The 51596-nt window shown below is 66.9% G+C and carries 47 protein-coding genes, 1 tRNA gene and 1 pseudogene; 16 read left to right on the top strand and 33 right to left on the bottom strand.

The window, feature by feature from the left end:
• A pseudogene (locus tag BJG92_RS13525) lies at positions 1-688 on the bottom strand (hypothetical protein); the annotation flags it as partial.
• A gap of 337 nt (positions 689-1025) precedes the next feature.
• Here BJG92_RS13525 and BJG92_RS13520 point away from each other — a divergent pair.
• On the top strand, positions 1026-2195 hold the full coding sequence (locus tag BJG92_RS13520) for an AI-2E family transporter (RefSeq protein ID WP_269462000.1): 1170 nt from the start codon (positions 1026-1028) through the stop codon (positions 2193-2195).
• 11 nt (positions 2196-2206) lie between these two features.
• On the opposite strand, the gene BJG92_RS13515 is transcribed toward BJG92_RS13520, so the two are convergent.
• Both BJG92_RS13515 and BJG92_RS13510 read right to left on the bottom strand, forming a co-directional pair.
• A complete protein-coding gene (locus BJG92_RS13515) occupies positions 2207-3013 on the bottom strand; it encodes an alpha/beta hydrolase (RefSeq protein WP_232084513.1) in 807 nt (268 codons plus the stop codon).
• Positions 3014-3048: 35 nt separating this feature from the next.
• A complete protein-coding gene (locus tag BJG92_RS13510) occupies positions 3049-3414 on the bottom strand; it encodes an ATP/GTP-binding protein (RefSeq protein ID WP_232084512.1) in 366 nt (121 codons plus the stop codon).
• Positions 3415-3473: 59 nt separating this feature from the next.
• Between BJG92_RS13510 and nucS the strand changes: the two genes are divergently transcribed.
• Together nucS and BJG92_RS13500 are read left to right on the top strand one after the other, a co-directional pair.
• Positions 3474-4169, top strand: coding sequence for an endonuclease NucS (nucS, locus tag BJG92_RS13505; protein WP_232084511.1), 696 nt, complete (start codon positions 3474-3476; stop codon positions 4167-4169).
• Between the two features lie 353 nt (positions 4170-4522).
• Positions 4523-4726 (top strand): cold-shock protein, encoded by a 204-nt coding sequence (locus BJG92_RS13500; RefSeq protein WP_069952225.1) that lies wholly within the window; start codon positions 4523-4525, stop codon positions 4724-4726.
• A gap of 177 nt (positions 4727-4903) precedes the next feature.
• Here BJG92_RS13500 and BJG92_RS13495 read toward each other — a convergent pair whose 3' ends face one another.
• The 25 genes from BJG92_RS13495 to argS all read right to left on the bottom strand — a co-directional run bounded on the left by BJG92_RS13495 (position 4904) and on the right by argS (position 34388).
• Positions 4904-7486 carry a bifunctional lysylphosphatidylglycerol flippase/synthetase MprF gene (locus tag BJG92_RS13495; RefSeq protein WP_374199799.1) on the bottom strand — a complete coding sequence of 861 codons (2583 nt, stop codon included), beginning with the start codon at positions 7484-7486 and terminating at the stop codon, positions 4904-4906.
• Positions 7483-8838, bottom strand: coding sequence for an alpha/beta hydrolase family protein (locus BJG92_RS13490; protein ID WP_232084510.1), 1356 nt, complete (start codon positions 8836-8838; stop codon positions 7483-7485). Before BJG92_RS13490 ends, BJG92_RS13495 begins: the two co-directional genes overlap by 4 nt.
• Positions 8839-8843: 5 nt before the next feature.
• The gene (locus BJG92_RS13485; RefSeq protein ID WP_232084509.1) at positions 8844-9275 is read right to left on the bottom strand and encodes a DUF2550 domain-containing protein; all 432 of its coding nucleotides are present in this window, start codon (positions 9273-9275) and stop codon (positions 8844-8846) included.
• A gap of 10 nt (positions 9276-9285) precedes the next feature.
• A complete protein-coding gene (locus BJG92_RS13480) occupies positions 9286-9570 on the bottom strand; it encodes a F0F1 ATP synthase subunit epsilon (protein WP_104172348.1) in 285 nt (94 codons plus the stop codon).
• 1 nt (position 9571) lies between these two features.
• The gene (atpD, locus tag BJG92_RS13475; protein WP_232084508.1) at positions 9572-11026 is read right to left on the bottom strand and encodes a F0F1 ATP synthase subunit beta; all 1455 of its coding nucleotides are present in this window, start codon (positions 11024-11026) and stop codon (positions 9572-9574) included.
• Positions 11027-11102: 76 nt separating this feature from the next.
• Positions 11103-11996 carry a F0F1 ATP synthase subunit gamma gene (locus BJG92_RS13470; protein WP_232084507.1) on the bottom strand — a complete coding sequence of 298 codons (894 nt, stop codon included), beginning with the start codon at positions 11994-11996 and terminating at the stop codon, positions 11103-11105.
• A gap of 76 nt (positions 11997-12072) precedes the next feature.
• A complete protein-coding gene (gene atpA, locus BJG92_RS13465; protein ID WP_232084522.1) occupies positions 12073-13710 on the bottom strand; it encodes a F0F1 ATP synthase subunit alpha in 1638 nt (545 codons plus the stop codon).
• Positions 13711-13797: 87 nt separating this feature from the next.
• Positions 13798-14622 (bottom strand): F0F1 ATP synthase subunit delta, encoded by an 825-nt coding sequence (locus tag BJG92_RS13460; protein WP_232084506.1) that lies wholly within the window; start codon positions 14620-14622, stop codon positions 13798-13800.
• Positions 14622-15170: a F0F1 ATP synthase subunit B gene (locus tag BJG92_RS13455; RefSeq protein WP_232084505.1), complete on the bottom strand. Its 549-nt coding sequence runs from the start codon at positions 15168-15170 to the stop codon at positions 14622-14624. The genes BJG92_RS13460 and BJG92_RS13455 overlap by 1 nt, the downstream gene beginning before the upstream one ends.
• A 56-nt stretch (positions 15171-15226) precedes the next feature.
• Positions 15227-15430: an ATP synthase F0 subunit C gene (atpE, locus tag BJG92_RS13450; protein ID WP_232084521.1), complete on the bottom strand. Its 204-nt coding sequence runs from the start codon at positions 15428-15430 to the stop codon at positions 15227-15229.
• A gap of 79 nt (positions 15431-15509) precedes the next feature.
• Positions 15510-16310 (bottom strand): F0F1 ATP synthase subunit A, encoded by an 801-nt coding sequence (gene atpB / locus BJG92_RS13445; RefSeq protein ID WP_232084504.1) that lies wholly within the window; start codon positions 16308-16310, stop codon positions 15510-15512.
• A gap of 413 nt (positions 16311-16723) precedes the next feature.
• Positions 16724-17209, bottom strand: coding sequence for a hypothetical protein (locus BJG92_RS13435; RefSeq protein ID WP_232084519.1), 486 nt, complete (start codon positions 17207-17209; stop codon positions 16724-16726).
• A 127-nt stretch (positions 17210-17336) separates the two neighbouring features.
• On the bottom strand, positions 17337-18362 hold the full coding sequence (locus BJG92_RS13430) for a glycosyltransferase family 4 protein (protein ID WP_232084503.1): 1026 nt from the start codon (positions 18360-18362) through the stop codon (positions 17337-17339).
• The gene (locus tag BJG92_RS13425) at positions 18359-20233 is read right to left on the bottom strand and encodes a nucleoside-diphosphate sugar epimerase/dehydratase (RefSeq protein WP_232084502.1); all 1875 of its coding nucleotides are present in this window, start codon (positions 20231-20233) and stop codon (positions 18359-18361) included. Before BJG92_RS13425 ends, BJG92_RS13430 begins: the two co-directional genes overlap by 4 nt.
• Before the next feature lie 174 nt (positions 20234-20407).
• Positions 20408-21373 carry a glycosyltransferase gene (locus BJG92_RS13420; protein ID WP_232084501.1) on the bottom strand — a complete coding sequence of 322 codons (966 nt, stop codon included), beginning with the start codon at positions 21371-21373 and terminating at the stop codon, positions 20408-20410.
• A gap of 7 nt (positions 21374-21380) precedes the next feature.
• Positions 21381-22289 (bottom strand): glycosyltransferase, encoded by a 909-nt coding sequence (locus BJG92_RS13415; RefSeq protein ID WP_232084500.1) that lies wholly within the window; start codon positions 22287-22289, stop codon positions 21381-21383.
• Between the two features lies 1 nt (position 22290).
• Positions 22291-23088 carry an L-threonylcarbamoyladenylate synthase gene (locus tag BJG92_RS13410; protein ID WP_232084499.1) on the bottom strand — a complete coding sequence of 266 codons (798 nt, stop codon included), beginning with the start codon at positions 23086-23088 and terminating at the stop codon, positions 22291-22293.
• Positions 23085-23996, bottom strand: coding sequence for a peptide chain release factor N(5)-glutamine methyltransferase (gene prmC, locus BJG92_RS13405; protein ID WP_232084518.1), 912 nt, complete (start codon positions 23994-23996; stop codon positions 23085-23087). Before prmC ends, BJG92_RS13410 begins: the two co-directional genes overlap by 4 nt.
• 19 nt (positions 23997-24015) lie before the next feature.
• On the bottom strand, positions 24016-25089 hold the full coding sequence (gene prfA, locus BJG92_RS13400; protein ID WP_232084498.1) for a peptide chain release factor 1: 1074 nt from the start codon (positions 25087-25089) through the stop codon (positions 24016-24018).
• Positions 25090-25281: 192 nt separating this feature from the next.
• Positions 25282-27453: a transcription termination factor Rho gene (gene rho, locus BJG92_RS13395; RefSeq protein ID WP_232084497.1), complete on the bottom strand. Its 2172-nt coding sequence runs from the start codon at positions 27451-27453 to the stop codon at positions 25282-25284.
• Positions 27454-27775: 322 nt separating this feature from the next.
• Positions 27776-28750, bottom strand: a complete 975-nt coding sequence (gene thrB / locus BJG92_RS13390; RefSeq protein WP_374199800.1) for a homoserine kinase — start codon at positions 28748-28750, stop codon at positions 27776-27778.
• A gap of 14 nt (positions 28751-28764) precedes the next feature.
• Positions 28765-29871, bottom strand: coding sequence for a threonine synthase (gene thrC, locus BJG92_RS13385; protein WP_232084495.1), 1107 nt, complete (start codon positions 29869-29871; stop codon positions 28765-28767).
• Entirely contained in the window at positions 29872-31230 is a 1359-nt protein-coding gene (locus tag BJG92_RS13380) for a homoserine dehydrogenase (protein ID WP_232084494.1), read from the bottom strand.
• Positions 31231-32718: a diaminopimelate decarboxylase gene (gene lysA, locus BJG92_RS13375; RefSeq protein ID WP_232084493.1), complete on the bottom strand. Its 1488-nt coding sequence runs from the start codon at positions 32716-32718 to the stop codon at positions 31231-31233. It lies immediately after the preceding gene.
• Positions 32719-32723: 5 nt separating this feature from the next.
• Positions 32724-34388 (bottom strand): arginine--tRNA ligase, encoded by a 1665-nt coding sequence (gene argS, locus BJG92_RS13370; RefSeq protein ID WP_232084492.1) that lies wholly within the window; start codon positions 34386-34388, stop codon positions 32724-32726.
• 234 nt (positions 34389-34622) lie between these two features.
• On the opposite strand from argS, the gene BJG92_RS13365 reads away from it, so the two are divergent.
• The 5 genes from BJG92_RS13365 (at position 34623) to yidC (ending at position 38619) form a co-directional block, all read left to right on the top strand.
• Positions 34623-35069 carry a hypothetical protein gene (locus BJG92_RS13365; protein ID WP_232084491.1) on the top strand — a complete coding sequence of 149 codons (447 nt, stop codon included), beginning with the start codon at positions 34623-34625 and terminating at the stop codon, positions 35067-35069.
• A 32-nt stretch (positions 35070-35101) separates the two neighbouring features.
• The gene (locus BJG92_RS13360) at positions 35102-35998 is read left to right on the top strand and encodes an FAD:protein FMN transferase (RefSeq protein ID WP_232084490.1); all 897 of its coding nucleotides are present in this window, start codon (positions 35102-35104) and stop codon (positions 35996-35998) included.
• Positions 35995-37530 carry an FAD-dependent oxidoreductase gene (locus BJG92_RS13355; protein ID WP_232084489.1) on the top strand — a complete coding sequence of 512 codons (1536 nt, stop codon included), beginning with the start codon at positions 35995-35997 and terminating at the stop codon, positions 37528-37530. The genes BJG92_RS13360 and BJG92_RS13355 overlap by 4 nt, the downstream gene beginning before the upstream one ends.
• Positions 37531-37645: 115 nt before the next feature.
• Positions 37646-37718: transfer RNA gene (locus tag BJG92_RS13350), tRNA-Arg, on the top strand.
• Between the two features lie 61 nt (positions 37719-37779).
• Positions 37780-38619 carry a membrane protein insertase YidC gene (gene yidC, locus BJG92_RS13345; protein ID WP_232084488.1) on the top strand — a complete coding sequence of 280 codons (840 nt, stop codon included), beginning with the start codon at positions 37780-37782 and terminating at the stop codon, positions 38617-38619.
• A 27-nt stretch (positions 38620-38646) separates the two neighbouring features.
• Here yidC and BJG92_RS13340 read toward each other — a convergent pair whose 3' ends face one another.
• Positions 38647-38952 carry a hypothetical protein gene (locus BJG92_RS13340; protein ID WP_232084487.1) on the bottom strand — a complete coding sequence of 102 codons (306 nt, stop codon included), beginning with the start codon at positions 38950-38952 and terminating at the stop codon, positions 38647-38649.
• Here BJG92_RS13340 and BJG92_RS13335 point away from each other — a divergent pair, their 5' ends adjacent.
• Together BJG92_RS13335 and BJG92_RS13330 are read left to right on the top strand one after the other, a co-directional pair.
• Positions 38953-40011, top strand: coding sequence for a M4 family metallopeptidase (locus tag BJG92_RS13335; protein ID WP_232084486.1), 1059 nt, complete (start codon positions 38953-38955; stop codon positions 40009-40011).
• 43 nt (positions 40012-40054) lie between these two features.
• Positions 40055-40357, top strand: a complete 303-nt coding sequence (locus tag BJG92_RS13330; RefSeq protein WP_232084485.1) for a protealysin inhibitor emfourin — start codon at positions 40055-40057, stop codon at positions 40355-40357.
• 9 nt (positions 40358-40366) lie between these two features.
• Here BJG92_RS13330 and BJG92_RS13325 read toward each other — a convergent pair whose 3' ends face one another.
• Complete coding sequence (locus BJG92_RS13325) at positions 40367-41335, bottom strand: GlxA family transcriptional regulator (RefSeq protein WP_232084484.1); 969 nt, start codon at positions 41333-41335, stop codon at positions 40367-40369.
• Between the two features lie 93 nt (positions 41336-41428).
• Between BJG92_RS13325 and BJG92_RS13320 the strand changes: the two genes are divergently transcribed.
• Both BJG92_RS13320 and hrpA read left to right on the top strand, forming a co-directional pair.
• Entirely contained in the window at positions 41429-41596 is a 168-nt protein-coding gene (locus BJG92_RS13320; RefSeq protein WP_232084483.1) for a hypothetical protein, read from the top strand.
• 68 nt (positions 41597-41664) lie between these two features.
• Entirely contained in the window at positions 41665-45609 is a 3945-nt protein-coding gene (gene hrpA, locus BJG92_RS13315) for an ATP-dependent RNA helicase HrpA (protein WP_232084482.1), read from the top strand.
• Positions 45610-45620: 11 nt separating this feature from the next.
• Here hrpA and BJG92_RS13310 read toward each other — a convergent pair whose 3' ends face one another.
• Together BJG92_RS13310 and BJG92_RS13305 are read right to left on the bottom strand one after the other, a co-directional pair.
• Complete coding sequence (locus BJG92_RS13310) at positions 45621-46049, bottom strand: HIT family protein (RefSeq protein WP_232084481.1); 429 nt, start codon at positions 46047-46049, stop codon at positions 45621-45623.
• Positions 46046-47206, bottom strand: a complete 1161-nt coding sequence (locus BJG92_RS13305; protein WP_232084480.1) for an NAD(P)-dependent alcohol dehydrogenase — start codon at positions 47204-47206, stop codon at positions 46046-46048. The genes BJG92_RS13310 and BJG92_RS13305 overlap by 4 nt, the downstream gene beginning before the upstream one ends.
• A 224-nt stretch (positions 47207-47430) precedes the next feature.
• On the opposite strand from BJG92_RS13305, the gene BJG92_RS13300 reads away from it, so the two are divergent.
• From BJG92_RS13300 to BJG92_RS13290, 3 genes are all read left to right on the top strand, one after another.
• Positions 47431-47919: a GNAT family N-acetyltransferase gene (locus BJG92_RS13300; protein ID WP_232084479.1), complete on the top strand. Its 489-nt coding sequence runs from the start codon at positions 47431-47433 to the stop codon at positions 47917-47919.
• Positions 47920-47970: 51 nt separating this feature from the next.
• A complete protein-coding gene (locus tag BJG92_RS13295; protein WP_308011658.1) occupies positions 47971-48276 on the top strand; it encodes an NIPSNAP family protein in 306 nt (101 codons plus the stop codon).
• A 486-nt stretch (positions 48277-48762) separates the two neighbouring features.
• Positions 48763-50157, top strand: a complete 1395-nt coding sequence (locus tag BJG92_RS13290) for a DUF222 domain-containing protein (protein ID WP_232084478.1) — start codon at positions 48763-48765, stop codon at positions 50155-50157.
• Between the two features lie 16 nt (positions 50158-50173).
• Here the strand turns inward: BJG92_RS13290 and BJG92_RS13285 are convergent, their stop codons facing one another.
• Positions 50174-51010: a sulfurtransferase gene (locus BJG92_RS13285; RefSeq protein WP_232084477.1), complete on the bottom strand. Its 837-nt coding sequence runs from the start codon at positions 51008-51010 to the stop codon at positions 50174-50176.
• A 51-nt stretch (positions 51011-51061) separates the two neighbouring features.
• Here BJG92_RS13285 and BJG92_RS13280 point away from each other — a divergent pair.
• The coding region (locus tag BJG92_RS13280; protein ID WP_232084476.1) for a pyridoxal-phosphate dependent enzyme at positions 51062-51596 on the top strand (535 nt) is incomplete at its 3' end.

Here is a 51596-nt window from a genome sequence, read left to right as displayed (position 1 = left end):
TCTTGGCCGGGGCGCGGCGGGCAAACATGCTGCCGGCCGAGCCGCCGTTATCGCCGGTCCCACCGCCCGTGCGGGCGCCGGACTTGGGCTTAAGGACCAGCAACGCGGCCCCGGCCAAGACCAGGAGGCCGCCGACAACCATGAACGGGACGGCCCACGGCGTGGAGGTGTCATTGGGGAACGTCATGGTGATCGCCGCGGGAGCCGGCTTGGTGCCGTCCGCGGCGAGCAGCAGGGACCAGTCGCCGTCGGCCGGCGGCGTCCAGGCATAGTTCATCTCGCCGCTGGCGTTCTCCGAGGTCACCCACAGATCGGAACCGGCGGGAGCCGGAGCCGTGGCGTCGCCGTCGGTATGCTGAAGCTGCAGCGCCTTGCCGTCCTCGGAGACGCCGGAGACAGTGTTATGGGCGGTCTTGCCGACCCACGCAGCGACGTCGTCCGGCCGGCCGGAGGCAAGCATGAAGCTGCCTTCGCCCTTGACGGAGATCTTCACGGTGCCGCCGTGCAGGGTTCGCAGCTTCTCGTCGAACACGGTCAGGGGCGCTGCGGCAGCGCCGGAGGGTGCGGTGGCAGTGATGGTCTCGGCCGGAGCCCAGAATGTCTTCTGACCGATCCCCGCCAGCAGTGTCAGGAGGCCGAGCAGCACTAGTGCAACTGCAGTCTTGAAACGCAAAATATTACCTATCATCAGCGGACACGTAGCCTTAATGGTAACGGTTTTGTTACCGCGGAGTCAGATCAGGGGGTTTGTCAACCCCCTGGCGGGACTCCCGCGGACCGCCGAACCGCGGGTGAACCGCGCGCCGGCAAGCCTGCTGATAGTGTTTGCGGTGATCATCACACCCGGGCCGCGGCCGCGGCTCCGCGGGGGCACACCAGAGGCAAGGGCTTTGAACGCAGTGACTGAAGACACGGATTCGTCCCCCGCCGGACAGGAAGATCGCCAGGAATCCGGTACCAAGGAACGCGGTCCGCAGGCGCCCGTATCCAGCCGCCGGGCGGCCCTGGCCGGGCTCCTGAATTCGATGGCGCACCGTTTGCGCCAGCCCCTCCCGGGCGCCCAGCCCCGGCGCCGTTTCGAGATGCCCCCCGTGCAGGATGACGACGAAACGCCGGAGGCCGAGGCCGCCACCCGATTCGGCAGCCCCGGGCCCAGGATGTCCTCCCAGCACCCGCTCTACGTCGGCTTCATGGGGACCGTGGGCGTCGGAATAGCGCTGCTCGTTTACTGGATCGGCTCCAATACCACCCAGCTGCTGCTGTGGATTGTGGCGGCACTCTTCATCGCCCTGGGACTGGACCCTGTGGTGCGCTGGCTGGAGGGGAAGAACCTCCCCCGCGCCGCCGGCATCGCGGTGGCCGTCTCGGCGCTGGCCCTGGCCGTGGCCGCGTTCTTTGCCACGCTGATCCCGACCATCGTCCAGCAGGTCACCCAGATCGTGCAGGAAGCGCCGCAATGGGTCTCCGAGTTCATCAACTCGGACTTTTTCCACAGCATTGACGACCAGTTCGGCGTGCGGGAACGCATCAGCCAGGAACTCGCGAAATTCGTCAACAACCCCGAAGCGATGGGCGGCATCTTCGGCGGCGTCCTGGGCTTCGGCACCACCGTGGCGAACGGCCTGTTCGGGGCCCTGATCGTGCTGGTCCTCAGCCTCTATTTCCTCTCGGCCCTGCCTGCCATGAAGAGGTGGGCCTACCGTCTGGCGCCGCGGTCCCGCCGCGCCCGGGTCGAGGCGCTCTCCGAGGAGATCACGGGTTCGGTCGGCAACTATGTGATCGGCCAGGCCGTCGTAGCCGTGCTGAACGCCACCTATGCCTTCATCGTGATGTCGATCGCCGGCGTTCCCTTTGCGGTGCTGCTCGCGTTCGTGGTGGCCCTGCTGGCGTTCATTCCCCTCGTCGGCGGCCTGATCGCCGGCGTCATTGTGACGCTGATCGCCCTGACCGCCGGCTGGCAGACGGCCCTGGTCTACGCGATCTGCTACTTCGCGTACCTGCAGTTCGAGGCCTACTTCGTCTCGCCGCGCATCATGCAGAGGGCCGTCGCGGTGCCTGGCGCCGTCGCCGTCATCTCGGTCATCGCCGGCGGGAGCCTGCTCGGGGTGCTGGGCGCACTCATCGCCATCCCCACGGCCGCGGCCATCATGCTGCTGGTCAGGGAAATCTTCATCGTGCGCCAGGACAGGCACTAGGCGTTCCGCCCTCAGGCGTGCGCTGTGGCCACCGGCCCGTCCCACTCCTGCGGCAAGGCCGTCGCCGTTCCCGCGGTGCCGGCGGGGAGCACTTCCGCCACAATCTCGTTGAGCACCCGGCCGGCATACTTCTCCCCCACCCACAGGTGCTTGGCACCGTCGACCCCCACGACGCGGGCCTGGGGGACGGTGCTGAACCGTTCCGCGGCTGCTGCCGGTTGCAGGTAGTCATCGTGTTCGGGCACCAGCACCTTCAGCGGCTTGCCCGACGCTGCCCACTCCGACAGGTGCACGTCGGTGGCGCGGTGCAGCGGGGGCGACAGCAGGATCGCGCCCTCGACCTCGGACGCCACCGGCTCCGAGGCCCCGTACATAAGCGCCAGTTCGGTGCCGAAGGACCAGCCCACCAGCCAGCGGTTCGGCAGGCCGCGGTCGACGGCGAACTTCACGGCCGCCTCGACGTCCAGGCGTTCCCCGATGCCCTCCTCGAAAGAGCCGTCGCTGGTTCCGCGGGGCGATCCCGTGCCACGGGTGTTGAACCGGAGGACGGCGATGCCCGCCAGCGCGGGCAGCCGGTACGAGGCCTTGCGGTAGACGTGGGAGTCCATGAAGCCGCCGTGCGTCGGCAGCGGATGCAGCGTGATGAGGGTCGCCTTCACCGCACCGGACGCCGGGAGCGCCAGTTCACCGACCAGCCTGTGCCCGTCCGCGGTTTTGAGCTCGACGTTTTCGCGGTGTGCCGGGAGCACGGTGGACGCACGGATTGCGGTGGGCTCTGAAGGCTGGCGGAACACATACGACGCCGGGTCAAAAGTCATGCTGTCCAGCTTAGCGAAAGCGGTCCCCGAACCGGTTAGCGGTACCGGTAGCTGCGGGACGTCCAGCAGTTGGAATGCCAGTGCCGCCGTTCCGCGAGGCCGGCGGCGGCACCGAAAAGATGGTCCTCGGACCAGACCACCAGGTGCGCCACGCCCGGCAACACCGCGGTGGAACAGCCCGGGCAGATGTAGGACTTCTCGGCCCTGCCAGCCGTGATGGGGCGGACCATCCATTCGCCGTCCGGTGCGCTCTCCCGGCGGGCAAAGCCCGAGCGCGCCCGTTCCAGGTCCAGTTCCGGCCCGGGGCCGCCCCTGGCCCCGGGCTTCGCGGGTTTCCCGGCTTTTCCCGGCTTCCCGGCTTTTCCGGCAACGGTTCGGCGGGGGCGGTTGGAACGGGGCATGCCTCCATTCTGCCCCAGTCCGGGTGCCTGCTCCCCCGCCAGACGGTAGTGTGGACCAGGTGCGTTTAGTCATAGCCCGTTGCTCCGTTGATTATGTCGGCCGGCTCAAAGCCCATCTCCCCCTCGCCACCCGGCTCCTGTTAGTCAAGGCCGACGGCTCCGTCCTGGTCCATTCGGACGGCGGATCCTACAAGCCGCTGAACTGGATGAGCCCCCCGGCGTCCCTGCGTGTCTCCACGCCGGAGGAGGTGGACGTTGAACTCGGCGTCGTCGAGCAATGGACGGTCCAGTCCGCCAAGACCGATGACCGCCTGATCATCAACATCCATGAGCAGCTGCACGACACGTCCCATGAGCTGGGCCAGGACCCGGGTTTGATCAAGGACGGCGTGGAGGCGGACCTGCAGCGGCTGCTGGCGGACCAGATCGCGCTCCTCGGCACCGGTTTCTCGCTCATCCGCCGCGAATACTTCACGGCGATCGGCCCCGTGGACATCCTGGCCCGGGACGCCAACGGCGCAACCGTCGCCATCGAGCTCAAACGCCGGGGCGACATCGACGGCGTCGAACAGCTCACCCGCTACCTTGAGCTGCTCAACCGGGACCCCCTGCTGGCTCCGGTGCGCGGCATCTTCGCCGCCCAGCAGATCAAACCCCAGGCCAAGGTCCTCGCCAACGACCGCGGGATCGACTGCATCACCCTGGACTATGACGCCATGCGCGGGGTTGACGACAGCGAGTCCCGGCTTTTCTAGGCAATTGCCCGCGATCAGCCCCTATTGCCTGGCCGGTTATATGGCCGGTTATATGGCCGCTTTTATGGCATTCTGCGTGGCCGGTAATGGGCAGCGGCGAGGGTTCATGCATTCTTTGGACGAAATTTACGGAATTCTGTGCCCGGCCCGTTGACCTGACGCAACTGACATGAAACTCTTATACAAGTCTTTGTGTAGGTGTTTTTCATGCTCGCAAGACATGTTGCGAGCGTGAAGCGCCTGCCGCCAAAGCCCGGTTGATCCGGTCCCACGCCAGGGTTCTTCTCGCAGAGTGACCAAGGACGGCACGAAGTGTGCCGGACTTAAACAAGATCCACAATGAGGAGAAATTCATGGCTCAGGGAACTGTCAAATGGTTCAACGCTGAAAAGGGCTTCGGCTTCATCACCCCGGACGACGCCGATGGCGATGTCTTCGTTCACTACTCGGAGATCCAGACCGGTGGCTTCAAGACCCTCGACGAGAACGCGCGCGTTCAGTTCGAGATCGGTCAGGGCGCCAAGGGCCCCCAGGCGACCGGCGTGACGCTGGTCTAGTACCCCGCAGCGGCGCTGCCTTCGGCGGCTCCCGCTCAAGAAATGGTCCCCGGCATTAGTGCCGGGGACCATTTTTTCGTGCATTGTTGTTCCGCCCGTGCGTATTCTTCGCCGTTGCATTGTTGGCCGCCGCAAGGAGATACTCTGCGGCCCGGGAATTGACCGGCACCGGCACAATTACCGCACGAGGGTCCGGAGCAGGCGGGCACTCTGCCGCACCGACAGTCCGGGGAGATAGGCCCGGCTCAGGGCCCGGCCCATTGCGGGAAGTTGCAGGGGATCCTGGTAGTAGAGATAGAGCGTGCGGTAATCGGGCTTGAAGCGGGATTTGAAGGTGGCCAGTGAACGGAACCCGTAGACGGGCTCCAGCGCCCGGCCGACGACGTCGAGGATGCCCGCCAGCCCTTCCTGGCCGGCCTCCTTGTCCGCACCCGCATCGCCGTTGCCGGCCTCCGGGGCAGCGCCCCGGCCCGCGTCCTTGGCCAGCGGCGATCCGGAGAGGGAGATGACTTCCACGGTGCTCCGCAGCTCCCGCACGGCGGAGGCGATCAGGAATTCCATGACGCCGGGGAAGGCGTCCCCCCGGCGGCGCATGAAGTCCAGGGTCCAGCTGACAAGCCGGCCGCCGTCGAAGACCGGCAGCCAGCTGGTGACGCCCTGCACCCGGCCCTCGACGTCCACGGCAAGGCAGCAGAGCACTTCCTCGTCCGCCAGTTCATCGATTCCGCCGAGGGTGAATCCCATTTCCGGGACGGACTTCCGGGCGGCCCATTCTTCGGAGACCTCGTTCAGCTGGGCCCGCAGGGCGGGCGCCAGGTCACCGTAGCGGGCCCACACCGCCTGCACCCCGGACTTTTCCGCCCGGTTCAAGGCGGTGCGGACGTTCTGCCACTCCTTGCCCTTGAATTCGAGCGAGCGCACAGCCAGCCGGGTCTCCTGTGCCACGGCCACCCGCTGGAAGCCGCGCGAGCGCAGCATCGGCCAGAGCTCGTCCGTGCACGAATAGAAGCACGGTATCAGGGCGTGTTCTGCGCAATAGCGCATGAAGCCCGCCGCGGTGTCCGCGCGGGTTTCCGCCGGGCCGAACGGGCCGGCGAGGGTGAGGGCCACGTTGCCGTGCTGCTGGTAGGCAACGCCGCCGCGTGCGTCGGCGCTGAACCAGTACTTGTTGGGTTCCCACAGTGCCATCCAGGACAGCGAGTCGCCGCCCTGGCGGATCAGGCCGCGGGCAACATCGCGGTCCCCCGCGGCCGCGTCGGTGCGGTGAAGCCGGCGCTGCAGGACCAGCCAGACGGCCGCCAGCGCCACAATCCAGAAAATGATGCCGGAGTAGGCAAAGAGGAAGGCCTCGACGGGGTCGCGGTTCTGGAAGAAACGGCCAAACGAGCTGGGGATCGGCAGCGGGAGGTACTGCCGTGCCAGCTCGGCGGCGAGGCCCAGGATCCCGCCGTCGCGGTCCATCCCGCCGGCTGCCAGCCACGCTGCGGTGTAGGCGGAGGCCAGCACCAGCCCGGTTCCGCCGACCACCACGCCAAGGATGCCGCGTGCCCGCGGTGTGGTCTCGACGCGGAACTGCCGCCGGTTCACCGCCAGCAGCAGCACGAGCACCAGCGGGACAACCACGAGCGGCAGCACGTGGACGAATCCGGACCCCATGACCCCGACGCGCGGCCGGCCGGGGTAGTGCGGAATGAGGGCAACGAGCGCCAGGTAGACGGCGGCCATGGCGGTCACGGCAAGCTGGACAATGATGGCGATCCGCAGGGCCAGCCTGCGCCCGTGCCGCATTCCGTCGGCACAAATGAGCAGCAGCACCACGGGCACCACGGCCAGGGCCAGGCCCAGGGGACCCGCGAAACCGGCCCTGCCTGCTTCAAGGCACGTGACATCAATGGTGCCCCCGCAGTTCTGCTCGAGCTGGCTCAGCGTGGGCAGCGGGTTCAGGACGACGTCCCGCAACAGAGCCAGCGGGCCCGTGGGGGTACTGACCATGGCGGTGAGGATGGGCCCGACGGCGAAAATGGCCACCGTGAGGGCCAGCAGGTTGCGGGTTTCCCGGCCTGTGGAGCGGTGGCGGTGGAGCGTTCCCTTGTCGCCCTGGATCCACCAGCCGGCGGCGAGACCCGCCACGGCCCCGGCCAGGCCCACCACCGTCTCGGCGTGGCCGATGTACAGCACCAGCAGGAGCGAGGCAGAGACGAGGCCGGTCCGCAGCCGCCGCTGCCACAGCGTGGGCAGCAGCGCGCTGGAGGCGAGCGAAACGGCGAGTACCGCGGCGTACGGGCCGATCAGCCGGGCGTCCACCATGCGCCCGAGCCAGCCGTCCCCGGAAGTGCGGGCCAGCTGGGTCACGAGCAGGAACAGCGTCACCGCGGCAAACTGGCCGGCCACCAAGAACACTGCTGTGCGTCCCGTGCCCAGCTGCCGCTCGGCAACACCGAGAAGCAGCAGGATCATCAGGGAAGCCGCCAGGTACGCGAGGGGGTTGGTCGCGAAGAACAGCGAAGTGACCAGGGACCACCAGTGACCCGCCTTCAGGCCCGGGAGGCTGACCGAGGCGACATCGAGCAGGGACTCCGGCGGACCGGACAGGAAACTCCCGGTGGCCGCACCGGTGATGAGCAAGGCGGCCAGGACCGTGAGAGTAAAAGGTATCGCCCGGAAATGCTCCAGCACTCCGCGCAGTCCCTCCAGCCCCATGCCCCGCAGGGACGTCACGTCCGTCCCCCGCACCGCGTCCGCCGCCCGCGACGTGCTCATGGCTGGATCCCCCAACGGGCGGCCAGGAAATCGAGGCCCGCAGGAAGCCCCTTGGACGCGGTTTCCCAGGAGTGGCCGGCGTTGGGAATGCCGAGGGCCTTCACGTCGAAACCGGCCGTCCGCGCGGCCCCGGACAGCAGGTCCATGTACCCGATGAATTCAGGATCACGGACGCCGGCGCCGAAGAAGATGGCGTGCCCGCGGTAATTGCGCTCCTTCATCAAGCGCAGCGGCGTCTGCCGGTCGAACGCGTCGGCGTCCCCGCCGAAGGAGGCAGCCACGGTCTTGTCGCGTTCCTTGGCAAGGGCCGGCTCCTTCTCGCTGGAAAAGGCCAGGGCCGAGCTGTAGACCTCCGGGTGCCGGGTCACCATCTGCATGGCGCACGTGGCTCCGAAGGAGAAGCCGCCGGCAGCCCACTGGCTATGGTCCGGGTCCACATCGAGGGTCCGGCTGATCCACGCAGGCACGTCCTGGGAGAGGAAGGTATCGGCCTGGGCGATGCGGCTGTCCATGCAGAGGGTATTGCCCGCCGGCGTCCCGTTCGGATCCACCACGATCACGACGGGTGCCACCCCATGGTGCGCGGCGGCGAATCGGTCCAGCCGGCTCCGGAGGGCGCCTCCGGTGAGCCAGTCGGCCGGGGCGCCCGGCTGCCCCGAGAAGAGGACAAGGACGGGCAGCGCGGGTCTCGGCGAGCCCAGGTAGGCCGGCGGCAGATAGATGTACGCTTCACGGCTCTGGAATCCGGAGACCGTGCCGGGGATGGACGCCCGCCGGAGCTCGCCGCCGTCGGGCAGACCACCTGGTGCCTGCCACGCGGACAGGCCGACGCCGGCGGGGTCACTGGAGGACCGCTTCAGGCCCTCCTCCAGCGGCTGGATCCGCGCGACGGCGGTCCCCGTCAGATCGCTCACCGTGTGGTTCAGGCCGAAATAGGCGTTGATCTGCACACCGGACAACAGGACCGCCCCCAGCAGGGCTGCGGTTGCGACGGCAGTGGTCCTCCAGCGCCGCGCAGCCTTCCGGCGCCAGGCCGCCCACAGGCGGGCCAACCACAGCAGGAGGGCAGCGACGGCGGCAACGGACCACGCCAGGACCTCGCCCGGAAGCTCTTCGGGGAAAACGGAGTACACGTAGATCAGCAGCCAGTGCACGCCGGCCACGATGGCGGCGGCCAGCAGGACCGCTGACAGGACGGGGAGCAGGGCTTCCAGCCAGGCGGCCGCGCCTCGGCCGGGTGTGCGGGATCCCAGGGCCTGCCAAAGGAGGTACGCCAGGCCGGCCGCGCCGGCGGCCCAGGCAATCCATAAAACCGGCCCGTCGACGAGCCGGAGGTCCTCGATGAAGTCCACCGGGGCTAGCGCCAGGTGCCGACGCCGACGACGGGGCCGGCCTCGAGCCAGGACGAGAGGCCTGTGTAGGCGTCGAAACGCATCGCGAGCAGGACGTCCTGCCCTTCGTACCGGAGTTCAACGATCACGGCGTCGGGCTGGACCTTCACGAGTTCGGCCTCTGTGGGCGCGCGCCGGCCGGTCAGCTCAAGGGCACTCCTGCGGAAGGTGTGCTTGGGCCGCGTGCTCAGCGAGGCCAGGCGGAACCATTCCAGGTCGTTGTCCTGATAACGGCAAACCCCCATCTGCCAGCTGTTTCCAGCCGTGCAAATGGAGGCGTCCACCGTGCCGAGGGCACGCCGCAGATTGATGCGGCGCACCCCCGAAAGGCACAGTGCAAGTACCAGCAACGCAAAAATGGTTGCCAGGACGATGAACGGAAGACCAGTAACGTTCATCAAGGTCGTGCTAGCGGATCCCCGCAGTAGCCGCGTCGCCCATTTGGGCGTTGTCAGCAACAATGACGACCCTGTTGTTGTCCACGGAGAAGAACCCGCCGTCGACAACTACAGCAATACGGTCACCGGACACCGGCTCGATGGCCAGTTCACCTTCGGCCAGAATCGCCAGCAGGGGCGAGTGGCCGGGCAGGATTCCGATTTCACCATCGCTGGTGCGGGCCTTGACCATCTTGGCCGCTCCGGACCACACGAAGTGGTCCGCTGCGACAATCTCAACCTCAAGCTCAGCCATATTACTTGGTCTGTTCCTGGATCTTGGCCCACTGGCGCTCGACGTCATCCAGGCCGCCGACGTTGAAGAACGCCTGCTCTGCAATGTGGTCCAGCTCGCCGTCGCAGATCGCCGTGAAGCCTTCAATGGTGTCCTTGATGGAGACCGTGGAGCCTTCGACGCCGGTGAACTGCTTGGCGGTGTAGGTGTTCTGCGAGAGGAACTGCTGGATACGGCGTGCACGCGACACGACGATCTTGTCCTCTTCGGAGAGCTCGTCAACGCCGAGGATGGCGATGATGTCCTGGAGTTCCTTGTTCTTCTGCAGGATCTGCTTGACGCGCACGGCCGTGTTGTAGTGGTCGTGACCGATGTACTGCGGATCCAGGATGCGCGAGGTCGACGACAGCGGATCAACGGCCGGGTACAGGCCGCGGGAAGCGATTTCACGGGAAAGTTCCGTGGTCGCGTCCAGGTGTGCGAAGGTCGTGGCCGGGGCCGGGTCGGTGTAGTCATCCGCGGGAACGTAGATGGCCTGCATCGAGGTGATCGAGTGGCCCTTGGTGGACGTGATGCGCTCCTGGAGGAGACCCATCTCGTCTGCCAGGTTGGGCTGGTAGCCCACGGCCGACGGCATGCGGCCGAGGAGGGTGGAAACCTCGGAGCCTGCCTGGGTGAAGCGGAAGATGTTGTCGATGAAGAGCAGCACGTCCTGGTTCTGCACATCGCGGAAGTACTCCGCCATGGTCAGGGCGGAGAGCGCCACGCGCAGGCGCGTTCCCGGCGGCTCGTCCATCTGGCCGAAGACAAGGGCGGTGTCCTTCAGGACGCCTGCCTCTTCCATTTCAACCCAGAGGTCGTTGCCTTCACGGGTACGCTCGCCGACTCCGGCGAACACCGAGGTGCCGCCGAAGTTGCGGGCAACACGGGTGATCATTTCCTGGATCAGCACGGTCTTGCCGACGCCGGCGCCGCCGAACAGGCCGATCTTTCCACCCTTGATGTACGGGGTGAGAAGGTCAATGACCTTGATGCCGGTTTCCATCATCTCGGTGGAACCCTCAAGCGTCGCGAAGGCAGGAGCCTTGCGGTGGATGGGCCAGCGCTCGGTGATCTCCAGTTCGGACTCTGTCACGTCAAGCGGCTGCCCGAGGACGTTGAAGATGTGTCCCTTGACGACGTCGCCGACGGGCACGGAGATGGGGGCTCCCGTGTCCGCGACGGCAGTTCCGCGGACCAGTCCGTCGGTTGCCTGCAGGGAAATAGCACGGATCACGTTGTCGCCGAGGTGCAGGGCAACTTCAAACGTGACGGTCTTGGTCTCACCGTTGAGAGTAATCTCCGTGGTGAGTGCGTTGTAAATCGCGGGGATTGCGTCAGCCGGGAATTCGACGTCGACAACCGGGCCAATAACACGTGCAATACGGCCGGTAGCACCGGTCGTCGCGGCTACGTGTTCGGTAGCAGTGGCAGTCATCTCTCTCACTTCACTCAGTAGATGGCGTTGGGTTAAGTTTCAACTTTGGTGCAGGTACAGCTGGATCTCGGGCAGGCTAGGACGCGTTCAACGCGTCGGCACCGGCCACGATCTCGGAAAGCTCCTGCGTGATTTCCGCCTGGCGGGCAGTGTTGCGCAGACGCGTGAACTTCTTGATGAGGTCCGTGGCGTTGTCGCCGGCGGACTTCATCGCCCGCTGGCGGGCAGCGAGCTCCGAGGCCGCTGCCTGCAACATCGCGGCGAAGATGCGGGACTCGATGTAGCGCGGGAGCAGGGCATCAAGGACCTGCTCCGTCTCCGGCTCGAATTCATAGAGCGGCAGGAGGTCCGACTCGGACGCAGCCTGCTCTTCGACAACCTCCAGCGGGAGAAGACGGATAACCGTCGGCTCCTGCGTCACCATGGACTTGAAGCGCGTGTAAACGACATGGATCTCATCGACGCCGCCCTCTGCGTAGTCCGTGGCGAAGTCCGTCAGCAATGCCTCGCCGACTTCCCGCGCCGTGGCAAACTCCGGTGCATCCGTGCCGCCGGTCCACACCCGCGCGTAAGGACGGTTCCGGAAGTCGAAATACGCCTGCGCCTTGCGGCCGACCAGGTACATCTTGACTTCCTTGCCCTCCTCGACGAGGAGCTCGTTGAGGCCTTCCGCCTGCTTGAGCACGCTCGCCGAGTAAGAACCTGCGAGGCCACGGTCCGAGGTGATCACCAGGACAGCTGCCCGCCGGATCTGCTCCGGCTCGGTGACCAGCGGGTGGTCAATTTCGCTCTGGCTTGCGACAGCAGAAACGGCGCGCGTGATCGCGTTTGCGTAAGGCAGTGAAGCTGCTACGCGTGCCCGGGCCTTGCCGATGCGCGAAGTAGCGATCAGTTCCATCGCCTTGAAGATCTTGCGCATCGACGTCGTCGAGGCGATCTTCTGGCGGTAGACCCGAATCTGGGCTCCCATACTTATCCTTTCCTAAGATCCCGATGGCCGGCACTGCCGGAACCCGTGCGGGTCCCGGCAGTGCCTGCCAGCGAAACTAGCGCTTCTGCTTGACGATTTTTTCCTGGTCGACCTGCGCCTCGTCGATGGGGGCGTGTTCCTCGTGCCCCGCACCAACCAGGAAGCTGTCGCCCTCGCCGAAGAAGCCCTTCTTGAAGGCCACGATCGAGGTCTTCAGTGCTTCCGCGGTGTCATCGCTCATGACGTTGGTCTGGGCCAGCGTCGTGAGGATGGAGGACTTGTGCTTGAGGTGTTCCAGGAACTCGGTCTCGAAGCGGCTGACGTCTTCAACCGGAACGTCGTCGAGGTGGCCGTTGGTGCCGGCCCAGATGGAGACGACCTGGTTCTCGACCGGGAACGGCGAGTACTGGCCCTGCTTGAGCAGTTCCATCAGGCGTGCGCCACGGGTCAGCTGCTGGCGCGATGCGGCGTCGAGGTCCGACGCGAACATTGCGAAGGCCTGCATGTCGCGGTACTGGGCCAGTTCCAGCTTCAACGTACCGGAGACCTTCTTCATGGACTTGACCTGGGCGGCGCCGCCGACGCGGGAGACGGACACACCCACGTCAACTGCCGGACGCTGGTTGGCGTTGAAGAGGTCCGACTGCAGGAAGATCTGGCCATCGGTAATGGAGATCACGTTGGTCGGGATGTAGGCGGACACGTCGTTTGCCTTGGTCTCGATGAGCGGCAGGCCGGTCATCGAACCTGCACCGAGTTCGTCGGAGAGCTTGGCACAACGCTCCAGCAGTCGGGAGTGCAAGTAGAAAACGTCGCCCGGGTAGGCTTCGCGTCCCGGCGGGCGGCGGAGCAGCAGCGACACGGCACGGTAGGCCTCGGCCTGCTTGGAGAGATCATCGAACACGATGAGGACGTGCTTGCCGCCGTACATCCAGTGCTGGCCGATGGCCGAGCCGGCGTACGGAGCCAGGTACTTGAAGCCTGCGGGGTCCGACGCGGGGGAAGCCACGATGGTCGTGTACTCCAGTGCGCCGTTGTCCTCGAGGGTCTGGCGGACGGCAGCGATCGTGGATGCCTTCTGGCCGATGGCCACGTAGATGCAGCGCACCTGCTTGTTGACATCCCCGGAAGCCCAGTTGGCCTTCTGGTTGATGATCGTGTCGATCGCGATTGCCGACTTGCCGGTCTGGCGGTCACCGATGATCAGCTGGCGCTGGCCGCGGCCGATCGGGATCATGGCGTCGATGGCCTTGAGGCCGGTCTGCATCGGTTCGTGGACCGACTTGCGCTGGGTTACGCCGGGTGCCTGGAGTTCCAGGGCCCGGGTGGTCTCGGCCTTGATCTCGCCAAGGTCGTCAATGGGCTCGCCCAGCGGGTCGACAACACGGCCGAGGAAGGCGTCGCCAACCGGCACGGACAGAACCTGACCCGTGCGGTGGACTTCCTGGCCTTCTTCGATTCCGGTGAAGTCACCGAGTACGATGACACCGATTTCGCGGACGTCGAGGTTCTGGGCCAGGCCCAGCGTGCCGTCTTCGAAGCGAAGCAGCTCGTTCGCCATGACCGAGGGAAGGCCCTCAACACGGGCGATGCCGTCACCTGCCGTTGTTACACGGCCGACCTCTACGCGCTCAGCGTTTCCGGGTTCGTAGGACGCCGCGAACTCGTTCAACGCACTACGGACGTCGTCGGCGTTGATGGTCAATTCGGCCATCTGCAGTCCCTGCTCTCCTGTTTTCGTGATCATCGTTGCTCACGATGACCGGGGTTTCGTTTCGTTTGGTTGTGCTTGTCCGGCCAGCTAAGCAAGCTGACGGCGAAGCTGGTTCAGGCGGGAGAGAACCGAAGCGTCTACCACTTCATCCCCTACCTGAATCCGGATGCCACCGATAAGTTCCGGGTCAACGTTCATGTTGATCTTGAGCTCGCGCCCGTAAAGGGCGTCCAGCCCCGCCTGCAGGCGGCTCGTCTGTGGGGCCGTCATGGGACGGGTGACGCCAACGGTTGCAATCCAGCGCTGTTGGCGCTTGGCTGCTAGTTCGGCGAAACGACGGACAAGCGCTGTTACCTTGAGGCCGCGGGGCTGCGAAACTGCCTGTCCGATAAGGACTTTCGCTTCCTCGCTGGCACTGGGAACGAGCTTCCCAGCGAGGGCGGTCTTGGCTGCCGGGCTCGCCTGCTGCTCGGACAGAGCGCGCTGTACCTCGTGGTTGGATTCCACGACCTGGATGAAGGAGAACAGATCGTTCTCCAGCGCTTCCAGTCCGGTGATTCCCGAGGCAGAAACGGCCGTCTTGTTCTCAGCTACGGCAATGACCACCGAAGCGGCAAGGGTCTCGAGTGCATCGCCGATATCCCGAGCCGATGCCCAGCGTGAACTGGCCACTCCGCTCGCGACTTCCACGGCTTCAGCGGAGACCTTACCGCCGAAGAGCCGATTGACCAGGGCTGACTTTTCGTCGCCGCTGCGGGACGGGTCAGTCAGGGCGCGGCGCAAGCCAGCCGAGCTGTCCACCGTTCCCAGGATTCCGAAGAGTTCCGTAGCCAACTGCAGCGAGGCGGTGGGAAGCTTGACTTCCAACGCCACCAGCGCCGCGGTCAGCGATTCGCTCGATACACCTGCCATTACTGAGCTGCACCTGCGTTCTGGTTCTCCAGATCCGCCAGGAAGCGGTCAACAACGCGGGCAGCGCGTTGGTCATCGTTGAGGGCTTCGCCAACGATGCGCCCTGCCAGGGTCGTGGCCAGCGTGCCTACCTCCGCCCGGAGGGACACGACGGCCGCCTGACGTTCGGACTGGATGGCCGCGTGGGCCTGGGCCGTGATACGGGCAGACTCGGCAGCTGCCTTCTCCTTCAGCTCCGCCAGGATCTGGGCGCCTTCGGCACGTGCTTCCTCGCGGATGCGGTTGGCCTCGGCACGGGCATCCGTGAGCTGCTGCTTGTACTCCTCGAGTGCGGCAGAAGCCTCTGCCTGGGCCTTTTCAGCCTTGGCAATGCCGCCTTCAATGGCCTCGGCACGCTCTGCGAAGGTCTTCTCGAACATCGGGACAACGTACTTGACCACGATGTACATGAGGACAGCAAAGCCGGCGAAGACGACGCCCATTTCCCAGGGATTGGGAACCAAAGGCGACTGGCCTTCAACGGCGGCTGAGATGATCAGCTGATTCATAATTCACCCGTCCTTTTCTATTCGGTTCTGGATGTTCGCTTGGTTCTGACGAACGACTAGAGAACGAAAGCGAAGACCAGGCCGAGAATGGCGAGAGCTTCAGTCAGCGCGAGGCCGAGGAACGCGATCGGCTGGAGCACACGCTGTGCTTCCGGCTGGCGTGCTACGCCGTTGATGTAAGCGGCGAAGACGAGACCAACACCGATACCACCGCCGATTGCGGAAAGACCGTAACCTACGAGGTTGAGATTGCCTATCATGTTTCTTCCTTTCAAGATGCCGTCTTGTGCGGCAGGTTGTTTGGGTTGCTTCATCCCGCGAGGGGAAGGTTGTGGGTGCCTAGTGGCTGTCCGCGTGCAGGGCGCCTTCGATGTAGATCGCCGTCAGCAGCGTGAACACGTACGCCTGCAGCACCATGATGAGCGCTTCGAGCATGTACATGGCGATCGCACCGACGAGGACCAGAACCGACGCGCCCTTGAGGAGCACGTTCTCCTGCATCACGAGGTACTCGATGCCGGCGCCGGCGATCATCACGATGAGGTGGCCGGCCAGCATGGTCGCGAACAAACGCAGGCTGTGCGTGACGGGGCGGACCAGGAAGGTGGAGATGATCTCGATCGGAATGACGATCGGAAGGATGTAGCCCGGGACTCCGGACGGCACGGTAGCCAGCTTGAAGTAGCGCAGGCCGTTCTTCCTGACGCCGATGACGATCCACGTGATGTACACGATCGCGGCCATCACGTAGGCGCCGCCGACGTGCGAGAACGTCGGGAGCTGGATCACCGGGATGGCCCCGTAGATGTTGTTCACCAGGATGAAGAAGAACAGGCTGAACAGCAGGGGGACGTACTTCATGAAGTCTTTGCCGCCGATGATGTCCTTGGCGATGCCGTTGCGGACGAAGCCATAGGAGGCTTCACCTGCAAACTGCAGCCTGCCGGGGACGAGCTGGCCTTTGCGGGCAGCCATCAGGAAAAATGTGGCGATAATAACGACCGAAAGGATTACCAGCAGCATCTGCTTGGAGAATCCGTCGGCCGCCCCCCACGGCAGGATTGCCGGCAGGTGCATTTCTTCAATTCCAGGAGGCGTAAAGGATCCTGAATCTTGGGCCGGGAGCGCAAGCGCGATCAACGCGTTTCCTCTCTGCAGTGTCCATCATTGGGCGTTGGTCGGGAAGCGGGGACGTTTCCGTCGCCCCTTTCCCGTGTGAAATTATTTGGCATTACTGCTCTTCGTCCCGGGACGGGCCACGTGCAGCGGGGTCTTCACCAGCGGATGTTCCTGAACTGGTGAGGCCGTGCATATGAGAAAGATAGAACCCTCCCGTGGCTCCAAGCAGGGCGCCTGCGAGCACAATCCAGCGGGTTCCCCACAGATTATCCAGACCCCACCCTATCAAACTCCAGACGGCGATTCCGCCAACAATGTAACTGAAGACGGCGATCCCGGCGTTGTATCCGCCGTCCCTGCCGTTCTCGGACACACCGGGGGCACCGCCCGTGATTTTGGGGGTTTTCGGCTCGCGTCTGCGTCCGTCTTTGCGGCTAAACACTGGGGCCACCTTCGCTGGGGTCCGGGTCGTTGTAGATCTGCAGCCGGGCTGTGCTGAAGCCGTAGATCTCGGCAGCCTGCCAGAGGATGACCGTCACGACGGCGCCGGCCACGAACCAGCCCCGGGACAGCCAGTCCGGGGTGCCGACGGCAAAGAGCACGACCGCAAAACCGACCACTTTGATGAAGTAGGTTGCGGCGAACAGTCCGATCGCACCTGAGGGGTTGTTACGTCCCGCGAAGTGGCCGATCACCAGGCTGATGGCGAAGAAGGCCATCACGAGCGCCCCGCCGAAAATCCAGGACAGTGCGGCGGCCGCGCCGGCCATCAGAAGGGCCACCAAAGCGACCAGCAGCAATGCCCCGCCGCCGACGGCCGAGCACATCACCAGCAGGCGCAGCCACAAGGACTTTGTGGGACCGGAGACGCCAACGGGACCCTTGCCGGACAGAGGTCCGGGTTCGGCGTTGGAGGTCATGAGATCCCAATCGTCGGGGTGGCTGCTGGTCAGAGGTGCGGCGTCGAGCCGCACCTGAATTCTACACGAGATAGAACAGGGCGGCGCCCGGCCCCTGGCCGGGCCCGGCCTGCGGGCCCGGAGGTACTCAGGACACCGGCACGCGGGTGACCTTCTGCCGGCGTCGGAAATGCCGGATCAGGTCCGGGGAGGCGAGGTAGAGTCCCAGCACGGCCAGGCTGCCGGCCACGCAAAGCACCACCGTGGGCAGCGGTGCCGTGGCGGCGATGAACCCGAGGACGATGACGGCGGCGGTGCACACCGTGACGGTGCCGGCCGACTGCAGGTGCGAGAAGCCGACGTCGGTCAGCCGCTGGTACACGTGCTCGCGGTGGGACGCGTACCACCGCTCCCCCGCCTTGATCCTGCGCAGCAGTGTGTAGCCGGTGTCGGCCAGGTAGACCAGGATCGGCGACAGGACGTACTCGATGTAGACGCCGCTGAAGAACCCTGCCACGGCCAGGGCGGCAACAGAGGCGCCGAGCAGGTAGCTGCCGACGTCACCGAGGAAAACGGAACCGCGGGACAGATTCCACGGCAGGAAGCCCAGGAACGCCATGGCCAGCACGGCCCCGCCGGCGGTGAGCCACGGCTGGCCTGTCAGCATTCCGGCCACCGCATAGGCTCCCCCGGCGAGGACCCCATGGAAGCCGGAAATACCGTTGACGCCATCCATGAAGTTGGCAATGTTGATGTAGGCCGCAATGGCCAGCGCGGCGAGCGGCAGCCACCAGAAGGACTGTCCGGTGAGCAGCACCAGCGCGGCGGAACCGGCGGCGCCGATCCCGAGCTGGGCGCCGGCGCGTCCCCGGATGGAGAGCCCGCGGAGGTCTTCGACCCATCCCACGGCCGCGCTGGCGGCGATGATCGCCAGGGCCGCGAGGAAAATGGACCGGTCCACTGTCACCGCACGCAGGAGGATGGCGGCGACGTATCCCACGCCCGTTGCCAGGGAAACGGCCACGCCCATCCCGCGGATGGTCGTCCTGGCGTGGGAGGACCTGGCCGACGGGACGTCGACCACACCCATCCTGACCAGCCACGGCTTGACCACAAACGGAAGCAGCAGGCTCGCGACGAGGGTGATGCCGGCCGCTACGACTACTGGCATCATGACGCAACCCGGATGTTATCGCCCGGCTCGTCCGCTTCGTCGTCGGGGATCGACGCGATGTCGATCCCCTGCTCGGCCTCGACACGGGCAAGCCACGCCTCGAGGTTCAGCCCGGCCGGATCCTGCTCACGGGCCTGGGTGTGGGAGATCTTGGGGTGCAGGGGACGTTCGTCCAGTTCGCCGGTTCCGACGAGCTCTTCGTGGAGCTTCTCGCCGGGCCGCAGCCCCGTGTAGATGATCTCAATCTCCTTGCCGGACATCGCGATCATCCGCTCGGCCACGTCCAGGATCTTCACGGGCTCACCCATGTCCAGGATCATGACCTCGCCGCCGCTGCCGATCGCACCGGCCTGGATGACCAGCTGGCAGGCCTCGGGAATGGTCATGAAGAAGCGCGTGATCTCGGGGTCTGTCACCGTCACCGGTCCGCCGACGCGGATCTGTTCCGTGAAGAGCGGGAGCATGGAGCCGCGGCTGCCCATGACGTTCCCGAACCTGACGGAGACGAAGTTCCGGCCTGACTGGCGGGCCATCCAGGCCGTCAGCTTTTCCGCGACGCGCTTGGAATGGCCCAGGGCCGTCGTCGGGTTGGCCGCCTTGTCCGTGGAGATATTCACGAAGTGTGACACGCCCGTGCGCCCGGCCGCGCGCAGCACGTTGAGGGTGCCCAGGACGTTTGTCTTCCAGGCCTCCACCGGATACTGCTGCAGCAGCGGCGCGTGTTTCAGGGCGGCGGCGTGGAACACCACTTCAGGGCGGCGGTCCTCGAAGATTTCCTGGAGGGCGGCCGCGTCGCGGATATTGGCCAGCACGGTGTCGCGCCCCGCGAGCAGTCCCCGGCCGGTGATGGAGATCTGGGTCTGCTGCAGGCCGGTCTCGTCGTGGTCCAGCATGATCAGCTCCGCCGGGGAGAACTGCGTGATCTGACGGCACAGTTCGGAGCCGATGGAGCCGCCGGCGCCCGTGACCAGGACGCGCTTGCCCTTGATGTAGCCGGCAATCTCCTCGACCTTGATGTCCACGGGCCGTCGTCCGATCAAGTCCTCGACGGCCACCTCGCGGAAATCCGAGAATCCCTCGGGCGCGCCGCCGCCGAGCATGTCCCGGAGCGGGGGAAGGACCAGCACCCTGACGTTCAGGCCGGTGACGGCATCTGAAATCCGCCGGACCACAGAGGCCTCCACGTTGGCAAAAGCGAGTACCAGCACCGTGGCGCGGGTACGCCGGATGATGGCCGGCAGGTCCTCGCCCCGGCCCAGGACCTGGACGCCGGAGAGCCGCAGGTGCTTCTTCGTGGGATCGTCGTCGATCAGCCCGACGGGAAAATACGGTGAATCGGCGTCCTGCAGCATGCGCGTCAGGAGCGAGTTGCCGAGGAAGCCCGCACCGTAGATCAGGGTGTTCTGGGCGCTGTCGCCCGGACGGTTCTTACCCTCGACGTAAAGCCTCTTGGCGTAGCGGGCGGCTCCCATGAAAAGGCAGGCGAACGGGAAAGCGATGAGTCCGACGCTGCGGCCGATCCCTATGGCTTCGTAGAGCACCAGCAGGCTCAGCGTAATGGAGGCGGCCACAATGACCGTGACGAAGACGAGCGCCTTGGCTTCCTGGAAACTGCCGAAGGGATACCGCCCGCGGTACAGCGCCAGGGCATAGCCGGCCACGGCCTGGACAACAACGGCAATGCCCATGATGATCGTGGCACTGACAAGCTGTTCTTCCCGGATTCCCATTTCGTAGCGCAGCAGCAAGGCCAGGACAATGGCCACCACCCAGGACATCGAGTCGAGGAAAAGCTGGATCCAGATCCAGAGCGGGGGCTTCTTCTCGTCCAGGGCTGCGGCAGGTCCGCGCGCTTCAAATTTCTTAGTCAACAGAGGTTGCAACCGACTTCCACTACCACGGCGGCCATGCGCCTGTTTCAAAAATACCCGGCCGTACCACTGCCGGTCGGCACCGGGGTCTCCCACGATACTAATCGCTCCCGCGCCGGAACCCCGGGTCCGTCCCGGCCTGGAGCGGCCGGTTTATCCGGATCCGAGCCTGCGTCAGGAACTTTCCCGGCCCGCCGCAAGGGGCGCCGGCGGGACCGGCGGCATCGGCTGCCAGTGGCGGTCGGCAAGGATGCCGCGCGATTCACGCCATCCCTGCCACAGTGCACCGGCACCCTTCAGGGTGCGCTCTACCAGCACCAGGCGCACGAGTTCCTTGAGGTAGGTCAGGGCTGTCCCCGCCCCGAAGCCGAGCCGGTTGAACTTGCCGTGCGCCCGCAGGTACTGCGCCACATGGCCCCGGTTCCGCATCACATAGCGCCGGCTCAGGTCGGAGGAATCGTTGAGGTGGCGCACGCCCAGGTCCACCTGGCGCTGGGCCCGGACCTTCTTGATGACAAAGGCGTTCACGTAGACCACCGGCGTCTGCTGCGCGGCGAGCCAGCCGTAGATGAGGTCGTCCCACGTAATGAATAACCGCGGGTCCGGAAGGCCGATGTCCCGGGCCAGCGAGGCCTGGATCAGCATGCCCTCGAAGTTGCCCACGTTGGTGGGAAAAACGTCCGACGTGCGGAAGACATCGCCCGGGACGGGCAGGAAAACGCCGAGTGCCTCGACAAAATGGTGCTGCCAGAAGAACGGCTTGCCGGCGGCGTCATAGCGGCGGCCGATCAGGCAGGAGTAGTCCGGCGTGAACCTGGCCAGCGCCTCGACCGCCCCGGGGAGGACCTCGACGTCGTCGTCCATGAGCCAGAGCCACTCCGCGCCGCCCGCCAGGGCGAGTTCAACGCCGCGGGAGAAGCCGCCGGAGCCGCCCACGTTCGCTGGCAGCCGTTCGTACTGGAGGGGGAGCCCGCTTGCGGCCATGGCCCGGGAGAGGACTTCGGCGGTGTGGTCGCTGCTGGCGTTGTCCACCACGACGATTTTGTCCGGCCGGGTGGACAGCCTGCTGAAGGAATCGAGCAGATTCTGCAGGAAGTCGGCACGGTTGTAGGTGACCACGACGGCGAACAGGTTGTTCATGCCCGGCCTAGCTGTGGGTCGACATCAGGTGGGCGGGCGAGCCGAAGCCCTTTCCGCGGAACCCTGTGGTGTACGCCCGGAACCAGTGCGCGAGGCCCTTGAGGTCGCCGGTTTTCAGGAAGTAGTACGGGAAACCTACAACGTCAGCGCCAAACCACCGCAGGTTCCGGTACTTCCGCGTGAGGTAGCCGCGGTTGCGGAAGTAGCAGTACCGCTTGAAATCGCCCTCGGGAATGACGGGGGTGATGAAGCCGCCGAACACGGGCTTCATTTCGGTCCAGGTGGCGGGGTGCCGGACGGCGACGGTGGCCAGGGTGCCGTACTTCAGGCCGGCCTTCTTGACCCGGGACAGGAAGTCGACTTCGTCGCCCCGGATGAAGAACTTCACGTCGGGAATGCCGATCTTGTAGAAGACCTCAGTGCGGATCAGGGCGCCGTTGAAGAAGTGCACCATGTCCGGAAGGTATCCCATGGGCGCCAGCCGCGAGCGGTCGTTGGTCAGCAGTCCGTTGATCCGGAAGTTGAAGGAAAGCCGGGTGGGGTCCGCGGTGGCGGCGACGAGGGGGCTCACGATGTCGAGCTGGTGCTCCTCGGCGGTCTTGAGCAGTTCCGCCAGGCAGCTCGCGTCCTCGGGATGGCCGTCGTCGTCCATCATCCAGATCCACTCCGCGCCGCTGGCCATGGCAGCCAGGATCGCGTAGGCGAATCCCCCGGCGCCGCCGAGGTTCGCCTCCGAGCGCAGGTAGTTGATGTTGTCCCCGCCTGCGGCGACGACGTCGGTGGCCGGGACAGTGCCCGAGTCCACGAGGGCGATCGAGTGGATGGGGGCGGTCTGTTCGGCCAGCCCCTTGAGGAGAAGGCTGAGTTCCGCATGGCGGTCGAAGGTTACGGCCGCGACGGCGACTTTGGGCTGCATGTCAGTTCCTCGGTGAGTCGTCAACGGCGGCTGCACCATTGCTGTCAGGGGCCACGGCGGTGGTGGCCGGTTCATCGGTAGCGGTGGCGGCGTCGTCGGCCGGTTCATCGGTGGCGGTGGCGGCGTCGTCGGCCGGTTCCTCGCCGGCGCCCAGAACGCCCGGGACCACTTCGCGCAGCCGCGCCAGGCTGATGGCGCCCTCGCGGACGATGCGCAGCGGCAGGGCCGTCGCGTCGATGATGGTGGATGGCAGGGCTTCGGCGCCCTCGGCCGGACGGTGTCCGTCTTCGAGGTAGACCTCCACCGACTCCGCGAGCTGGGCCTCGGCGTCAGCGGCGGTCTGCGCGGCCGGCTGCCCCGTGCGGTTGGCCGAGGAGACGGCCAGCGGCCCCGTCAGCGTGAGCAGGTCCTGCGCGATGTCGTCGGCCGGGATCCGCAGGGCCACGGTGCCCCTGGTCTCGCCAAGGTCCCAGTCGAGCGACGGCTGGGCGTGCAGGATGAGGGTGAGTCCGCCGGGCCAGAAAGCCTCGGCGAGGCGCCGGGCCTCGGCCGGAACATCAGTGGCCAGACCGTCCAGGGCGTTGAGCCGCGGGATGAGGACGGGCGGGGGCATCTTGCGGCTGCGGCCCTTGGAGGCCAGCAGCAGGGTCACGGCCAGGGGCGAAAAAGCGTCCGCGGCGATCCCGTACACGGTGTCAGTGGGAAAAACAACGCACTTGTTCTCCCGGATGGCCCGCTGGGCATGTTCAAGTCCTGCGGCCCGCTGCTCGGCGGCCGCGCAATCATAGCTAGTCGTCACTGCCCTATCCTTTCATCACTTCTTGGGTCGGCCGGGTGGGCCAGGACTGCACTCGTGGCCCGTTCCCTGCCGTTGAGGTCACGATGCGTGCTGACCTGGCCCCAGAGCCCGGAGCGTTTGAGCATCGCGGCGATCCAGCCGGCCTGCACTTCGGCGTGTTCCATCACGAAGTAGCCGCCGGGGACCAGCAGCCTGGCCGCGGACGCCGCGGCCGCCGTCGGAAGTTCCATGCCGTCCGCTCCCCCGCCGTACAGCGCCTCCGGCGGATCGTGCAGGGCCACTTCGGGTTCGTTCGGGACCGCTTCGGCGGGTATATAGGGAGGATTGGAGACGACGACGTCGAAGGTGCCGTTGTGCTCCGGGAGCGCATCGCGCAAGTCGGCACGGACCAGGGTCACGCCGAGCGGTGCCAGGTTCCTGGCGGCCCAGGCGTGCGCAAATTCGCTGAACTCGACCGCAAACACCTCGGCGCCGGGAACCTCGTGGGCTATCGAGCCGGCAATGGCGCCGGACCCGGTACCGAGGTCGACAACCCTGGGCCGGGCCATGCCCGGCGCCTTGTCCCGGCCGCTGAGCCAGTCCAGGACCAACTGCACGACGGACTCGGTTTCCGGGCGGGGAATGAACACGCCAGGACCTACCGCCAGCTCCAGGTAGCGGAAATGCGCGACGCCGGTGATGTGCTGCAGCGGGATGCGCCGGGCGCGCTCGGCGACGAGGTCGGCATAGCCGTCCGGTTCCGGAGCGTCGCCGAGCATCAGCGCCCGGAGCCGGCCGAGCCCCCCACCGAGCAGGTGCTCGGCGAGGAGTTCGGCGTCGACCCGGGGGCTGGGCACCCCGGCAGCGGCCAGGACGGCCGTAGCCTCGCGGACAGCCTCGGCAAGGCTCAGCCCGGTGTTGTGTGTCATCACGGCGCAGGGCCCGGGACTAGTCGCCGATGGCGTCGAGGCGGGCCTGTTCGTCCATCTCGATCGCCGACTGGATGACCGGCTCCAGGTCGCCGTTCATGACCTGGTCCAGGTTGTAGGCCTTGTAGCCGGTGCGGTGGTCCGCGATCCGGTTTTCCGGGTAATTGTAGGTGCGGATGCGCTCGGAGCGGTCCATGGTGCGGATCTGCGACTTGCGCTGGGCCGAGTTCTCGGCGTCGATCTGCTCCTGCTGGTGCGCCAGGATCCGGGCGCGCAGCACGCGCATGCCGGCTTCGCGGTTCTGCAGCTGGGACTTCTCGTTCTGCATGGCCACCACGATTCCGGTGGGAAGGTGGGTGATCCGGACGGCAGAGTCGGTGGTGTTGACGGACTGGCCGCCGGGACCGGAGGAGCGGTAGACGTCAATCTTGAGGTCATTCTGGCTGATCTCGAGTTCCTCGGGCTCGTCCACCTCGGGAAGGACCAGCACGCCGGCGGCCGAGGTATGGATGCGGCCCTGGGATTCCGTCACGGGGACGCGCTGCACGCGGTGCACGCCGCCTTCGAACTTGAGCCGGGCGTAAACGCCTTCGGCGGGGTCGTTCGAGCTGCCCTTGATGGCCATCTGGACGTCCTTGTAGCCGCCAAGGTCCGATTCGTTGGCCGAGATGATTTCGGTCTTCCAGCCGCGGGATTCCGCGTAGCGGGAGTACATCCGCAGCAGGTCGGCGGCGAACAGGGCGGCCTCGTCGCCGCCTTCCCCGCCCTTGACCTCGAGGATGATGTTGCGGGCGTCGTCGGGATCGCGCGGGATCAGCAGCCGCCGCAGCTTCGCCGCGGCTACCTCCAGCGCCTCCTCCAGCACGGGCACCTCCGCAGCGAACTCCGGATCCTCGCCCGCCATTTCCTGAGCAGCCGCAAGGTCATCCTGGATTCCGTGCCAGGCATGGTACGCCTCGACAATGCCGTTCAACTGGGCGGAACGCCGCCCCAGTTTCCGGGCAAGCTTCTGGTCGGCATAGACGGCAGGATCCCCAAGCTGTGCCTGGATAGCATCATGCTCATCCAACAGGCCCTGTACGGACTCAAACATTTCACAACCTCTTTCGACTCTCTCAAGTCTAGTTACTGCAACGCGGGGTCACTTACCGCCCATCCGATCAGCCCTGATGGGCGGTAAGTGACCCCGCGTTGCTCTTGAAGCGGAGCAACGGGTTAACGCAAGAACCGCCCGAGAAATCGGCGGCCACGGAATGGCCGCCAATTTGTCGAGCGGTTACGCCAGCTACTTGTCGTTATCGGACTTCGCGCCGAGCGTCGTCTTCTGCACCTGCATGAGGAACTCGACGTTGCTCTGGGTCTCCCGGATCTTGTTCGTCAGCAGCTCAAGGCTCTGCTGCGTTTCGAGTCCGGAGAGGACGCGGCGCAGCTTCCACATGATCTTGACTTCCTCGGGGGACAGCAGGTTCTCTTCCCGGCGGGTACCGGACGCGTTGACGTCCACGGCCGGGAAGATGCGCTTGTCCGCCAGCTGGCGGGACAGGCGCAGCTCCATGTTGCCGGTGCCCTTGAACTCCTCGAAGATGACCTCGTCCATCTTGGAACCGGTCTCGACGAGAGCGGTTGCCAGGATGGTCAGCGAGCCACCGTTTTCGATGTTGCGGGCTGCACCGAAGAAGCGCTTCGGCGGGTACAGCGCTGCGGAGTCCACACCACCGGAGAGGATACGGCCGGACGCCGGGGCTGCCAGGTTGTAGGCGCGGCCCAGGCGGGTCATGGAATCCAGGAGCACCACGACGTCCATGCCCATTTCCACGAGGCGCTTGGCGCGCTCGATGGAGAGTTCGGCCACGGTGGTGTGGTCGTCAGCGGGACGGTCGAAGGTGGAGGCAATGACCTCGCCCTTGACGGTGCGCTGCATGTCCGTGACTTCTTCGGGACGCTCGTCAACGAGCACCATCATGAGGTGGACCTCAGGATTGTTCGTGGTGATGGCGTTGGCGATGGACTGCAGGATCAGCGTCTTGCCGGCCTTGGGCGGCGAAACGATCAGGCCGCGCTGGCCCTTGCCGATCGGGGCAACCAGGTCAATGACGCGGGGCCCGATCTTCTTGGGGTCCGTCTCGAGGCGCAGGCGCTCGGAGGGGTACAGCGGGACGAGCTTCGCGAACTCGACGCGGTCCTTGAGCTCCTCGGGGGTTTTGCCGTTGACCGAGGTGACGCGGACCAGGGCGTTGAACTTCTGGCGGGCGGTCTGCTGGCTGCGGTCTTCGCCTTCACGCGGTGCCCGGATAGCGCCGACGACGGCGTCACCCTTGCGCAGGTTGTACTTCTTGACCTGGGCGAGGGATACGTACACGTCGTTCGGACCCGGCAGGTAGCCGGAGGTGCGGACGAACGCGTAGTTCTCGAGCACGTCGAGGATACCGGCGACGGGCAGCAGGACATCGTCCTCGGTGAACTCGACGTCGTCGACGTCCGGCCCCTGGACTCGTCCCCGACGGCGGTCGTTGCGGTCGCGGAAGCGGTCGTTGCGCGAGGTGTTGTCGCGGCTGTCCTGGTTGCCCTGGTTGCCGGAGCGCTCATTGCGATCGTTCCGGTCGCGCCGGTTGCGGCGGTTCCGGCGGCTGCCGCCGTCGGAGTCGTCACTGTCGCGGTTGTCGCGGGGGTTTTCGCGGTTGGTGCTCTCACGGTTGCCCGTTTCGCGGTTGCCCGCGGACTCGTCGCGGCCGCCACGGGTGCGGGTGTTCTCACGGCGCTGGCCGTCTTCGCTGCCCTGTTCGGCCTGACGCTGATCGCCGCGCTGATCGTTGCGCTGTTCGGCCGGAGCCTCGACGACTGCGGTGTTCTGGTCTGCACTGTTCTGGCCTGCAGTGTTCTGGCCTGCGGCCTGTTCGCTGCCCTGGGCAGCGGCTTCGCCACGCCTGCGGTTGCGGGTTCGCGGCTGGCGGGTACGGTCGCCGGCTTCCGTTCCCGCGGAACCTGCAGTGCCGGTTTCGGCGGTGCCGGGCTCGGCGGAAACAGCCGGGGCCTCCGCCGGAGCGGCGGCCGGAGCCTCGGCGGCAGTCGTGATGACGCCGTCGCTGCCTGCGCGGCGGCTGCGGCCACGACCGCGGGCCCGGGGGTTTTCCTGGGCCGGAGCCTCGGACTCGGCGGCTGCAGAAGAAGCGACCGGAGCCGCGGCCTGGGCAGCGCTGCCGTTCACGCTTGCCTTCTCGGCGGCGCGGGCCGGAGCCTTGCTGACCGGAGTGCCCGCACGGTGGGCGGAAATGGCAGTGACCAGATCGCCCTTCCGCATGCGGGAACCGCCGGAGATCCCCAGCTGGCTGGCAAGTGCCTGGAGCTGGGCGAGCTTAAGGCCGGCGAGGCCGCTGCTCTTGGCGGGTGCTGCCGTAGACGATCCGGCAGCAGAAGATGATGTTTCCACAGCTGAAGACAGCTCAGTGGTTTCGGTCACGAAGGATCCTTCCCCCTCGACGGCGTCCAGGCTAGGAGCTGGACGCGATGATTTGATCTGGGCTGCAGTTCAGATCTGCAGCCGGGATTTCGGCCTTGCCGGATGGATATTGGCCAGCACGGCCGGATACTGATTCACCTGGCGCGTCCCGAAAACGAGGAACGGCGGGCTGACATGTCAGGGCTGCAGAAATGGAGTCTGCGGAATCCTGCGTCAGACCAAAAGCAGGTGGCACCGGAAAATATTGCGCAGTGAAAGATGAGAGCGGCAACTTGGCCAACATCGCGGTCTTCGAACGGTTAAGAACCTACCGCCTGCGTGTTTACCGCCGGTGCACTTCCACTTTAGCACCTTCAAGGTCGACGGCCAGCTTCATCACACGCCAGCCCACCTCCGGCGTGTTGGCTGCGGTGAAGGAGCCGATGAAGTCCACGATCGTGCGGGCTTCCGCCTCCCCGTTGGCGAGCACGAGCACGGTGGGACCGGCACCGGACACGACGGCGGCGTGGCCCGCACGGCGCAGGGCGGCGATCAGGTCCGCGCTGGGCCGCATCGCCTCGGCGCGGTAGCTCTGGTGCAGGTAGTCCTCCGTGCCGGCCAGCAGGAACTGCGGATCCTGCGTGAGCGCGTGAATCAGCAGGGCGGCCCGGCCCGAGTTCATGGCTGCGGCGTGGTGGCCCACCGAGGCGGGCAGCAGGGCGCGCGCGGCCTCCGTGGACAGCTCAAAGTCCGGCACGGCGACGACGGGAATCACCGAACGGGCCACGGTCGCGCACGTGCTGCTGTACTGGTCACTGTCCTGCCACGACAAGGCCAGTCCGCCGAATATGGCGGGTGCGACGTTGTCAGGGTGGCCTTCCATCTCGCTCGTGAGCTGCAGGATCCAGTCCTTGCCGCGGCGTGATACTTCCGGGACCAGGGCGTTCGCGGCAGTGACGGCAGCGACCACCGCCGACGCTGAGGAACCCAGCCCGCGGCCGTGGGGATTGACGTTCTCCGCGGTGATCCGCAGCCCCTCGTGGCGGAAGCCCAGCCGGTGCAGGGCCTCCGTAATGGCCCTCACCACGAGGTGGTTCGCGTCGCGGGGCAGCGTTTCCGCGCCCTCACCGCTGAGCTCGAATTCGAGCCCGCCACCGGCCAGGGTTTCCACGGTCAGTGTGTCATGCAGGGACAGTGCCAGGCCCAGGCTGTCGTAGCCCGGGCCCAGGTTGGCGCTGGTGGCCGGAACCCGGACCGTCACCTGCAGGCCGGCCGGAACAGCCGGTGCAGCGGCGGCGGACTCGGCCGGGACGGTGATCGTGGTTTCCACGGTTATCCTTCTTCCAGTCCCAGGGCGGTGGCAACAGTGACCACGTCGTTGCCGACCTTGACAGGCTCGACCTCGCTGCCGTCCTCGGTGCGCAGGGCCCACTGCGGATCCTTGAGTCCGTGACCGGTGACCGTGATGACGATGGTCTTGCCTGCCGGGACCTCCCCGGCCGCCTGCTTCTTGATCAGACCGGCGACCCCGGCCGCGGAGCCCGGTTCCACAAAAACGCCCTCGCGGGCGGACAGCCAGCGGTGGGCGGACAGGATTTCCTCGTCGGTGACGGCCTCGATCACGCCACCGGACTCGTCACGGGCCGCGACGGCGGTGTCCCACGACGCAGGGTTTCCGATCCGGATCGCCGTGGCGATGGTGTCGGGTTCGGTGATCGGGTGGCCGGCGACGAACGGTGCCGCCCCGGCAGCCTGGAAGCCCCACATGACGGGGGTCTTCGTGGAGACCGCGGGCAGCGTTCCGGCCGTGGCGGATTCGAAGGGCGCGCAGTACTCCTTGTAGCCCTTCCAGTACGCGGTGATGTTGCCGGCGTTGCCGACGGGGAGGACATGGATGTCCGGTGCGTCACCAAGCCAGTCGACCACCTCGAAGGCGCCGGTTTTCTGGCCCTGGATCCGCGCCGGGTTGACGGAGTTGACCAGGAATACCGGGTAGGACTCCCCCAGCTTGCGGGCGATGTCCAGGCAGTCATCGAAGTTTCCGTCCACCTGAAGCAGCGTCGCGCCGTGCGCGATCGCCTGGCTGAGCTTTCCCATCGAGATCTTGCCTTCGGGCACCAGCACCACACACTTGAGCCCGGCCGCCGTCGCGTAGGCCGCGGCGGAGGCGGAGGTGTTCCCCGTGGACGCGCAGACCACCGCCTTGGCGCCGGCCGCAACGGCGGCCGTCATGGCCATGGTCATGCCGCGGTCCTTGAAGGAGCCCGTGGGGTTCATGCCCTCGACTTTGAGGTAGACGGCGCTGCCTGTCAGCTCGGAGAGCTGCTTGGCGTGCACCAGCGGCGTGCCGCCCTCGCCTAGGGTGATGACCTCGGTGGCCTCGGTGACCGGAAGACGTTCGGCGTATTCGCGGATGACGCCGCGCCATTGGTGAGCCACTTAGACTCCTTCTACCCGCAGCACGGATGTAACGGAATTGATGACGTCCAGGGCCTTGACGGCCTCGACGGTGGCTGCGAGTGCAGCCTCGCTTGCGCGGTGGGTCACGATCCGCAGTTCCGCTGACTCCACGCGGGAGTGCGCGTCGCGCTGGATGGTCTGGCGCATGATTTCAATGGAGACGCCGTGCTCCGCGAAGAGCTGGGCGATCCGAGCGAGGACGCCGGGCTGGTCCGCGACGTCGAGGCCGATGTAGTAGCTCGTGACCGCGGCGGTGATAGGCAACGCCGAGACCTGCCCCGTTGTGGTCTCCGCGCGGCCGGGGCCGCCCAGGACGATGCTGCGGGCGGCAGAGATGAGGTCACCCATCACGGCGGAGGCTGTCGGCGTGCCGCCGGCACCCTGGCCGTAGAACATGAGCTCGCCGGCGTTTTCGGCTTCGATGAACACCGCGTTGAACGCACCGCGGACTGCTGCCATCGGGTGCTCGCGCGGCAACAACGTCGGGTGCACGCGGACGGAGATGCCCGTCCCGCCGTCGCCGTCTGTTTCCGTGCCTGTTTTAGTGCCTGTCTTTGTGCCTGCGGCGGGTAGTTTCTCCGCGATCGCCAGCAGCTTGATGACAAAGCCTGCGTCCTTCGCCGCGGCGATGTCGGCGGCGGTGACGGAGCTGATGCCCTCGCAATACACATCATCGAGGGAGAACCGCGTGTGGAAGGACAGCGAGGCAAGGATCGCGGCCTTGGAGGCGGCGTCGTGGCCCTCGATGTCGGCGGTGGGATCCGCTTCCGCGTAGCCCAGGCGCTGGGCCTCGGCCAGGGCATCGGCGAATTGCGCCCCGGTCGAGTCCATCTGGTCCAGGATGAAGTTTGTGGTGCCGTTGACGATGCCGAGAACGCGGGTGATCCGGTCGCCGGAGAGGCTGTCGCGGATGGGCCGCAGGATCGGGATCGCGCCGGCCACGGCAGCCTCGTAGGACAGCTGCACACCGGCCTTGTCGGCTTCCTCGTGGAGGACCGGACCCTCCTTGGCCACCAGCGCCTTGTTACCGGTGACAACGCAGGCGCCGTGGCGCATCGCGGTCAGGATCAGGCTCCGGGCCGGTTCGATGCCGCCCATCAGCTCGATCACGAGGTCCGCGTCCTTGACGAGGGATTCGGCGTCGGTGGTGAACAGCTCCCGCGGCAGGTCCACGTCGCGGGCGGCGTCGACATCGCGGACCGCGATGCCGCTCAGCTGCAGCCGGGCCCCGGCACGGGACGCCAGCATGTCCGCGTCGTCAAGGAGAATGCGCGCAACCTGGGCCCCGACATTGCCGCAGCCCAGCAGGGCCACTTTCAGGGTTCGCAATTCAGTCATTCAGACTCCCATGTCGCGGTTGAGCAGATCTTCTTCGGTTTCCCCGCGGACAATCAGCCGGGCAGATCCGTCGCGCACAGCGACAACGCCCGGCCGGGCCAGATAGTTGTAGTTGCTGGACAGGGCCCAGCAGTAGGCGCCGGTCCCCGGTACAGCGAGCAGGTCACCGGCTGCCACGTCCTCGGGCAGGTATACATCTCTAACAACTATGTCGCCGCTCTCGCAATGTTTGCCCACTACGCGGGACAGTTGCGGGGCCGCGGCAGAGGCGCGGGAGGCCAGGATTGCCGAGTAATCCGCGTCATACAGCACCGGACGGGGGTTATCGCTCATGCCGCCGTCCACCGACACATACCGGCGCGGGTACGTAACGTTTTTCGCTGCGTGTGCGTCCGGATCGCCGGCGTCGGGCGCCGGCGCATCCACCCGGACCGTCTTGAGGGTACCCACCTCGTAGAGCGTGAACGTGGTGCTGCCGACGATGGCCCGGCCGGGTTCGATCGAAATCCGCGGCGCGGCAATGCCCAGCTCTGCGCATTTTGAGCGGACGACGGCGGCCATCGCCTGGGCGATCTCGGCAGCCGGCCGCGGGGTGTCCACCGGGGTGTAGGCGATGCCGTACCCGCCGCCGAGGTCCAGTTCGGGCAGCACGATCGAATACTTGGCCTGCATGGCGGCGAGGAAGTCCAGGAGCTTCTCCGCGGCGAGCGCGAAGCCGTCCGGCTCGAAGATCTGCGAGCCGATGTGGCAGTGCAGGCCCAGCAGTTCCACGCTGGCGTAGCCCGAGGCTGCAGCCACGGCTTCCTCGGCCGCGGAGAGCCCGGCCTGTTCGGTGGAATCCCCGGCCATGGAGAGGCCGAACTTCTGGTCCTCATGCGCCGTGGCGATGAACTCGTGGGTGTGGGCGTGCACGCCCGGGGTCAGCCGCAGCATCACCTTCGCCGTTTCGCCGCGGGCGGCTGCGATCTTCGCGACGCGGTCCAGTTCGGCGAGGCTGTCGACGACGATCCGGCCCAGTTTCATGTCCAGGGCGCGGTGGATCTCGGCGTCGGACTTGTTGTTGCCGTGCAGCGCGACGTCGGCACCCGGGATCCCCGCACGGGCGGCGACGGCGAGTTCCCCGCCGGAGGCCGTGTCCAGCCGCAGCCCCTCCTCCTCCACCCAGCGGACCACCGACGTGCAGAGGAAGGATTTGCCGGCGTAGTACACATCCACTCCCCCGCAGATGTCGGCGAAGGCGTCGTTGAAGGCATCGGAGAAGGCCCGGGCCCGGGCGCGGAAATCGTTCTCGCTCATCACAAACAGGGGCGTGCCGAACTGGCGCTGGAGGTCGCTGACGGCCAGTCCGTCGATGGTGAGTTCGCCGCCGTCGTTGCGCTCGACACCGCCGGCCCACATCGGTTCGTGCAGGGCGTTGAGGTCGTCCGGGACGGCGAGCCAGTCCGGGGCGAGCGGGGAGGGTGCAGCGGTGGACGGGTTCGTGGTCATGGCGGTTACATCCGTTCCGGCGCCGAGACGCCCAGCAGTTCCAGTCCGTTGGCGAGCACCTGGCTTGTGGCGTCGTTGAGCCAGAGCCGGGTGCGGTTGACGTCCGTGATGGGTTCCTCGCCCTGCGGCGCCACGCGGCAGGCGTCATACCAGCGGTGGTAGGCGCCGGCGATGAGCTCGAGGTGGCGCGCGACGCGGTGGGGCTCGCGCAACTCGGCGGCCCTGGCCACGATCGAGGGGTAGCTGCCCAGGTAGGAAAGCAGCTCGTTTTCGGTCGGGTGGTCCAGCAGCGAAGCGTCGAAGCTGTCTTTGCCGTCCACACGGCGCTCCACTCCGGCCGCGACGGCGTTGCGTGCCGTGCCGCGGGAGCGGGCGTGTGCGTACTGGACGTAGAACACGGGGTTCTCGTTGCTGTGCTTCTTGAGCAGCTCGGGGTCCAGGGTCAGCGGCGAATCTGCCGGGAAGCGGGCCAGCGAGTACCTGACGGCGTCCTTGCCGAGCCAGGAGATGAGGTCCTTGAGCTCGATGATGTTCCCTGCCCGTTTGGACAGCTTGGCGCCGTTGACGGAGACCAGCTGGCCGATCAGGATCTCGATGTTGACCTCGGGGTCGTCCCCGGCGGCGGCGGCGATGGCCTTGAGCCGGTTGATGTAGCCGTGGTGGTCCGCGCCGAGCAGGTAGATCTTCTCGGTGTAGCCGCGGTCCTTTTTGGACAGGTAGTAGGCGGCATCCGCGGCGAAATACGTCGGCTCTCCGTTCGCGCGGATCATCACGCGGTCCTTGTCGTCGCCAAAGTCGGTGGTGCGCAACCAGACGGCACCGCCGTCGTCGAAAACGTGGCCCTGCTCCCGGAGCCGGGCGACGGCGTCCTCGATCGCGCCGGCGTCGTGCAGTTCCTGCTCGGAGAAGTAGACGTCGAAGTCGACGCCGAAGCCTGCCAGGGTCTGCTTGATGTCGTGCAGCTGGGCCTTGTACGCAGCGCCGCGGATCACCGGCAGCGCCGCAGCGTCGGTCAGTTCGCGGATGTCCGGGTGCTGCGTCAGGACCTCGTGTCCGAGCTCCGCGATGTACTCGCCCGGGTAGCCGCCCTCGGGCACGCCGCGGCCGTGGAGCCTGGCGAGCACGGAGTGGGCAAAGACGTTCATCTGCGAGCCGGCGTCGTTGACGTAGTACTCGGCCGTGACGTCCGCGCCGGAGGCCCGGAGCACCCGGGCGATCGAATCGCCAAGCGCGGCCCAGCGGGTGTGCCCGATGTGCAGCGGCCCGGTGGGGTTGGCCGAGACGAACTCCATGTTCACGGTGTGGCCTGCGAGCGCCGTGTTGGTGCCGTAACCGGCTCCGGCCTCGACAATCGCCTTGGCGAGGGCGCCGGCAGCCCCTGCGTCCACCGTGATATTCAGGAAGCCCGGTCCGGCGATGTCGACGGCGGACACCCCGTCGATGGACTTCAGCCGGGCACTCAGGACGGAGGCGAACTCCCGCGGATTGGTGCCGGCTGCTTTGGCCAGCTGCAGGGCGATGTTGGTGGCCCAGTCCCCGTGGTCCCTGTTCTTCGGCCGCTCAACGCGCACCTCGGCCGGGAGATCGGCTGCGGAGAGTCCGATTTCACCGGCGGCGACGGCGTCCTTCAGGCAGGCGGATATGGCGAGGGAGAGTTCTTCTGGGGTCACGGTTCCAGCCTACCGGTGGCCCCGCAGTGTGGCGGAATCTGGCGCACGTCGTGACGGACGGGCGGTGGCGCGGGCACGCCACCCGGAACTCCCAAGTTTTTCCCACGCCGCAGCCCGAAGTGAACCATTACGCTAAGGACAACGTTGTCATTGGTGTCACCCGCCTTCAGTCACCCGCTTTCAGTCACCCGCTTTCCAGCCCCGTCCGATCTTCGCCAACGAATCGAGTCGCGCATGAATACCTCACTCCGGAAAAGCGTCCTTGTCGGCATCGCCGGCCTGTCCCTGGCCGGGACCGCAGCCGGCTGCGCCCCTGCCCAGACCCCCGCCGCCCAGGCGGATACCCCGCCTGCGGCGGCCACTGCCGGAGCGGCCGCCGGCGCTGCGGGCTACACGGACGGCATTTACTCCGCCGATGGCAACTACACCTCGCCCAACGGCACCGAGACGGTGGGCGTCAAACTGACGCTGGCCGGCGGGGCCGTGTCGGATGTCCAGATCACCCCGCACCCCTCCAACCCCAACACCAAGAAGTTCCAGGGCGAGTTCGCCGGCGGCATCAAATCCCAGATCGTCGGCAAAAAACTTGATGAGATCAAGGTCTCCAAGGTAGCCGGGTCCTCGCTCACCAGCGGCGGCTTCAACCAGGCCGTGGACAAGATCAAGGGCGACGCCAAGTAGGCACCCGGCAGCCGGGCCGTTAAGGAGGGCATGTGCCGCATCCGGGCTGGACGGACTTCAGCTTCGACGGGATTGGTACCCGTTGGGCCATCTCCACGCCCTCCCCGCTGCCCGGTGGGATCCGTCGCCGCATTCTGGCCTCGGTGGCGGACTATGACGCTGTATGGTCCCGCTTCCGGCCCGATTCCCTGGTTGCCGGCGCTGCCCGGCAGCCGGGGCGCTATGAACTTCCACCCGGCGCCGCAGCCCTGGGGCACCTGTATAGGACCCTGTACCGGCTCAGCGGCGGTGCCATGACCCCGCTGATTGGCGGCAGCCTGGAACAGCTGGGCTACGACGCCGGGTACTCGCTGCGCCCCGGTGGCCCTCCGCAGCCCGCGCCGCCGTGGGAGAAGGTACTGGACTGGCAGGGCGCCGTGCTGACCACCAGGGCGCCGGTGGTGATCGACGTCGGGGCGGCCGGAAAAGGCCAGCTCGCGGACCTGCTCTCGGCCGAACTCCTCGCGGCCGGCCTCGACGAGCATTTCATCGACGCCAGCGGTGACCTGCTGAACGCGGGCGGGGAGCCCGCCTCCGGCCGCGCCGCCGCACCGGTTGAGGTGGCGCTGGAACACCCCTACGATCCCAGCCGCGCGATCGGCGTCGTCAGCCTCGGGGCCGGGGCGCTCTGCGCCTCTGCCGCCAACCGCCGGGCGTGGGGCGACGGGCTGCACCACGTCCTGGACGGCACCACGGGAGTCCCGGTGCGCACCGTCGTCGCGAGCTGGGCCATGGCCGGGACGGCGATGGTGGCCGACGCGCTGGCCACCGCCCTGTTCTTTGTGGACGGACCCCGGCTTCGCGGTGAGTTCGAGTTCTCCTGGCTGACCGTGTACTCGGACGGACACGCCGAATACTCTGCCGACTTTGAAGGGGCACTATTTACATGACGGCCACAGTCTCCACCCCCATGGGCTCGCGGCTGGACACGGCTCTGGGCCGGTTCACGATGTACCGGCTGGTGCTCTGGGTCCTGGCCGTGCTGGCCGCCTTCAGCATGCTGCTCGATGTGCTGGGCTGGCTGACCTTCGGGCTCGTGGAAATGATCGCCCATCTTGCCCTCTGCCTGGGCCTGACCTACGCGTCCAACCGGGCCCTGGCCGCGCTCTTCCACGTGCGGCCGCACTCGGAGTCCGCCCTGATCACGGGGCTGCTGCTGTACTTCCTGTTCTGGCCCACCCGGTTTTCCGGCGGTCCGCAGCTGCTGGAACTCGCCGGCGTGGCCCTGGCATGCGTGCTGGCCTCCGCGTCAAAGTACGCGCTGGCATGGCGCGGGCGCCACATCTTCAACCCTGCGGCTGCCGGCGCCTTCATCACCGGACTGACGGGACTGAACATCGCCACCTGGTGGGTCGCCACGCCCGCGATGCTCTGGCTCGTGCTGCCCGGAGTGCTGCTGGTGCTCTACCGGATCCGCAAGCTGCTCATGGCCACCGTCTTCACCGCCGTCGCCGTGTCCATCGTGGCCGCGGATCTCCTGCGGTCCGGGCTGGGACTCGGCGAGGCACTGTGGCAGCCGCTCGCCCAGCGTCCGGTGCTGTTCTTCGCCGGTTTCATGTTGACGGAACCGCTCACATTGCCGCCGCGGCGCCGGCAGCAGTTGGCGCTGGCCGCCGTCGTCGGCGTCCTGTTCGCCGTCCCCTATAACCTCGGCTTCGCGGCCAACTCCCCCGAACTGGCGCTGCTGGCGGGGAACGCGCTCGCCTTCGCCGCCGGCCAGCGCGGCGGCGTCCGCCTCCATTTCGAGGGTTCGCGGCCCCTGACGCCGACGACGACGGAATTCAGCTTCCGCCCGGAGCGTCCGGTCCGCTACAGCCCCGGCCAGTACATGGAGCTGCACCTGCCGCATGAAAAGTCCGATGGAAAAGGCCTGCGGCGCGTCTTCAGCCTCACCAGTCCCCCGGACTCGCCCGTCCTGACGATCGGCGTGGGAACAGCCGAACCGCTCTCCGCGGCCAAGCGAACGCTCCTGGCGCTGGAGCCCGGTGACGAGCTGACGGGCACTGCGGTGGGCGGCGATTTTGTCCTGCCGCGGAAATCCGACGCCCCCGTGCTGCTGATCGCGGCCGGGATCGGCATCACACCGTATCTGGCACAACTGGGCGCAGGCTCCGGCAAGGACCGGGACGTCATCCTGCTGTATCTGGCACGCAATGCCGCCGAACTCGCCTACGCCGGCGAGCTCGAGCGCTCCGGCGCCCGGGTGGTGGCCCGGCTCGCGGACGGCGCCCCGCCGCCGGCGTTCATGCACGATGCGGGCCGGGCCCGGATCGACAGCGCCGCACTGAAGGAACTGGTCCCGGATATCGCGGGCCGGGAGGTTTTTGTGTCCGGTTCACCGGCCAGCGTCCGTTCCCTCCGCGCCGCCGCCCGGGGCGCCGGGGCGCGGAAAATCCATGTGGACTCCTTCGCCGGGTACTGACCGGCTTCGCCCGGGACCGGCCGCCGCCGGCCCCCGGCCGCGCCGATTTTCCCTTGGAGCCCACCTTCCTGCTAAGCTCTAGGACGTCCCGCCGGTAACGGCAGGATCCCTGACTGCCCTCGTAGCTCAGGGGATAGAGCGTCTGCCTCCGGAGCAGAAGGTCGTTGGTTCGATTCCAATCGAGGGCACAAACAAGAACCCCTAGGATCCACTGGATTCTGGGGGTTCTTTCGTGTTGGCTGGCGGTGTGTGAGTGCAAAGGCCGCGCTGCGGCCCTACGAACGGGGACATCGGATGGACATCGGCGCAGCGCTGCTGTTTCCGTTCCAGTGGCTGGTCTCGGCCATCATGGTGGGGCTCCACGACGGACTGAGCGCCATCGGCATGCCGGCGGCCAGCGGCTGGACGTGGACGCTGTCCATCATCGGGCTGGTGCTGGTCATCCGCGCCGCGTTGATTCCCGTATCACTGAAGCAGATCAAGGCACAGCGCCGCATGCGGCAGCTGCAGCCGGACCTGAAAAACCTGCAGGAAGAGTACGACGGCAAGACCGACGCGATGTCCCGCCAGGCCATGGCCCAGGAACAGATGGCCCTGTACAAGAAGCACGGCACCAATCCGTTCTCGGCGTGCCTTCCCCTGCTGATCCAGGTGCCGTTCTTCTTCGCGCTTTTCACCGTGCTCTCCGGCATCCCGACGGCGGCTGCCAACGGCCAGGGCATCGGGGCGATGAGCGCGGAGCAGGTGGTGCAGTTCGGGGAGTCGAGCATCTTCGGCGCCCCGCTGTCGGCGTCGTTGCTCCACGGCGCCGGCGGCAACGTCGTGGCGGTGTGGATCCTCTCGATTTTGATGATCCTCACCATGACGGCGGCGCAGTTCATCACCCAGAAGCACATCATGGCCAGGAATGTGTCCGCGGAGACTATGGCAGGCCCGTTCATGCGGCAGCAGAAAGCGTTGCTCTACGCCTTGCCGATCGTCTTCGGCGCGGGTGGCATCCTCTTCCCCGTCGGCGTCCTGATTTACTGGACCACCACGAACTTATGGACCATGGGGCAACAATTCGTCCTCGACCCGCGGTCCCCCTGAAACGCCGGGCAGGCGGCTTCGGCCGGCTCAGCTCCGGTATTCCACCATGGCCTTGAGCTTCGCCAGCGGCCAGGCGTCGTCAAACATGGCGACAAACTCTTCTTCGCTGTCGAGCTCCACGTCCACCGTCGTTGACCCCCCGGACTCGCTGTTGAACACACTGGTCCACTCCCGGTACGTGGCATCGTCCAGAAACGGGCGCGGCACCCTGCCAATTGTCGGCACCCGCTCGTAGGCTGTCTGCATCGGCAGCGGGGTTCCGGCCGGGTGGCTGGACCGGGTGCCGGCCGCCGCACCACCACGGGATCCCGCCGAAGCACAAAGGGGTCTCACATGTACTGCTCCATCATCCCTCCGTACCTGCTCCGCCGCCTGGCAGCCCAGCGCGACCCGGAGTTCTCGGCGACCGCGCGCGCGGCGAAGGAAGCCCTGCTGCACGTTCCGGGCTTCCTGGCATCCCGCGCGGTTCCCGGTCCCGGCAGCCATCCGGGCATGCGGGAGCTCAAGCCGTCCCCGCCGGAACGGACGGTCTATGACGCCAAGTCCGCCGAGCAGCTCCCCGGCAGCGTGGTCCGCAAGGAGGGGGAACCGGCCACCGGCGACCCGGCCGCCGACGAGGCCTACGACGGGCTGGGACACACCCACCGCCTCTACGCCGAGGCCTTCGGCCGGAATTCGATCGACGGCAACGGCCTCCACCTTGAGGCCACGGTGCATTACGGCCGCATGTACGACAACGCGTTCTGGGACGGCCGGCAGATGGTCTTCGGCGACGGAGACGGCCAGGTCTTCCAGCGCTTCACTAAGTCGCTCAGCGTGATCGGCCACGAGCTGACCCACGGCGTCACCCAGTACTCGGCAGGGCTGGTCTACCGGAACCAGGCCGGCGCGCTCAACGAGTCGACGTCCGACGTCTTCGGTGCCCTCGTCGAGCAGCATGTCCGGCGGCAGTCGACGGCCCAGGCCAGCTGGCTGATCGGAGAAGGACTCTTCACCGACAAGGTCCAGGGGACCGCTTTGCGTTCCATGAAGGCCCCGGGTACGGCGTACGACGACGACGTGCTCGGCAAGGACCCGCAGCCGGATTCGATGGACGGCTACGTGCACACCAGCGCCGACAACGGCGGGGTGCATCTCAACTCCGGGATCCCCAACCGGGCGTTCTGCCTGGTGGCGACGGCTCTGGGCGGCAACGCGTGGGACGCGCCGGGCCGGATCTGGTACGAGACGCTGACCGGCGGCTCGCTGGCCCCCAACGCGACGTTCGGGGCGTTCGCCAAGGCCACTGCCGCGTCCGCCAGCGAGCTCTTTGGCGCCGAATCCGCAGAGCATGACGCCGTGCGCTCCGCGTGGGAAACTGTGAAGGTAAAGTTCCCGGGAGCCCGACGCTAAGCCAGGCTCCCGCAGATCCGAGCCCGATCAAGATCCGAGTCCGATGAAGATAACCGTCCAGCGCAGCGGCGGTGTTGCCGGCATGAAGCGGACCTGGTCCGTGCTGGCCACACCGCCGGATGATGAGGAACTCTGGCAGCCGCTCGTCGAGGCCTGCCCTTGGGACGACGCTCCCAGGACCGCCCGGGCGGCGGCCGGCAGCCAGCCCGACCGCTTCCTGTACAACATCCGCGCCGGGCAGCGACGGGCGGTCCTGCCCGAACAGGCCGTCACGGGGCCGTGGCGCGAACTCGTGGACACGGCCAGGGCCGCGGCAGAGTCGCTGCCCGCCGAGCCACTGGACTGAGCTTCCTGCCTAGACTGCCGCGGCCAGGTGCCCGCGGAACGTGCGGCGGTAAGACTGCGGGCTGGTGTCCAGCACCTTGGCGAAGTGGTGCCGCAGCAGCACCGAGTGGCCAAAGCCGGACTCGCGGGCGATTTCGTCGATGTTGAGGTCCGTGGTCTCCAGCAGTTGCTGGGCACGCAGCACGCGCTGGGAGTTGAGCCAGGCTGCCGGGGTCGCACCCGTCTCGGAACGGAAGCGCCGCGCGAAGGTCCGGGGTGACATATGGACTCGGGCGGCGAGTTCGTTGACCGGGTGTTCCTCGTCCAGGTGCCGCACCATCCACTGCAGCAGTTCCTCCATCGGTTCGGAGCCGCAGGCCGGGATGGGCCGGTCGATGAACTGGGCCTGGCCGCCGTCGCGATGCGGCGGGACCACCATGTCCCGGGCAATGCCGGCCGCGACGTTCGCCCCGAATTCCACCCGGATCAGGTGCAGGCAGGCGTCGATGCCGGCGGCGGTGCCCGCGCTCGTGATGATCCGGCCGTCCTCGACGTAGAGGACGTTTTCGTCCACGAGAGCCGCGGGATACCGGCTGGCGAGTTCCCGGGAGTAGTGCCAGTGCGTGGTGCAGCGGCGCCCGTCGAGGAGTCCCGCCCGGGCCAGCGCGAAGGCCCCGGAACAGATCGACATCACCCAGGCGCCGCGGGCGTGGGCGGCCCGCAGCGTGTCCAGGACGGATTCGGAGACGTCCTCATCCCGGCTGAACGGCGTCATGATGACGAGGTCGGCGTCCGCGGCGGCGTCCAGCCCGAGCCCCACGCGCATGGAAAGGCCGGATTTCATCGGCACGTCACCGGGCTCCGTTGTACAGACGCGGAAGTCGAAGGCGGGAACGCCGCTGCCTCGAACCGACCGGTCGACGCCGAACACCTCGATGACCGTCGCAACCTCAAAGACTGAGAAGCCGGGGACCACGATCATCGCCACTGATTTGATCATGTTTCTATTCTGACAGAGACAGTGGCAGAAAGTATACGTTTTTGGGCATTTCTGCCACTTCTTTCGATCGCCCGAGCGGAGAACCATGAAGGTATGGAACTCATCGGAATTGCCTTCATCGTCCTGATCATCGCCGGCGTCGCAGCCACCGTCCGGGCTCTACGGAAAGACGGCCTCGGCCACAACCCTCCCGTCCGCTCCGAGGAATACTGGACGGCCCGGGATCTCCCCAGCACCAGCTACATGCTGCGGGTCTTCTAAGGCCCTGCCCGGGCGCCGCAGGCACAGGAGGCGTCCCGGACAACTTCCCCAGTAGACTGTGTGCAGCCATGACACTGCATATCTCCTACCCCGCCGAGCTGCCGGTCTCCGAGCGCCGCGAGGACCTGATGGCCGCCATTGCGGCCAACCAGGTGACCATCATCGCCGGCGAAACCGGCTCCGGTAAAACCACCCAGATTCCCAAGATGTGCCTGGAACTTGGGCTCGGCGAGAACGGCCTGATCGGCCACACCCAGCCGCGCCGGCTTGCCGCTCGCACCGTGGCTGAACGCATTGCCGAGGAACTCGGCGTCGAGATCGGCCAGGAGGTCGGCTTCCAGGTCCGCTTCACCGGCCAGGTGGGCCGCACCACCAAGATCAAGCTCATGACGGACGGCATCCTGCTGGCCGAGATCCAGCGCGACAAACTGCTGCGCAAGTACAACGCCATCATCATCGACGAGGCCCACGAGCGCAGCCTCAACATCGACTTCATCCTCGGCTACCTCAAGCGGATCCTGCCCCAGCGCCCGGACCTGAAGATCATCATCACCTCCGCCACCATCGATCCGCAGCGGTTCGCCCGGCACTTCGGCACCGAGGAAGAACCTGCGCCGGTCATCGAGGTATCCGGCCGCACCTATCCGGTCGAGATCCGGTACCGGCCCCTCTCCCAGCCGCCCGGCGGCTCGGCGGCCGGCGCCGAGGAAGTCCCCGCCTCCGACGACGAACTCGAGGAGGACCGGGACCCGCTGGACGCCGTCTGCGACGCCGTCGACGAACTCGCCCTGGAGGCTCCCGGCGACATCCTCATTTTCTTCTCCGGCGAACGCGAAATCCGTGACGCCGCCGAGGCCCTCCACGGAAGGATCCAGTCCAACCGGAAGCTGGCCGGCACCGAGATCCTCCCCCTCTTCGCCCGGCTGAGCCTGCAGGAACAGCACAAGGTCTTCCACCCCGGCAGCAAGCGACGGATTGTGCTGGCCACGAACGTCGCCGAAACCTCGCTCACGGTCCCCGGTATCAAGTACGTCATCGACACCGGGACCGCGCGCATCTCGCGCTATTCGCACCGCACCAAGGTCCAGCGCCTGCCGATCGAGCGGGTATCCCAGGCCTCGGCGAACCAGCGCTCCGGCCGCTGCGGCCGCGTCTCGGACGGCATCGCCATCCGGCTGTACTCGGCGGAGGACTTCGAGTCCCGGCCGCCGTTCACCGACCCGGAGATCCTGCGCACCAACCTCGCCGCCGTGATCCTGCAGATGACCGCCATGGGCGTGGCCCGGGGGCCCAAGGACGTGGAGAACTTCCCGTTCGTGGAACCGCCGGATTCGCGGGCCATCAACGACGGCGTCACCCTCTTGCGCGAACTCGGCGCACTCCGGCCGCCGGCCTCCGGCGGCCTGACCGCCGTCGGGCAGCAGCTTGCCCAGCTGCCTGTGGACCCGCGGCTTGGCCGGATGATCGTCGAATCCGGCAAGCGCGGCTGCGTCCGCGAAGTCATGATCCTGGCGGCCGCGCTGACCATCCAGGACCCGCGCGAGCGTCCCCAAGGGGACGGCTCAGGCAAGCAGCAGCTCGCCGCGGAGAAACACGCGCGGTTCCGGGACGAGAACTCGGATTTCACCGGGTTCCTGAACCTCTGGAACTACCTCCAGGAAAAGCAGCAGGAACTCTCCTCCACGGCGTTCCGCCGGCTCTGCCGCGCCGAGTTCATCAACTACCTGCGCGTGCGCGAATGGCAGGACCTCTTCGCCCAGCTGCGCCAGCTCGCCCGGCCGCTGGGCATCAGCCTGGACAACCAGCGCCTGGCCGATCCCGTGGGCAACCACGAGAGCATCCACATCAGCCTGCTCGCGGGCCTGCTGAGCCACATCGGCATCCTCGACGAGCGCAAGCGGGAGTACGCCGGCGCCCGCGGCAGCCGCTTCGCGGTCTTCCCCGGCTCGGCGCTGTTCAAAAAGTCCCCCACCTTCGTGATGGCTGCCGAACTGGTGGAGACGAGCCGGCTGTGGGCCCGGGTGGCCGCGAAATTCGATCCGCTCTGGGTTGAGCAGGTGGCCCCGGACCTTCTCAAGCGCAGCTACAGCGAGCCGCACTGGTCCAAGAAGATGGGCTCGGTGATGGCCCATGAAAAGGTCACACTCTACGGCGTACCGATCATTCCGAGCCGCCGAATCAACTACGGCACAGTGGACCCAGAGCTCTGCCGGGAGCTGTTCATCCGCCACGCCCTGGTCGAGGGCGACTGGCAGACCCACCACAAGTTCTTCCACCGCAACCGGGCGCTGCTCCACGAGGTCGAAGAGCTTGAGGCGCGGATGCGGCGCCGGGACATCCTCGTGGACGACGAGACGCTCTTCGAGTTCTATGACGCCCGGATCGGCAAAAACGTCGTGTCCGAGCGGCACTTCGACAAGTGGTGGAAGGACGCGCGGCAGCAGGACCCCGCGCTGCTCGATTTCGACCAGGCTCTGCTGATCAGTGAAGACGCCGATGCCCTCGATGACTCCGCCTACCCGAAGTCCCTGCTGCACAAGGGCTTCGAGCTGCCGCTGAGCTACGAATTCCACCCTGTCGCGCCCGGCTCGCCGCCCAACCCGTCCGACGGCGTCACGGCCGAGGTGCCCGTTCTGTTCCTGAACCAGCTCGACGACGCCGCCTTCCGCTGGCTCATTCCGGGCCAGCGGGTGGAATTGGTGACGGCCCTGATCAAGTCGCTCCCCAAGCAGATCCGCAAGAACTTTGTTCCGGCGCCCGATGTGGCCCGCCAGGCCGTGGCCGCCCTGGAAACCGACTTCGATCCGGCCGCCGACGAGCTCGAAGCCTCGCTGGAGCTGGTCCTGCGCCGGATCCGCGGGCAGGTCGTCCCGCCGAAATCCTGGAACTGGGATGCCGTGCCTTCACATCTGCGCGTCAGTTTCCGCGTGGTGGATTCCCGGGGCAAGGTGCTGGACGAGGGCAAGGACCTCCCGGCGCTGCAGGAACGGCTGGCACCGGCCACCCGCCGCGCCATCGCCGAGTCACTGGGCGCCACCCCGGCGACCACCGCACCGAAGACCGGGGCCCGGGCGGCTGCTCAGGCCTCCGGAAACGGCGCCGGCCCGGCGGCCGGGACGCTCTCGGCCGCCTCGACGGGCTTCGTGGAGAAATCAGGCCTCACCGCCTGGTCCTTCGGAACAGTGCAGCGCCAGGTTCAGGGCATGGTCAAGGGCCACACCGTCACCGGCTACCCTGCGCTCGTGGATGAGGGGAGCTCCGTGGCCCTGCGGTTGTTCCAGACCGGCACCGAACAGGAACCGGCCATGCGCGGCGGCGTCATCCGCCTCCTCGCGCTGAGAGTTCCGCCGCCGGACCGCTACGTCCTGGAGCACCTGAACAACACCGAAAAGCTAACGTTCAGCCAGAACCCGCACGGCTCGGTGACAGCCCTCATCGCGGACTGTTCCCTCGCCGCGATCGACAAACTCACCCCCGCCGAGCTCCCGTGGGACGAAACCTCTTTCAACGCGCTCTATGAGAAGGTCCGGGCCGAGCTGATCGACACGGTCTTCACCGTCACTGCCGTCGTCGAACGTATCCTCGCGAGCACCCGGCGGATCGAGAAGCAGCTCAAGGGCACCACCAGCCTGGCCCTGATCAGCGCCCTCAACGACGTCAGGAGCCAGCTGGAGCAGCTGGTCTACCCCGGTTTTGTAGCACGCACGGGTTACGCCCAGCTCAGCCAGCTGCCGCGCTACCTCGCCGCCATCGAGAAGCGCCTCGAAAAGCTTCCCGGCAACGTCCAGCGCGACGCCCTCCACATGACGGCGGTCCAGGCCCTGGAGGACGACTACGACGACGCCGCGTCGGCGCTGCTGCCCGGCCGGAGGGCAGGCTCGGAGTTAACCCAGGTCCGCTGGATGATCGAAGAGCTGCGGGTGAGCCTCTTCGCCGTCGAACTCGGGACTGCCTATTCGGTCTCCGAAAAGCGGATCCGGGCCGTGCTGAACAAGGCGCTGGCGCCGGCCTAGCGGGCCGGATCCTAGGCGTCGGGTACCTGCTCCGCGTAGCCCGCCGTGCGGAGGCCTTCGCGGAGTTTCTCGGCGTTGGCGTCCAGCCGGGCGGGGTCGGGGTGCTGGTCCACCGCGCCGAAGTCGAAGTCGGCCATCGAGTCGGAGGGCCACACGTGGACGTGCAGATGATTGATCTCGTAGCCGGCCACGATCAGCCCGGCCCGGGCCGCGCCGAATACGTCCACCTGGACTGCGCCGATCCTGCGCGCAACCTCCATGACCCGGGCGAGGAGTTCCGGGGAAGCGTCCGTCCAGCGGTCCACTTCCTCGGTTGGCACCACGAGCGTGTGGCCGTCGGCGAGCGGGCCCGCCGTCAGGAACGCGACGACGTCATCCTCGCGCCAGACGAAGCGGCCCGGGATCTCGCCGTTGATGATTTTGGTGAAGAGAGTGCTCATGCGTCCGCCTTATCCGTCGGGGACCCCAGGGTGCTGACGTCCAGGACAAAACGGTACTTCACGTCGCCGGCAACCATGCGGTCATATGCTTCGTTCAGCCGGTCCGCGCTGACCACCTCGACGTCGGACACCACACCGTGCCCGGCGCAGAAGTCCAGCATCTCCTGGGTCTCCGCGATGCCGCCGATCAGCGACCCCGCATACGCGATCCGGCGCCGGATCAGTGCACCGGGGTTCACTGGCGGCATCGCCTCGGAGGGCAGGCCCAGCTGGAAGAGTGCGCCGTCCAGGCGCAGGGTACGGAAGTAGGGGTTGAGGTCGTGGGGCGCGGCGACGGTGTCGATGATGACGTCGATGCTGCGGTCCGCGGCCTCCATCGCCGCCGGGTCCATGGAGAGGACGACGTCGTCGGCACCCAGTTCGCGGGCTGCAGCGAACTTCTGCTCCGACGTCGTGAAGACCTTGACCTTTGCACCCATGGCCTTGGCGATCTTGACGGCCATATGGCCGAGGCCGCCGAGCCCGACGACGCCGACGACGTCGCCCTCCTCGACGTCGAAGTGGCGCAGCGGGGAGAAGGTGGTGATCCCGGCGCACAGCAGGGGCGCCGCGGCGGCAGGGTCCAGGCCCTCCGGGACCCGCAGGACGTAGCTGCGGTCCACCACGATCGAGGTGGCGTACCCGCCCTGGGTGATGGCGCCGTCGTTGCGGGCATCCTTGGCTCCGTACGTTCCCACCATGCCGTTTTCGCAGTACTGCTCGAGGCCGTCGAGGCAACTGTCGCACTCGCGGCAGGAATCGACCATGCAGCCCACCCCCACGAGTTCACCGGGGGTGAAGTCGTCGACGGCGGAGCCCACCCGGGCCACCCGGCCGACGATCTCGTGGCCAGGGACCAGGGGGTAGGTGTCGCCGCCCCATTCGCCGCGGGTGGCGTGGACATCCGAGTGGCAGAGGCCGCAGAACTCGATGGCAATCTCGACGTCGTCCGCCTTCGGCGCACGGCGGGCGACGGTCAGCGGTACGAGGCCGCTGTCGCTGGCGGTGGCACCGTAGGCGGCGGCGAGCGTGGGGCCGGCGGACCCGGCATCGATCGGATCCGTGAGGTCGGGCAACGGCCTGGCAAGGGGTGGCGGTACGGGGCGTCCTGGAGTCATGGTCCGACGCTACCCCCGGGGGCGGAGCGTGGCCAATCAGAGGCGTGCGCCCTGCGATGCTAGGAAACCGCTTCCCGCAAAAATGATGCTCCTAGAGGTGTCAAATCCGGCTTTGCTTCTGAAGCGCCGGGCAAGCAGTCGTGGACGGTTGCCTGTCGATCACGGCATGGTCTCTTGGTCTTCCGGCAACTATCTTCTCTGGCCGGTCCATTAGATTTGTGAGCATGATTCAGATTGAGCGTGACGACCCCACGCGCAGGGACGTCCACCAACTCCTCAGCGAACACCTAGCGGACATGTTTGCTACATCTCCGGCCGAAAGCGTGCACGCGTTAGCCCACTCAGCACTGTCCGAACCGTCCATCACGTTCTGGACAGCCCGTGAAAAAGGCGAACTCCTGGGATGCGGCGCCCTTAAACTCCTCGATTCCCCGGATGACCCTGCACGGGGAACCCCACATCAGTTTGGCGAGATCAAGTCCATGCGCACCACGGCCAGTGCACGCGGCAGGGGCGTAGCAACCCTCATGCTCAGGCACATCGTGGACGAAGCCCGGCGCCGCGACTACGAGCGGATCTGCCTTGAAACAGGGACCGATGAGTATTTCGCTCCGGCACGTCGCCTCTACGTCCGCAACGGATTCACCGAGCGCCCGCCGTTTGCGGACTACACCCGGGACCCAAACAGCGTCTTCATGGAACTTCGCTTCTGAATCTCCTTTGGCCCCAAGCACGCCGCACGTCTAACGAAAGAGGACGCATCTGTGATCACTGTGCACCTTCGATATGAGATCAATTCAAACAAGCTCGCTGACTTTGAAGAATATGGGCGGCGGTGGATCCGCCTCGTCAACGGGCTGGGCGGAGTGCATCACGGTTACTTCCTTCCTAGCGAAGGTGACAGCGACGAGGCCTTCGCCCTGTTCACCTTCCCTTCACTCTCGGATTATGAGAAGTACCGATCAGCGGCAGCAGTGGATCCCGAGTGCATCGAGGCAGTTCGATTCGCAACTCAAACAGACTGCATCCGACGGTACGAGCGACGGTTCCTCTCACCCATGTTCGAATAACCGGCCATGACACGGCCGCAGTACCGCGTCGACGGGGTGTCTCAAACTTTGTGCACGTTCCAGGAGCCGTGGACTGTCTCAGCTCTCGCAGACACGCCGGAACCTGGCGCAGCGGTTTCAATAGCGCACCGACTTGCTGTTGCTCCCGGAATTGAGGAGGGGCTGGTCGTGAAGGGGGCGACCTGATAGAGGGCGTGGTTGGGAGCATCGGCGCGTAGCTGTCGAGGATTTCCTGGAGCGGGCCGCAATTGACGTGTGTCAAAGATGTGGTTCGGCCGTCGAGTAAGGATTGGGCGGCTTGGTAGGCGTCCAGAGGGTCGGACTTGCCTCTCATCCGGCGCGCTGCGCGGTTCGGGCGGTTCACTTCAGGCTCCTAGGAAGTCATGTCCGCCTGGCACATCACCAGCTTCGATGGAACTTGCTGAGTCATGCCGGCTCAAGACCTTTTCCCGTATTAATGTCGTAGGTGCGCTATAGCCTTTTTCCATGGACGGCAAGCAGGGGCCCGACGTGGCTCAGAAGGCGGAAAGCGGCGCGACGGTTGCGGATGTTGCCCGTCTGCTGGCCGCGGTCCGCCCTTGCGATGACGACGACGGCGGCGCCGGGCTGATCGACCAGCTCCGCGGCCTGGAGGACCTCAAGTGCGCCGAGGCCGCCCTGCAGGCGAGGATCACGGTGGCCTTTGATCTGGCGCAGCGCCGGGCCCAGGCCCGCAGCGGGGTCCCCGCCGCGGAGCTCGGTGCCGGCGTCGGCGCGCAGATCGCCCTGGCCCGGCGCGAATCCCCCGCCCGCGGCGGCCGGCTCCTGGGACTCGCCAGAGCCCTCGTCACCGAAATGCCCCACACCCTCGCAGCGCTGGAGACCGGGGAGCTGAACGAATGGAGCGCCACGCTCTTGGTGCGGGAGACTGCCTGCCTGCCCGCGGCGGACCGCTGCGCCGTCGACGAGGAGCTCGCCGCCGATGCCGGAACCTTCGACGGGGCCGGGGACCGGGCCATCATTGCCGCGGCCCGCACCGCCGCCTACCGGCGCGATCCCCGGTCCGTCACGCAGCGCGCGAGTCACGCCGCGTCCGAACGGCACGTCTGTCTCCGCCCGGCCCCGGACACCATGTGCTACCTGACGGCGCTCCTCCCGGTCGCCGAGGGCGTCGCCGTCCATGCCGCCCTGACCCGGAACGCCGATGCCGTCCGCTCCGCCGGGGACCCCCGCTCCCGCGGGCAGCTGATGGCCGATGCGCTGGTCGAACGCATCACGGGCACCGCCGGCGGGATCAGCGGCATCGAGATCCAGCTCGTCATGACCGACCGCACCCTGTTCCAGGGCAACGCCGAACCCGCCCGGCTCCCCGGCTACGGCATCGTCCCCGCCGGCTGGGCCCGGACCCTGATCCGGGGCGCGGACACGGGCACGGACAGCTCTGACGTACCAGGGGCAGAGGACCGGGACCAGCCCATGAACGTAATGCTCCGCCGGCTCTACACCGCCCCCAGCACCGGAGAGCTCGTTGCGATGGATTCCAAGGCCCGGCTCTTCCCGCCCGGTCTGCGCCGGTTCCTTCTGTCCCGCGACGATACCTGCCGGACGCCCTATTGCGATGCCCCGATCCGGCATCTGGACCACAGCATCCCCTGGCGCAGCGGCGGAACGACGAACCAGGCCAACGGCGCCGGGCTCTGCGAAGCCTGCAACCACACCAAAGAAGCCCCCGGCTGGAGCGCCCACCCTCGACCGGGGCCAAGACACACGCTCCAACTTACGACGCCCACCGGTCACAGCTACCACTCCACGGCTCCCCCGCCGCCGGGAACAGAGGGCGAACGGCGGTCCCGGCAACGGACTGGGCCGGACGGCGGATCGGTAGCCCTGCGGCCTAACTGAGTACGCCTGGCCGCAACTACTTTCCGCTGCCGGTGACAACCTCGTTGGAGGGATCATTGGACCATTCCGAAAACGAGCCTGGATACAGTGCGGCGGGGAAACCGGCGATCTCCAGGGCCGCGATCTCATGGGCCGCGGTCACGCCGGAACCGCAGTACACGGCGGTGGGCACGTCGGGTCGCACGCCCAAGCGGGTGAAGCGCTCCCGCAGCTCATCGGCCGGCAGGAACCTGCCGTCGGCGCCGACGTTATCCGCAGTGGGGGCACTCACGGCTCCCGGGATGTGCCCGGCCCGCGGGTCCACGGGCTCGAATTCACCGCGGTAGCGCTCCCCCGCACGGGCATCGAGCAACAGTCCCTGCTGGCCCCAAAACTCCGCCTGCCCGGCGTCGATCACGGGCATGGCGTCCCCGGAAAGACTGACGTCCCCGGGCGCCGGCTGTACCAGCCCGGCGTCGAGCGGAAATCCCGCTGCGCGCCAGGCGGCCAGGCCGCCGTCGAGCAGGAAGACGTCGGCGAAACCTGCGTTGCGCAGCATCCACCAGAGCCGGGCGGCGGCGAGGTTGCCGGTGTCGTCGTAAGCCACCACGACGTCGCCGCTGCCGATACCCCAGCCGCGGGCGGACTGCTGGAACTGCTCTCCTGGAGGCAAAGGATGGCGTCCGCGGCTCGGGTCGGCGGGACCGGCAAGCTCGGTGGCGAGGTCCACGTACACCGCACCGGGGAGGTGCGCCCCGAGGTAGTGCTCCCGGCCGTGCGGGTCACCCAGCGCCCAGCGGACGTCCAGCAGGACCGTCCGCGCGCCGGAGTCCAGCCGGGCCTTGAGTTCCGCAGCAGCAATAAGGGTGTCCATCCGCCCACTCTAACGGTGGGCATGCAGCCCCGCGGGTAGGCTGGTCCGGTGATGAGAGAGCGCACGCAGGACCGGGCCTGGGCCGAGGAGGCCATCCGCAGAATCAACGCGGAAAACAACCGGTCCGCCGACACCCACCTCTATTCGGTGCCGCTGCCGGAGCACTGGGGCGTCCAGCTGTACCTCAAGGACGAATCAACGCACCGCACCGGGAGCCTCAAGCACCGGCTGGCGCGGTCGCTGTTCCTCTTCGGACTGGTTAACGGCTGGATTGCCGAGGGCACCACCATCGTGGAGGCCTCCAGCGGCAGCACCGCGGTTTCGGAAGCATATTTCGCCCAGCTGCTGGGCCTCCCGTTCATCGCCGTCATGACCCGGACCACCAGCCCGGAAAAGATCGCCCTGATCGAACAGTTCGGCGGCTCCGTCCTCCTGGTGGACCATGCCTCCGAGGTCTATCAGGCCGCCGGCGAACTGGCCAGAAGCACCGGCGGCCACTACATGGACCAGTTCACCTACGCCGAGCGGGCCACGGACTGGCGGGGGAACAACAACATCGCCGAGTCGATCTTCGGGCAGCTGGCAC

Origin of the sequence: Arthrobacter sp. SO5, from assembly GCF_020532805.1 — a bacterium.
Lineage (GTDB): Bacteria > Actinomycetota > Actinomycetes > Actinomycetales > Micrococcaceae > Arthrobacter.
The sequence above is the reverse complement of the archived record's forward strand: the minus strand, read 5'-3'. Positions and strand labels throughout refer to the sequence as shown.

Excerpts from the sequence above, each read along its gene's own strand:
- atpE (WP_232084521.1), bottom strand. The coding sequence starts at position 15,430 with ATGATAGGCAATCTCAACCTCGTAGGTTACGGTCTTTCCGCAATCGGC.
- hrpA (WP_232084482.1), top strand. The coding sequence starts at position 41,665 with ATGACACTGCATATCTCCTACCCCGCCGAGCTGCCGGTCTCCGAGCGC.
- BJG92_RS13485 (WP_232084509.1), bottom strand. The coding sequence starts at position 9,275 with ATGAACGTTACTGGTCTTCCGTTCATCGTCCTGGCAACCATTTTTGCG.
- atpA (WP_232084522.1), bottom strand. The coding sequence starts at position 13,710 with ATGGCCGAATTGACCATCAACGCCGACGACGTCCGTAGTGCGTTGAAC.
- BJG92_RS13510 (WP_232084512.1), bottom strand. The coding sequence starts at position 3,414 with ATGCCCCGTTCCAACCGCCCCCGCCGAACCGTTGCCGGAAAAGCCGGG.
- prfA (WP_232084498.1), bottom strand. The coding sequence starts at position 25,089 with ATGTTTGAGTCCGTACAGGGCCTGTTGGATGAGCATGATGCTATCCAG.
- BJG92_RS13290 (WP_232084478.1), top strand. The coding sequence starts at position 48,763 with ATGGACGGCAAGCAGGGGCCCGACGTGGCTCAGAAGGCGGAAAGCGGC.
- BJG92_RS13520 (WP_269462000.1), top strand. The coding sequence starts at position 1,026 with ATGGCGCACCGTTTGCGCCAGCCCCTCCCGGGCGCCCAGCCCCGGCGC.
- lysA (WP_232084493.1), bottom strand. The coding sequence starts at position 32,718 with ATGACCACGAACCCGTCCACCGCTGCACCCTCCCCGCTCGCCCCGGAC.
- BJG92_RS13310 (WP_232084481.1), bottom strand. The coding sequence starts at position 46,049 with ATGAGCACTCTCTTCACCAAAATCATCAACGGCGAGATCCCGGGCCGC.
- BJG92_RS13420 (WP_232084501.1), bottom strand. The coding sequence starts at position 21,373 with ATGAACAACCTGTTCGCCGTCGTGGTCACCTACAACCGTGCCGACTTC.
- BJG92_RS13430 (WP_232084503.1), bottom strand. The coding sequence starts at position 18,362 with ATGATGCCAGTAGTCGTAGCGGCCGGCATCACCCTCGTCGCGAGCCTG.
- BJG92_RS13325 (WP_232084484.1), bottom strand. The coding sequence starts at position 41,335 with ATGATCAAATCAGTGGCGATGATCGTGGTCCCCGGCTTCTCAGTCTTT.
- BJG92_RS13455 (WP_232084505.1), bottom strand. The coding sequence starts at position 15,170 with ATGAATCAGCTGATCATCTCAGCCGCCGTTGAAGGCCAGTCGCCTTTG.
- BJG92_RS13320 (WP_232084483.1), top strand. The coding sequence starts at position 41,429 with ATGGAACTCATCGGAATTGCCTTCATCGTCCTGATCATCGCCGGCGTC.
- BJG92_RS13480 (WP_104172348.1), bottom strand. The coding sequence starts at position 9,570 with ATGGCTGAGCTTGAGGTTGAGATTGTCGCAGCGGACCACTTCGTGTGG.
- BJG92_RS13500 (WP_069952225.1), top strand. The coding sequence starts at position 4,523 with ATGGCTCAGGGAACTGTCAAATGGTTCAACGCTGAAAAGGGCTTCGGC.
- atpD (WP_232084508.1), bottom strand. The coding sequence starts at position 11,026 with ATGACTGCCACTGCTACCGAACACGTAGCCGCGACGACCGGTGCTACC.
- BJG92_RS13335 (WP_232084486.1), top strand. The coding sequence starts at position 38,953 with ATGTACTGCTCCATCATCCCTCCGTACCTGCTCCGCCGCCTGGCAGCC.
- BJG92_RS13305 (WP_232084480.1), bottom strand. The coding sequence starts at position 47,206 with ATGACTCCAGGACGCCCCGTACCGCCACCCCTTGCCAGGCCGTTGCCC.
- BJG92_RS13470 (WP_232084507.1), bottom strand. The coding sequence starts at position 11,996 with ATGGGAGCCCAGATTCGGGTCTACCGCCAGAAGATCGCCTCGACGACG.
- BJG92_RS13300 (WP_232084479.1), top strand. The coding sequence starts at position 47,431 with ATGATTCAGATTGAGCGTGACGACCCCACGCGCAGGGACGTCCACCAA.
- prmC (WP_232084518.1), bottom strand. The coding sequence starts at position 23,996 with ATGACACACAACACCGGGCTGAGCCTTGCCGAGGCTGTCCGCGAGGCT.
- BJG92_RS13435 (WP_232084519.1), bottom strand. The coding sequence starts at position 17,209 with ATGACCTCCAACGCCGAACCCGGACCTCTGTCCGGCAAGGGTCCCGTT.
- BJG92_RS13330 (WP_232084485.1), top strand. The coding sequence starts at position 40,055 with ATGAAGATAACCGTCCAGCGCAGCGGCGGTGTTGCCGGCATGAAGCGG.
- BJG92_RS13285 (WP_232084477.1), bottom strand. The coding sequence starts at position 51,010 with ATGGACACCCTTATTGCTGCTGCGGAACTCAAGGCCCGGCTGGACTCC.
- BJG92_RS13460 (WP_232084506.1), bottom strand. The coding sequence starts at position 14,622 with ATGGCAGGTGTATCGAGCGAATCGCTGACCGCGGCGCTGGTGGCGTTG.
- BJG92_RS13380 (WP_232084494.1), bottom strand. The coding sequence starts at position 31,230 with ATGACTGAATTGCGAACCCTGAAAGTGGCCCTGCTGGGCTGCGGCAAT.
- BJG92_RS13495 (WP_374199799.1), bottom strand. The coding sequence starts at position 7,486 with ATGAGCACGTCGCGGGCGGCGGACGCGGTGCGGGGGACGGACGTGACG.
- BJG92_RS13355 (WP_232084489.1), top strand. The coding sequence starts at position 35,995 with ATGACGGCCACAGTCTCCACCCCCATGGGCTCGCGGCTGGACACGGCT.
- BJG92_RS13415 (WP_232084500.1), bottom strand. The coding sequence starts at position 22,289 with ATGCAGCCCAAAGTCGCCGTCGCGGCCGTAACCTTCGACCGCCATGCG.
- BJG92_RS13515 (WP_232084513.1), bottom strand. The coding sequence starts at position 3,013 with ATGACTTTTGACCCGGCGTCGTATGTGTTCCGCCAGCCTTCAGAGCCC.
- BJG92_RS13365 (WP_232084491.1), top strand. The coding sequence starts at position 34,623 with ATGAATACCTCACTCCGGAAAAGCGTCCTTGTCGGCATCGCCGGCCTG.